General features: G+C 70.9%; 37 protein-coding genes. 15 read left to right on the top strand and 22 right to left on the bottom strand.

Annotated features, from left to right (window positions below; all coding sequences use genetic code 11):
* The first annotated feature begins 51 nt into the window (after positions 1-51).
* The 5 genes from AC1D12_RS00185 (at position 52) to AC1D12_RS00165 (ending at position 9176) form a co-directional block, all read left to right on the top strand.
* Positions 52-1251: a hypothetical protein gene (locus tag AC1D12_RS00185; RefSeq protein WP_477824825.1), complete on the top strand. Its 1200-nt coding sequence runs from the start codon at positions 52-54 to the stop codon at positions 1249-1251.
* Entirely contained in the window at positions 1248-4340 is a 3093-nt protein-coding gene (locus tag AC1D12_RS00180) for a TonB-dependent receptor domain-containing protein (protein WP_477838317.1), read from the top strand. Before AC1D12_RS00185 ends, AC1D12_RS00180 begins: the two co-directional genes overlap by 4 nt.
* 87 nt (positions 4341-4427) lie before the next feature.
* Positions 4428-5219, top strand: a complete 792-nt coding sequence (locus tag AC1D12_RS00175; protein WP_477838315.1) for a transporter — start codon at positions 4428-4430, stop codon at positions 5217-5219.
* A 220-nt stretch (positions 5220-5439) separates the two neighbouring features.
* Positions 5440-6633: a hypothetical protein gene (locus AC1D12_RS00170; RefSeq protein WP_477838313.1), complete on the top strand. Its 1194-nt coding sequence runs from the start codon at positions 5440-5442 to the stop codon at positions 6631-6633.
* Positions 6634-6728: 95 nt separating this feature from the next.
* Entirely contained in the window at positions 6729-9176 is a 2448-nt protein-coding gene (locus tag AC1D12_RS00165; protein ID WP_477838311.1) for a DUF3772 domain-containing protein, read from the top strand.
* 12 nt (positions 9177-9188) lie between these two features.
* Here the strand turns inward: AC1D12_RS00165 and AC1D12_RS00160 are convergent, their stop codons facing one another.
* The 4 genes from AC1D12_RS00160 to mdeB all read right to left on the bottom strand — a co-directional run bounded on the left by AC1D12_RS00160 (position 9189) and on the right by mdeB (position 14156).
* Complete coding sequence (locus AC1D12_RS00160; RefSeq protein WP_477824830.1) at positions 9189-10076, bottom strand: LysR family transcriptional regulator; 888 nt, start codon at positions 10074-10076, stop codon at positions 9189-9191.
* Positions 10077-10106: 30 nt separating this feature from the next.
* Positions 10107-10793: an SDR family oxidoreductase gene (locus AC1D12_RS00155; protein ID WP_477838309.1), complete on the bottom strand. Its 687-nt coding sequence runs from the start codon at positions 10791-10793 to the stop codon at positions 10107-10109.
* A gap of 16 nt (positions 10794-10809) precedes the next feature.
* On the bottom strand, positions 10810-11319 hold the full coding sequence (locus tag AC1D12_RS00150) for an ester cyclase (protein ID WP_477838307.1): 510 nt from the start codon (positions 11317-11319) through the stop codon (positions 10810-10812).
* A 131-nt stretch (positions 11320-11450) separates the two neighbouring features.
* Complete coding sequence (gene mdeB / locus AC1D12_RS00145; RefSeq protein ID WP_477838305.1) at positions 11451-14156, bottom strand: alpha-ketoglutarate dehydrogenase; 2706 nt, start codon at positions 14154-14156, stop codon at positions 11451-11453.
* A 134-nt stretch (positions 14157-14290) separates the two neighbouring features.
* Here mdeB and AC1D12_RS00140 point away from each other — a divergent pair, with 134 nt between their 5' ends.
* The 4 genes from AC1D12_RS00140 to AC1D12_RS00125 all read left to right on the top strand — a co-directional run bounded on the left by AC1D12_RS00140 (position 14291) and on the right by AC1D12_RS00125 (position 19497).
* Positions 14291-16729, top strand: coding sequence for a penicillin-binding protein 1A (locus AC1D12_RS00140; RefSeq protein WP_477838303.1), 2439 nt, complete (start codon positions 14291-14293; stop codon positions 16727-16729).
* A gap of 34 nt (positions 16730-16763) precedes the next feature.
* Positions 16764-18605, top strand: coding sequence for a DUF885 domain-containing protein (locus tag AC1D12_RS00135; RefSeq protein WP_477838301.1), 1842 nt, complete (start codon positions 16764-16766; stop codon positions 18603-18605).
* Between the two features lie 21 nt (positions 18606-18626).
* Positions 18627-19217 (top strand): hypothetical protein, encoded by a 591-nt coding sequence (locus AC1D12_RS00130; protein WP_477838299.1) that lies wholly within the window; start codon positions 18627-18629, stop codon positions 19215-19217.
* A gap of 94 nt (positions 19218-19311) precedes the next feature.
* A complete protein-coding gene (locus AC1D12_RS00125) occupies positions 19312-19497 on the top strand; it encodes a hypothetical protein (RefSeq protein ID WP_047501669.1) in 186 nt (61 codons plus the stop codon).
* 25 nt (positions 19498-19522) lie between these two features.
* Here AC1D12_RS00125 and infA read toward each other — a convergent pair whose 3' ends face one another.
* The 14 genes from infA to AC1D12_RS00055 form a co-directional block, all read right to left on the bottom strand.
* On the bottom strand, positions 19523-19765 hold the full coding sequence (infA, locus tag AC1D12_RS00120) for a translation initiation factor IF-1 (RefSeq protein ID WP_047501667.1): 243 nt from the start codon (positions 19763-19765) through the stop codon (positions 19523-19525).
* 11 nt (positions 19766-19776) lie between these two features.
* The gene (locus AC1D12_RS00115) at positions 19777-20142 is read right to left on the bottom strand and encodes a hypothetical protein (protein ID WP_465111493.1); all 366 of its coding nucleotides are present in this window, start codon (positions 20140-20142) and stop codon (positions 19777-19779) included.
* Between the two features lie 71 nt (positions 20143-20213).
* A complete protein-coding gene (locus AC1D12_RS00110) occupies positions 20214-22253 on the bottom strand; it encodes a YehQ C-terminal OB-fold domain-containing protein (RefSeq protein ID WP_477838297.1) in 2040 nt (679 codons plus the stop codon).
* Entirely contained in the window at positions 22250-23377 is a 1128-nt protein-coding gene (locus tag AC1D12_RS00105) for a VWA domain-containing protein (RefSeq protein WP_477824795.1), read from the bottom strand. The genes AC1D12_RS00110 and AC1D12_RS00105 overlap by 4 nt, the downstream gene beginning before the upstream one ends.
* Positions 23374-25821, bottom strand: a complete 2448-nt coding sequence (locus tag AC1D12_RS00100) for a DUF5682 family protein (RefSeq protein ID WP_477838295.1) — start codon at positions 25819-25821, stop codon at positions 23374-23376. The genes AC1D12_RS00105 and AC1D12_RS00100 overlap by 4 nt, the downstream gene beginning before the upstream one ends.
* A gap of 6 nt (positions 25822-25827) precedes the next feature.
* Positions 25828-26916 (bottom strand): ATP-binding protein, encoded by a 1089-nt coding sequence (locus tag AC1D12_RS00095; protein ID WP_477838293.1) that lies wholly within the window; start codon positions 26914-26916, stop codon positions 25828-25830.
* A gap of 4 nt (positions 26917-26920) precedes the next feature.
* Positions 26921-29500, bottom strand: coding sequence for a DUF4132 domain-containing protein (locus AC1D12_RS00090; RefSeq protein WP_477838291.1), 2580 nt, complete (start codon positions 29498-29500; stop codon positions 26921-26923).
* Positions 29501-29690: 190 nt separating this feature from the next.
* The gene (locus tag AC1D12_RS00085; RefSeq protein WP_477824791.1) at positions 29691-30686 is read right to left on the bottom strand and encodes a LacI family DNA-binding transcriptional regulator; all 996 of its coding nucleotides are present in this window, start codon (positions 30684-30686) and stop codon (positions 29691-29693) included.
* 120 nt (positions 30687-30806) lie between these two features.
* Positions 30807-32039: an alginate lyase family protein gene (locus AC1D12_RS00080; RefSeq protein ID WP_477838289.1), complete on the bottom strand. Its 1233-nt coding sequence runs from the start codon at positions 32037-32039 to the stop codon at positions 30807-30809.
* Positions 32040-32053: 14 nt separating this feature from the next.
* Positions 32054-33946 (bottom strand): chitosanase, encoded by a 1893-nt coding sequence (locus AC1D12_RS00075; protein WP_477838287.1) that lies wholly within the window; start codon positions 33944-33946, stop codon positions 32054-32056.
* 156 nt (positions 33947-34102) lie between these two features.
* Complete coding sequence (locus tag AC1D12_RS00070) at positions 34103-37075, bottom strand: RICIN domain-containing protein (RefSeq protein ID WP_477838285.1); 2973 nt, start codon at positions 37073-37075, stop codon at positions 34103-34105.
* Positions 37076-37435: 360 nt separating this feature from the next.
* On the bottom strand, positions 37436-38656 hold the full coding sequence (locus AC1D12_RS00065; protein ID WP_477825193.1) for a URC4/urg3 family protein: 1221 nt from the start codon (positions 38654-38656) through the stop codon (positions 37436-37438).
* Positions 38649-39950, bottom strand: a complete 1302-nt coding sequence (locus AC1D12_RS00060) for a GTP cyclohydrolase II (protein ID WP_477838283.1) — start codon at positions 39948-39950, stop codon at positions 38649-38651. Before AC1D12_RS00060 ends, AC1D12_RS00065 begins: the two co-directional genes overlap by 8 nt.
* A gap of 66 nt (positions 39951-40016) precedes the next feature.
* Positions 40017-42701 carry a polysaccharide deacetylase family protein gene (locus tag AC1D12_RS00055; protein WP_477825195.1) on the bottom strand — a complete coding sequence of 895 codons (2685 nt, stop codon included), beginning with the start codon at positions 42699-42701 and terminating at the stop codon, positions 40017-40019.
* A 231-nt stretch (positions 42702-42932) separates the two neighbouring features.
* Here AC1D12_RS00055 and purB point away from each other — a divergent pair, with 231 nt between their 5' ends.
* The 3 genes from purB to pyrF all read left to right on the top strand — a co-directional run bounded on the left by purB (position 42933) and on the right by pyrF (position 46740).
* On the top strand, positions 42933-44315 hold the full coding sequence (gene purB, locus AC1D12_RS00050) for an adenylosuccinate lyase (RefSeq protein ID WP_477838281.1): 1383 nt from the start codon (positions 42933-42935) through the stop codon (positions 44313-44315).
* An 81-nt stretch (positions 44316-44396) separates the two neighbouring features.
* Positions 44397-45890, top strand: a complete 1494-nt coding sequence (locus AC1D12_RS00045; protein ID WP_477838279.1) for a leucine-rich repeat domain-containing protein — start codon at positions 44397-44399, stop codon at positions 45888-45890.
* Between the two features lie 10 nt (positions 45891-45900).
* On the top strand, positions 45901-46740 hold the full coding sequence (pyrF, locus tag AC1D12_RS00040; RefSeq protein WP_477838277.1) for an orotidine-5'-phosphate decarboxylase: 840 nt from the start codon (positions 45901-45903) through the stop codon (positions 46738-46740).
* 19 nt (positions 46741-46759) lie between these two features.
* On the opposite strand, the gene AC1D12_RS00035 is transcribed toward pyrF, so the two are convergent.
* Entirely contained in the window at positions 46760-47374 is a 615-nt protein-coding gene (locus AC1D12_RS00035) for a glutathione binding-like protein (protein WP_477825198.1), read from the bottom strand.
* 78 nt (positions 47375-47452) lie between these two features.
* Between AC1D12_RS00035 and AC1D12_RS00030 the strand changes: the two genes are divergently transcribed.
* Both AC1D12_RS00030 and AC1D12_RS00025 read left to right on the top strand, forming a co-directional pair.
* Positions 47453-48373: a LysR family transcriptional regulator gene (locus AC1D12_RS00030; RefSeq protein WP_477824630.1), complete on the top strand. Its 921-nt coding sequence runs from the start codon at positions 47453-47455 to the stop codon at positions 48371-48373.
* 145 nt (positions 48374-48518) lie between these two features.
* Positions 48519-51758 (top strand): PAS domain S-box protein, encoded by a 3240-nt coding sequence (locus AC1D12_RS00025; protein WP_477838275.1) that lies wholly within the window; start codon positions 48519-48521, stop codon positions 51756-51758.
* 2 nt (positions 51759-51760) lie between these two features.
* Here AC1D12_RS00025 and AC1D12_RS00020 read toward each other — a convergent pair whose 3' ends face one another.
* Both AC1D12_RS00020 and AC1D12_RS00015 read right to left on the bottom strand, forming a co-directional pair.
* Entirely contained in the window at positions 51761-54040 is a 2280-nt protein-coding gene (locus tag AC1D12_RS00020) for a xanthine dehydrogenase family protein molybdopterin-binding subunit (RefSeq protein WP_477838273.1), read from the bottom strand.
* Positions 54037-54540, bottom strand: coding sequence for a (2Fe-2S)-binding protein (locus AC1D12_RS00015; RefSeq protein ID WP_477824633.1), 504 nt, complete (start codon positions 54538-54540; stop codon positions 54037-54039). Before AC1D12_RS00015 ends, AC1D12_RS00020 begins: the two co-directional genes overlap by 4 nt.
* Positions 54541-54699: 159 nt before the next feature.
* Here AC1D12_RS00015 and AC1D12_RS00010 point away from each other — a divergent pair, with 159 nt between their 5' ends.
* The gene (locus AC1D12_RS00010) at positions 54700-55740 is read left to right on the top strand and encodes a porin (RefSeq protein WP_477824634.1); all 1041 of its coding nucleotides are present in this window, start codon (positions 54700-54702) and stop codon (positions 55738-55740) included.
* Here AC1D12_RS00010 and AC1D12_RS00005 read toward each other — a convergent pair.
* The coding region (locus AC1D12_RS00005; RefSeq protein WP_477838271.1) for a hybrid sensor histidine kinase/response regulator at positions 55737-57671 on the bottom strand (1935 nt) is incomplete at its 5' end. The genes AC1D12_RS00010 and AC1D12_RS00005 overlap by 4 nt on opposite strands.

The raw sequence follows: 57671 nt of genomic DNA, 5'->3' as shown, positions 1-57671 counted from the left end.
GTCGTCCGGATGCCGATCCGGGCGACGGACCCTTTTCCAGCCGAGGTGATGATGATTCGCTCGATCTTCCGGTGGTGGCCGGTGGCGCTGCTGCATGCCGCGCTGTGCCACGCCGCCCCCTTCGTTCCAGCCGGCGACGACACCATCGTCGAGCGCCTGCCGGCCCGCATCGGCAGCAGCGCCGAGCGCCAGCAGCAACGCGCGCTGCGCGAGCAACTGCGCCAGCACCCGGCCGAACTGCAGCTCGCGACGCGGCTGGCACACGACGCCATCGAACGCGCGCGCCGCGACGGCGACCCACGCGAACTCGGCCAGGCCCAGGCCGCCCTGGCGCCGTGGTGGACCCAGCCCCATCCCCCGGCGCCGGTGCGCCTGCTGCGCGCGATCGTGCGGCAGAGCCAGCACGATTTCGGGCCGGCCCTGCAGGATCTCGATGCGCTGTTGCAGCCCGGCCCGCAACCGGTACCGCTGGCCATCCAGGCCCAGGCCGAGCTGACGCGTGCCTCGGTGCTGCAGGTGCAAGGCCGCTGGCGCGAGGCCGATGCCGGCTGCGAACGCCTGCTGGGAGCGCACTACGCGGCCCTCGGCAGCGCGGTGCAATTGCCGGCGCAGGTCTGCCGTGCCGAATTGATGAGCCTGCAAGGCCGGGCCGAACCCGCCGCGGCGGCGCTGGCCGCACTGGCCCGGCAGCCGGACGCCGACACCGGTTGGCTGGCGCTCGTGCAGGCCGAACTGGCCGAGCGCCGCGGCGATGCATCGGCCGATGCGCTGTACCGGCGCGCGATCGCAGCGTCATCGCCACCCGACGTCTACACGCTGGCCGCCTGCGCCGACTGGCTGCTGGCGCAACACCGCGAGCGCGATGCCGCAGCGCTGCTGGCCGGCCGCGAGGATGCGGACGCCTTGCTGCTGCGCCTGGCGATCGCCTGGAAGCGCAGCGCCGATCCCCGCGCGCCACAGGCCATCGCCACGCTGAGCGCTCGCTTCGACGCGGCCCGCCTGCGCGGCGACCGCAGCCACGCGCGCGAGCAAGCGCGCTACGAACTCGACCTGCTGGGCGACGCGCCCGCCGCGCTGTCGAGCGCGCAGGCGAACTGGGCCGTCCAGAAGGAACCGGCCGACGCGCTGCTGCTGGTACGCGCCGCGCTGGCGGCGAAGCAACCGCAGGCGGCACAGCCGGTGTGGCAACGGGTCCGCGACACCGGCTGGCAGGATGCGCGCCTGCAGGCGCTCGCCGGGAGCGGCTCATGAATGCGCGCCACTTGCTGATCGCCTGCCTCGGCCTGCTGCCGCTCCTCGCGCAGGCCCACAAGCCGAGTGACGCCTACGTCCACCTGAAGGTCGATGGCGCCATCGTGGAACAGCGCTTCGACATCGCGCTGCGCGACCTGGAACGCGAACTCGCACTCGATGCCGACGACGACGGGCAGCTCGCCTGGGGCGAGGTGCGCACGCGCTGGGCCGACATCGACCGGCTGTCTCTGCAAGGCCTGTCGGTGCAGGCCGACGGCGCGCCGTGCGCGCCCGGCGCCAGCGGCGCGCAGCAGCTCGACGAGCACAGCGACGGCCACTATGCGGTGTTGACGCGACGCTGGACCTGCCCCGCACCGGTCCAGTCGTTGACGCCCGTCTACCAGCTGTTCGCGCAAAGCGACCCGACGCACCGCGGCATCGTCCGCGTGCAACAGCAGGGCCGCGATGAGACCGCCGTGCTGGTGCCCGGCGATGCGCCGCGCAGCTTCGGCACGGCTGCCGGGCCCGTCTTCGCCGGCTTCGTCGCCGAGGGCGTGCACCACATCCTGATCGGCAGCGACCACATCCTGTTCCTGCTCGCGCTGCTGCTGCCGGCCGTGCTGGCATCGCCGCGCCTGCGGCCGGTGCTGGCCGAGGTGCTGCGCGTCGTCACCGCCTTCACCGTGGCGCACTCGATCACGCTGGCGCTGGCCGCCTTCGATCTCGTGAACCCGCCGTCGCGCTGGGTCGAATCGATCATCGCCGCCAGCGTCGTGTTCGCGGCGCTGAACAACCTGGTGCCGATGGTGCGCGAGGGCCGCTGGAAACTGACCTTCGCGTTCGGGCTGGTGCATGGCTTCGGGTTCGCCGGCGCGCTGAAGGACGCCGGGCTCGCGCAGGGCGCACTCGCGCTGCCGCTTCTCGGCTTCAACCTCGGTGTTGAACTGGGGCAGCTCGCGATCGTCGCCGCCTTCGTGGCGAGCGTCTGGGTGCTGCGAACGACACGCTTCTACCGGCATGTGCTGCTGCGCGGCGGCTCGGCGCTGATCGTGCTGGTCGCGGTGGTGTGGCTGACCGAACGCGCCTTCGACATCAGGCTCGGAACAGCGAGTGCCCAGGTGGCGAGCGAAGCGGCCCTGCCCCCCGTCGAGGTCATCGGCCACTACCTGAACGGCGTCGGCACGTCGAGCGCCGCCAGCGAAGGCAGCGTCACCGCCCGGCTGATCGCCAACCGCCCGGCACTGCGGCCGGCCGAGGTGCTGGAGTTCGTGCCCGGCCTGATCGTCACGCAGCACAGCGGCGACGGCAAGGCCAACCAGTACTTCCTGCGCGGCTTCAACCTCGACCACGGCACCGACTTCGCGAGCTTCGTCGACGGCATGCCGGTCAACATGGTGAGCCACGCACACGGCCAGGGCTACAGCGACCTGAACTTCCTGATCCCGGAGCTGGTGCAGCGCATCGACTACCACAAGGGACCGTACTTCGCGGCCGATGGCGACTTCGCATCGGCCGGCACGGCGCGCATCGCGCTGGTCGACGAGATGCCGCGCGGCACCGCCAAGCTGACGCTGGGCGAGCACGGCTACCGGCGTGCGCTGCTGGCCGACAGCACGGCCTTCGGCGAGGGCCACCTGCTGGGCGCGCTGGAACTGCACGGCAACGACGGCCCGTGGGAGCAGCCCGAGCGCCTGCGCAAGGTCAACGGCTGGCTGCGCTATGGCGAACGGAACGCGGCCGGCTCGCGCAGCCTGAGCTTCATGGCCTACGACTCGCGCTGGTCGGCGACCGACCAGATCCCGCAGCGCGCGGTGGACGACGGCACGGTGGGCCGCTTCGGCACGCTGGACCCGAGCGACGGCGGCAGCACGCAGCGCATCAGCCTGTCGGCGCAGCAGACGCGGCTGCTGGACGACGGCGACTGGCGCGTGAGCGCGTACGCGATCCGCTCGCGGCTGAACCTGTTCTCCGACTTCACCTACCTCATGGACGATCCGGTCAACGGCGACCAGTTCGAGCAGGCCGAGCGGCGCCAGGTGCTGGGCGGCGAGGCGAGCCGGCACTGGAACGTGAAGCTGGGCGGGCGCGAGCAGCAGTTCAGCCTCGGGCTGCAGTTGCGGCATGACCAGTTGAGCCCCGTCGGGCTGTATGCGGCGGCGCACGGGCAGCGGTTGGCGGTGAAACAGGAGAGCCAGGTGCGGCAGGCATCGGCCGGCGTCTACGGCGAATGGGCGACGAACTGGACGCCGTGGCTGAGGAGCGTGGCCGGGCTGCGCGCCGATCGGGCGCACTTCTCCGTCGACAGCTCGGTGGCCGGCAACAGCGGCCGCGTGGGCGACGGCATCGCGTCGCCGAAGCTGTCGCTGATCTTCGGGCCATGGGCGCAGACCGAGTTCTTCGCCAACTACGGCAGCGGCTTCCACAGCAACGACGCGCGTGGCACGACGGCGGCCGCCGATCCGGTGCCCGGGCTGGTGCGCAGCCGCGGCGGCGAACTGGGGCTGCGCAGCGAAATCGTGCCGGGCCTGCAGAGCTCGCTTGCGCTGTGGCGGCTGGACCTGGATTCGGAGCTGGTCTTCGTCGGCGATGCAGGCACCACCGAGCCGAACCGCGCGAGCCGGCGCAGCGGCGTCGAGTGGAACAACCACTGGCAGCTGGAGGCGCTGGGGGGGCGGGCGTGGAAGGGCTGGTTGCTGGACGTGGACTTGGCGGCCTCTCGCGCGCGCTTCACCGACAGCGCGCCGGAGGGCGATCACGTACCCGGGGCGGTCAACCGCGTGCTGTCGGCCGGCCTCACCTGGGCCGATGCGGCGTCGCCCTGGTTCGGGCAGTTCCAGCTGCGGCACTTCGGGCCGCGCGACCTGATCGAGGACGGCTCGCAGCGGTCGAGCGCGACGACGCTGGCCTACCTGCGCGGCGGCTGGCGTGCAACGCGCAGCCTGACGTTCAACGTCGACGTGTTCAACCTGTTCAACCGCGCGGCGAGCGACATCGACTACTGGTACGAGTCGCAGCGGGCGGGCGAGACGGCGCCGGTGGCGGACCAGCATGTCCATCCGGTCGAGCCGCGCAGCGTGCGGGTGACGATGGCGTGGCAGTTCCGCTGAGCGGAGTTGCCTGAAAGCCAGCTTCAGTTCGGTGCCGGCACCGCCGATAGCATGGGGGGTGCGGGACCCTCTCGCCGGGGAGACGAGATGAAGACAGCCCTCCTTTCGCCAACGCGGGCGGCGACCATCGCCACCGCCGTGCTGGTCGGTGCCCTGGCCGCACACCATGCGCGCGCCGCCGACAGCATCACCACCGACCGCCCCGACTTCGTCGAATCCAGCGAGGTCGTCGGCCGCGGCCGTGTGCAGATCGAGACCGGCCTCGGCTTCGAGCGCAACGAGGCCGACGGCCTGAAGACCCGCACGCGCAGCACGCCGACGCTGCTGCGGCTGGGCTTTCGCGACGACATGGAGTTCCGCGTCGAGACCGACGGCTTCCTGCGCACGGACACCGAGCGCGGCATGGCCGACACCTCGATCGGCATCAAGTGGCGCATGCAGGAGGGCGACGAGGCCCGCGGCACGCCCGGCATGGCCTGGCTGGCGAACGTCGACCTCGACACCGGCTCCACCGCGTTCCGCGGCCAGGGCCTGCGCCTGTCGCTGCGCTTCGTCGCCGAATGGGACCTGCCGGATGACATGTCGATCGGCGTGATGCCCGGCCTCGTCGCCGACAAGACCGAAGACGGCTCGCGCTTCACCGCCGGCATCCTCGCGGTGACGCTCAGCAAGGGCTGGTCGCCGGCCTGGCACACCTTCGTCGAGATCGCCGGCCAGCAACTGGCAAGCCGGGCGCATGGCGGCAACGTCGTCAGCTTCGACCTCGGGGCCAGCTGGCTGGTGAACGATTCGCTGCAGCTCGACATCGCCGCGTCGCGCGGGCTGACCCGCGACACGCCCGACCTGCAGTGGGGCGTCGGCGTCTCGTTCCGTTTCTGAGAAGCACGCCATCAATCAATGCGGTGCCGGGAACGAATGCCCGAAACCGGCCACTCAGGGCGGAAGCACCACTCTCGCCTTCAGCATGAACAGTGCGGCCCTGAACCGGCAAGGTCCTCTGCCCGTCATCCCATCCGGTTCCACCGCCTCGGAACCGAGGCCTCCCGGGATTCTTCGAACCAGGAACGCAGCTGGACGGACGGTCGACGCGCGACTCCTGATGCCGACGCTGAAGGCTCTCCAGGCCGGGTTCYCGCGCGCGGTCGAGGCCTGTCCACCCGGGCTCCGGTCGGATCTCCGTGCGTTGTGGCGCGCGACCCTTCCCCAGCTGCAGTCGGCACAGCAGCACGAGTTCGGTGAGCTGTTGCTGAACCTGGCCACCGACACGCGCGCACTGCTGCAAGACGCGCCGTGCGTGGACGGTGTTCTTGCGCTGTGGCTCGGCGAGCCACCACACCACGGAACCGTCGAGCCGATCGATACAGTGGCCGCGAAGCTGAAGAAGGACCAGATCGATGCATCTCTGAAGAAGGCTCGGGTCGATCTGGACATCGCGCTGAATGAGACAGTGACGATGCTCTTCGCCGACTACCGCCATCGCAGCAGATCGCTGCCCGCGGCATTCGATGCCCTCTGCGATGACGCCGATCCCCACGTCACGCGTTGCGTGCTGGAGCATTTCAGCGCAGAACTCCGGTCCGACCTCGAAGAGGCCACCTCACGGAACGACCTCGGAAGCTTCGAAGCCGCGCTGATGTTCGCGTCACTCCAGTTGAAGGCGCAGGCATGGGAAAGCCAATCCGGTCCGCTCCAGGCCTTGTCATGCCTTGTGACTGAGTCGATCCTGGCGCTGAACACGAGCGTGGCGAACACGATGACCGCGCACCTGGAAAAGCTCCGCAGCCACCTGGCGACCTTGCGGGAAGGTGTCCCGGCATCCACCAGCGTCTCGACCGGCCTGTCGGGTCGGGCGGCGTCAACGTGCCTGGCCGCACTGCAGCGTGCCATCGACGAGCACGACATCGACGCGTATCGGTCCGCTCTGAAGAAGCTGCGCCGCCATCCGCGCCGGGTCGTGGCGTTTTCCCGCGATGTCCGCTTCAGGGTGGTGGAGAAATACCTGAAGCCACGTCTGCGCCCGCAGGCATTGCGTGACGCAATGGCGCTCGCGGATCGCGCCAGCACCTGTGACCGTGCCGACGTCGCCAGGGTGTTGCGGCAGTCCTTGGACAAGACCTGCGCCGGCGTGCAGAGCGTTCGCGATCAAGAGGACACAGCGCAACGCCATGCGCTGCGGTCGCTGTGGAGCGAGATCTGGCCCGAGTTGCTCGACACGGTCCATCGCGAGGACGCGCGCGGCTACGCCCGCCTGCTCGACCGCTTGATCACCGGCATGGCTGCCACGATGCGGTGATGTCCGCAGGCCCCCTTGGCACCTCGTTTGCCAAGCCCTGCACCACGGTGGCAGGATGCGCGATTCCCGCTGCCCTCTCGAATGGAGCCGATCGCATGCCAGGCCGACCACAGGCTGTTTCCTTTCTGACACGGATCACGCGCTCGTTGCTGCTCACGCTGCTGTTCGCGTTGGGCGCCCTCACCGCCACCGTCACCGCGAGCGCCCAGCCCGCCGACGACCCCGACGCCACCCTCGAAGCGGCCCGCCTGCGCGTCGACTCGATCGAGAAGCGCCTGCAGGCCGACAGCCCCGATGCCGAGCTGGTCGCGATGCGCGACGCGCTGCTCGAGATCCAGCACAACGCCGAGCAGATCGCGCAAGCCCAGGCCCCCGAACTCGCGCGCGCCCAGGCGCGGCTGACCGAACTCGGCGCCGCCCCCGACGGCACCCGCGAAGACAGCGATGTCGCCACCCAGCGTGGCAGCCTGCAGAAGACCACCGAGGCCCTGACCGCGCGCATCAAGCTCGCGCGGCTGCTGTCGGTCGAGAGCCTGCAGCTCGCCGACCAGGCCGCGCGGCAGCGCCGCTCGCGCTTCCAGGCGCACCTGTTCGAGCGTACCGATGCGCTGCTCAGCACCTCGTTCTGGCACGACCTGCGCGACCTGCTCTCGCCCGGCGAAGCGACGCCTTCGCCGTGGCAGGACCAGCTCGCCGCGGCCTTCGCCCGCATGTCGGCCGCGGCGTGGCTGGCCTGGCTCGGCGTCGCGCTGATCGGCATCGCGTTGCGCATCGCGCTCGGCCGCGTCGTCGCGCGGCTGGTCGCCACCCACTCGCCGGCCGCGCGAGTGCGCCGCACGCTGTACGCCCTCGCGCAGACGCTGCTGTGGATGCTCGCCCCCGGGGCCGTCGCGTGGGGCCTGGTGCTCGGCCTGAACTGGCAGCGCCCGGTGCCCGAGCCGCTGCACGGCATGCTCGCGAGCTTCCTCGGCGCGGTGCTGTTCTCGGCCTACCTCGCCGGCCTCGGGCGCGCGCTGCTGTCGGCCGACCGGCCGGCGTGGCGGCTGCTGCCGATGCCCGATGCGCTGGCGACGGCCCTGCGCCGGCAGCCGGTGGTGATCGGCGCCGTCACGCTGGCCGGCTGGCTGATGCAGCGGCTTGCGGTGCTGGCGCAGGCCGATCTCGCGGCCGAGGTCGCGATCAACTGCGTTTATGCGCTGGTGCTGGCGCTGGTCGTCGGCCGCAGCCTGCGCACGGGCGAGCGGCTGCGGCGCGCAGCACTCGCCGCTGCGGCCATCGAGCCCCCGCCGGAACCCACATCGCCGCTCGACACCCTGCCCCGCCCGCTGTGGGTCTCGCTGATGCTGGGCGGCGTGTGGCTCGCGCTGGTGGCGAGCGTCGTCTGCATCGTGGTCGGCTACGTGGCGCTCGGCGGCTTCGTCGCGCGCCAGGTGGTCTGGGTGTTCGCGGTCTCGCTGACCGCCTACCTGCTGAACCTGCTGGTCGGCGATGTCTTCGACACCTGGGTGCGCTCGCCGCCGCTCACCGATCCGGACGCGGAGGAGCCCGATGGCGCGATCGAGGCGCACTCGGATGCCGCGGTATCACCCTCGCACCTGCGCAACCAGGTGGCCGTCATCGGCGCGGGCAGCCTGCAGCTCGCGGTGCTGCTGGTGGCGCTGGTGCTGATCCTTGCGCCGTTCGGCGAGGGGCCGGGCGACCTGTGGCAGCGCCTCGGCCAGCTCGACGTCGGCGTGGCCGTCGGCGAGCTGCAGGTGCGGCCGGTGGCGGTGCTGCGCGCGCTGCTGGTGTTCGGCCTCAGCCTGCTGGCGGTGCGCGCGCTCAAGCGCTGGCTGACACGCAGCTTCCTGCCGACCACGCGGCTCGACGCCGGCATGCGCAGCTCGACCACCACGCTGTTCGGCTTCGTCGGCACGGTGCTCGCGATCGCGTTCGGGCTGTCGGCCGTCGGGCTGGCGCTCGACAAGATCGCGTGGATCGCGAGCGCGCTGTCGGTGGGCATCGGCTTCGGCTTGCAGGCGGTGGTGTCGAACTTCGTCTCGGGGCTGATCCTGCTGGCCGAGCGGCCGGTGAAGGTGGGCGACTGGGTGACGCTCGGCGGCATCGAGGGCGACATCCGCCGCATCAACGTGCGCGCCACCGAGATCCAGATGGGCGACCGCTCGACGGTGATCGTGCCGAACTCGGAGTTCATCACGAAGACGGTGCGCAACGTCACGCTCGCGAGCCCGCTGGGGCTGGTGCAGATCAAGCTGCCGATGCCGCTGGACACCGACACCGAACGCGTGCGCGACCTGCTGCTGCAGGCTTTCGAGCAACACGACGACGTGCTGGAGACACCGGTGCCGAAGGTCTACCTCGACGGTTTCGACAACGGCAACCTGGTGTTCAACGCGACCGGCTACGTGGTGTCGCCGCGGCAGTCGTATGCGGTGAAGAGCGCGCTGCTGTTCACGGTGCTGGGCGGGCTGCGCGAGGCGGGGCTGCCGATGTCGAAACCGGCGGCGATGGTGCTGCGGGAGGCGCCGCAGGACCCGACCTGACGACGATGCGGGTCAGCCGGCGAAGGCCTGCTGCAGGTGCGCCAGCAGCGCCTTCAAGCGCGGCGGCTGGAAACCGTGCGGGTGGTACAGCGCGTTCAGCGGTGCCGGCTCGCTGAACTGCGCATCGAGCACGGTCAGCAGGCGCCCGGCCTGCAGGTCGGCCGCCACGTCCAGCAGCGACTTGTACGCGAAGCCCCGCCCCTGGATCGCCCAGCGGCGGATCACATCGCCGTCGTTGCTCTCGTGCGTGCGGGCCACGCGCACCGTGCGCGCGGCATCGCCCTGCCGCCAGCGCCAGTCCTGCATCGGCCCGGCATCGGTCACGAGCACCAGCGTCGGCAACGCGGCCAGTGCCTCCGGTGACGCCGGCAGGCCCACGCGCGCGACCAGCGCCGGCGCCGCGCACACCACGCGCCGGCTCGGTGCCAGCAGGCGCGCCACCATGCGGCTGTCACGCGGCTGGCCGTAGCGGATCGCGAGGTCGATGTCGTCGGCCAGCAGGTCGGCTGGCGTGTCGCCGAGGTTCAGCACCAGCTTCACCTGCGGGTGCTGCTGCTGGAACGTGTCGAGGTGCGCGAGCAGCGCATTGCGGCCGAGGTCCGACGGCGCCGACAGGCGCAGCGTGCCGCGCACCTCGCGGTGGCCGGCCTGCAGCACCTGCGCGGCCTCGGCCAGCGCGTCGAGCGCCTGCTGCCCGTAGTGGCGGTAGGCCTCGCCCTCTTCCGTCAGCCGCAGCCGGCGCGTCGTGCGCTCGAACAGCTTGACGCCGAGCGCGGCCTCGATGCGCTGGATGGTCGCGCTCGACGCTGCCGCCGACAGGCCGTGCTTGCGCCCGGCGGCAGAGAAGCTGCCGAGCGCAGCGGCATCGACGAACAGTCGCAGGTCGTTCAGGCGGTCCATGCCCGCCAGTGTCTCAGCGTCGACACGACGTCACAGCAGGCCGCCGCCATCGACGTCGATCACCGAGCCGGTCATGAAGCCGGTCGCCATCGCGAGCAGGTAGGCCTGCGCCAGTTCATCGGGCCGGCCGACGCGGCCGACCGGCAGCGTGCCGCCGACGCGTGYGAGCGTGGCCGCACGGGCCGCATCGCCGTCGGCGCCCCACAGCGGCGTGTCGATCGCGCCGGGGCTGACGACGTTGACGCGCCGCGGCGCCAGTTCCTTCGCGAGCTGCCTGCCGGCGGCGTCGACCGCGGCATTCAGGCTGCCCTTCAGCAGCCCGCCGGGGCTCGGCTTGCGCGCCAGCTGGCCCGAGGTCAGCGTGATCGAGGCCGTCGGCGCGAGCACCGGCAGCGCCGCCCGGATGGCACGCAGGCTGCCGAACAGCTTGACCTGGTAGGCGGTCAGCAGCTCGGCGTCGGTGAGCTRCTCGAGCCGCGGCGAGCCGACGCGTGCGCCGGGCGTCAACACCAGGTGGTCGATCGCGCCGGTGCGCTGGAAGGCCTGCACGACGCTCGCGTCGTCGGTGAGGTCGCAGGCGATCGGCGTGTGGCGGCCGAGCGCGGTGACGCGGGCGCCGGCCGCCTCGGCCGCCACGGCGACCGCCCGGCCGATGCCGGAGCTGCCGCCGACCACGACGACGTGCTGGCCGTCGAAGCGAAGGGAAGTGATGTTCATCGGGCGTCCTGCGGGTTCAGTTGGCGATCACGCCGAGCTGCTGCATCAGCGTCAGGTTGTCTTCGAGATGCCAGTTCTCGGCAATCCGGCCCGCCTCGACGCGGTAGAGATCGAAGGCCTGGAAATCGACCACCTGGCCGCTGCCCGGCCGGCCGGCGAAGCTGCCGGTGAAATGGCCGCGGAAGTGCAGGTGCACGCCGACGCGGTCGCCGCTGGCCACCAGGTCGTCGATCTCGGCGCGCAGGTCGGGCACGGCTGCGCGGAAGGCCTTCGATGCAGCCAGCGGGCCGTCCGGGCCCTGCGGGCGGCCGGCGGGCAAGGTGCGATCGATGAAGCCCGGCGACAGCGCGGCCTGTGCATGGAGGGCCTCTCCGGTGTCCCAGAAGGCGGCATAGCGGCGTGCGGCCAGCACGGCGTCTGCACTGCCGGGCGCGGCAGCGAGGTGGTGGGGTCGAGGCAGGTCGTCAGCGGCAGTCGCGACGCCGCACAGGGCGGTCAGTGCGGCGGCAGCGGCAAGGGTTTTCATGGTGGTTCGTCTGGAAGGCACACGCGATTCGTGCATGGAGCGCATTCTTCTGCCGGTGCACCGGCACCGGAAGTGGCCTCGCGGCAGAAGCACCTTCTTGCGGCGTTTGCAAATCCCCACCTGCAGCAACATCAGGCCTGCCAGGGCGCCTGCGCTTCGCCATCCACCCCATACCGCGTCGCCGCCTGCGCGAGCACCCCGCGCTCCAGCGCGCCCTCGCGCACCAGCGCCTGCAGCGCCGCCAGCACCACCTGGTGCCGGTCGACCTCGAAGAAGCGGCGCAGCTGCTGGCGCGTGTCGCTGCGGYCGAAGCCGTCGGTGCCGAGCGTCGCGTAGCGTGCCGGCACGTACTCGGCGATCAGCTGCGGCCAGGCCCGCACGTAGTCGGTCGCGGCGATCACCGGATCGTTGCCGGCCAGCAGCGCCGCCACGTGCGACACCGCCGGCATGCCACCGAGCCGCTCCCGCCGATCGGCCTCGCGCGCATCGCGAGCAAGTTCGCTGAAGCTCGTCACGCTGAACACCTCGCTCGCCACCTGCCAGTCGGCGGCCAGCAGCTCGGCCGCGGCCATCACCTCGCGCAGGATCGCGCCGCTGCCCAGCAGCCGCACACGGCTCGCCTTCTGTCCCTTCTTCTTTCCGACCGGGTGCTCCGCCAGCCGGTACATGCCGCGCAGCAGGTCGGCATGCGCCGCGTCGGGCAGCGACGGCTGCGCGTAGTTCTCGTTCATCAGCGTGAGGTAGTGGAACTCGTCGCGCTGTTCCTCCAGCATGCGGCGCGCCGCATGGTCCATGATCACCGCGACCTCGCCCGCGAAGGCAGGATCCCACGCACGGCAGTTCGGCACCGTCGAGGCCATCACCAGGCTGCTGCCGTCCTGGTGCTGCAGGCCCTCGCCGCCGAGCGTCGTGCGCCCCGCCGTCGCGCCGAACAGGAAACCGCGCACGCGCTGGTCGGCCGCGGCCCAGATCAGGTCGCCCACGCGCTGGAAGCCGAACATCGAGTAGTAGATGTACATCGGCAGCATCGGCAGCCCGTGCACGCTGTACGAGGTGCCGGCCGCGATCCATGACGCGAGCGCGCCGGCCTCGGTGATGCCTTCCTCCAGCAGCTGCCCGTCCTTCGCTTCGCGGTATGACAGCATCGAGCCCGCATCCTCCGGTTCGTACAGCTGCCCGTGCGGCGAATAGATGCCGATCTGCCGGAACAGGCTCGCCATGCCGAAGGTGCGCGCCTCATCGGCGACGATCGGCACGATGCGCGGCCCGAGCGCCTCGTCCTTCAGCAGCCCGGCGAACATGCGCACGGCAGCCATCGTCGTCGACATCTCCTTGCCGTCGGCCTGCAGCGCGAAACCGCCCCAGCCGGCCAGCGGCGGCACCGGCAGCACCGGCGCCTGCGGCTTGCGCGCCGGCAGCGCGCCGCCGAGCGCGCGGCGGCGCTCGTGCAGGTAGGCCATCTCGGGGCTGTCGTCGGCCGGCTTGTRGAAGCGCAGCGCGGCCACGTCGTCGTCGGACAAGGGCAGCGCGAAGCGGTCGCGGAAGGCCTTCAGCGCGCTCACGTCGAGCTTCTTCGCCTGGTGCGAGGTCATGCGCGATTCGCCGACGCCGCCCATGCCGAAGCCCTTCTTGGTCTTCGCGAGGATCACCGTCGGCCGGCCCTTGTGCGCCCGCGCCGCCGCGAAGGCCGCATGCAGCTTGCGGAAGTCGTGCCCGCCGCGCTTCAGCGCATCGATCTCGTCGACGCCCATGTGCGCCACCAGCGCCTGCACCTGCGGATCCTGGCGGAAGAAGTGCTCGACGTTGTAGGCGCCGTCGTTCGCGCCCAGCGTCTGGTACTGGCCGTCGACGGTGGCGGCCAGGCGCTGCAGCAGCACGTGCTGGGTGTCGCGCGCGAAGAGGGCATCCCAGTCGGAACCCCACAGCACCTTGATGACGTTCCAGCCGGCACCGGTGAACAGCGACTCGAGCTCCTGGATGATCTGGCCGTTGCCGCGCACCGGGCCGTCCAGCCGCTGCAGGTTGCAGTTGACGATGAAGGTCAGGTTGTCGAGCTGCTCGCGCGCGGCGAGCGTGAGCCCGGCGATCGATTCCGGCTCGTCCATCTCGCCGTCGCCGAACACGCCCCACACATGGCGCTGCGCGGTGTCGGCCAGGCCGCGGTGCGCCAGGTAGCGCATGAAGCGCGCCTGGTACACCGCGCTCAGCGGGCCCAGCCCCATCGAGCCGGTCGGGAACTGCCAGAACTCCGGCATCAGCCACGGGTGCGGGTACGAGCACAGGCCGTGGCCGCCGACCTCCTGGCGGTAGTTCGCGAGCTGCTCCTCGCTGAGCCGGCCCTCGAGGAAGGCACGCGAATACACGCCCGGCGCCGAATGCGGCTGGAAGTACACCAGGTCGGCGTCGCGGCCGCCCGGCGTGCGGCTGTCGTCGCCGCGGAAGAAGTGGTTGAAGCCCACTTCGAACAGCTCGGCCGCCGAGGCATAGCTCGCGATGTGGCCGCCCAGCTCGCCATAGGCCTGGTTCGCGCGCACCACCATCGCGAGCGCGTTCCAGCGTGTGATCGTGGTGAGCCGCTCCTCGATCGCGAGGTCGCCGGGATAGTGACCCTGCCGCTCGAGCGGGATGGTGTTGCGGTAGGCCGAATACGGCTGCACGTGCGGCACGATGCCCAGCTGCTGCGCCTGCTCCTCCAGCTGCTCCAGCAGGTACAGGCCGCGCTCGCTGCCGCCCTCGGCGACGGCGGCGCGCAGCGCGTCGAGCCACTCCTTCGTCTCCAGCGGATCGGTGTCGCTCGCGGCCTGGGCGAGCAGGTGGCGGGGGGTCTGGCCGTTCATGGGGGCATCCTGCAGCGGGGGAGCCGAGACTATAGAAGCAACACCCCGAAACCGTCTCCCGCGGGACATTGCATAGACTCGCCCACCCGGCCCGCCGTTTGCCCGTGGTGGAGTTGCCGTATGGAAGGACCTTGATGTTGCGTTTCCGCCCCGACCCGATGCCCACCGTGCCCGGCTTCGAGCCGGCGCCCGCGTGGCGCCAGCGCCTGAAGCGTCTTGCTTTGAGGTATGCGCTGTGGTCGGCGCTCGCGGCCGCCGTGGCGGCCGTCGCGCTCGGCATCTACGTCGCGGTGCTGCTGCGCATCACGCCCAGCGTCGACGACCTCAAGCTGATGCAGGCGCAGCAGCCGAGCGTGCTGCTGTCGGCCGACGGCCAGCAGATCGCCAGCTTCCGGCGCGCCCAGCAGGAGCGGCTGACGCTCGACAAGGTCTCACCCTTCGTCGTGAAGGCGCTGGTCGCCACCGAGGACAAGCGCTTCTACGATCACCACGGCATCGACTTCATCCGCTCGTTCGGCGCGGTGCTGCACAGCGCCACCGGCGACATGCAGGGCGGCTCCACCATCACGCAGCAGCTGGCGCGCAACCTGTTTCCCGACGAGGTCGGGCGCGCCCGCAACCTGCACCGCAAGGCCAAGGAGTGGGTCACGGCGATGCGCATCGAGCGCGTCTACGACAAGAAGCAGATCCTCGAGGCCTACCTGAACACCGCGCCGTTCCTGTACAACGCGGTCGGCATCGAGATGGCGGCGCGCACCTACTTCGACACCTCGGCGGCCGAGCTCGACGCGCTGCAGAGCGCGACGCTGGTCGGCATGCTGAAGGGCACGTACTACTACAACCCGGTGCAGCACCCCGAGCGCTCGCTCGCACGGCGCAACGTCGTGCTGTCGCAGATGGCGAAGGCGCAGGCGATCACCGACGAGCAGCTGCGCACGCTGAGCGCGCAGCCGCTGCAGCTGCACTGGAGCCGGCAGCCCGATTTCCCGGCCACCGCGCCGCACTTCGCGGCCTATGCGCGCAAGTGGCTGCTCGACTGGGCCGATGAGCACGACCACGACCTCTACGCCGACGGCCTGGCGATCGAGACCACGCTCGACAGCCGGCTGCAGGACGAGGCGGTGCGCGCGGTGCAGGCGCAAGCCGATGCGCTGCAGCAGGTGGCCAATGTCGAATGGAGCCGCCCGGCGCTGCCGGCGGTGTCGACCGCGCCCGAGGCTTATGCGAAGCTGCTCGGCAAGGCCGAGCCGTTCGGCTGGCTGTGGACCGGGCGGCGCGACCTCGTCACCGCGTTCCTGCGCGAGTCGCCGGAGTTCAGGCAGGCGGTCGACGCCGGTGCGGGCCCGGGCGAAGCGCTGGAGAAGCTGCGGGCCGACGCGCCGTTCATGGCGCGGCTGAAGGCGCAGAAGACGCGGCTGGAAGCCGGCTTCGTCGCGATGGACCCGCGCAACGGCGAGGTCCGCGCCTGGGTCGGCAGCCGCGATTTCGCGCTGGAGCAGTACGACCACGTCGCGCAGGCCGAGCGCCAGCCCGGCTCGACCTTCAAGCCCTTCGTCTACGGCGCGGCACTCGAGGCGGGGCTGACGCCCGACCGCACCTTCGTCGACGGGCCGGTCGAGGTGACGATGGGCGGCACCGTCTGGCGGCCGACCGACATGTCGGGCGCGACCGGCCAGCCGATGACGATCCGCGACGGTCTGGCGCTGTCGAAGAACACCATCACCGCGCAGGTCATGCAGGAAGTGGGCATCCCGCGCGTGGTGGCGCTCGCGAAATCGCTGGGCGTCGACCAGAGCCCGCTGGAGGCCGTGCCGTCGCTCGCGCTCGGCACCAGCCCGGTCACGCTGCTGGAGATGGTGAACGCCTATGCGTCGATCGCGCAGGTGGGCAGCGTGCACAAGCCGGTGTTCGTCAAGCGCATCAAGGACCGCACGGGGCGGGTGATCGCCGAGTTCGGCGAGGCCCCGCGCCGCGGCATGTCGCCCGAGGCCGCGACCGACCTGATCGACATGATGCGCGGCGTGATCGCGCGCGGCACCGGCACGCAGGTCCGCACCCGCTTCGGCGTGACCGGCGACCTGGCCGGCAAGACCGGCACCACGCAGAAGAACACCGACGGCTGGTTCATCCTGATGCACCCGGAACTGGTCGCGGGGGCGTGGGTCGGCTTCAACGATGCGCGCGTCACGCTGCGCAGCAGCTGGTGGGGCCAGGGCGGGCACAACGCGGTGCGGCTGGTCGGCGATTTCTTCCGCGATGCGCAGAAGAAGGGGCTGGTCGACCCGAAGGCGAGCTTCCCGCCGCCGCGCGTGCCGGTGCCGGCGTTCGACCCGGCGGCGTCGGCGCCCGAGGGCACGAACGAGGGCCCCGGCGAGGGCGGCAGCCTCGACCCGGCCCATTCCGCCGACCAGCCACCGAAGACCGCCGAGGAACTCGGGCAGGCGCTCAGCAACATGGGCCTGGACCCGAAGACCGGCGTGCCGCGCGCGCCCGGCGACCGGCCGCCGCGACCGCAGAATGAAGAGCCGATGCCGCCACCCGCGGCGCCGGCGGCTTCCGACAGCAGCCCATGAGGCTATCCATCACCTGACCAGGGAGAACCACTCGATGACGATTCCGATGACCTGGCTGCGCGGCGCGCAGCCTGTCCTGCTGGCCGTGCTGATCGCCGCGGCAGGAACGCTCCACGCGCAGACGGCGGCCGTACCCGAGCGGGCGGCCTCCGCCGTGCCGTCGACGCCGGCCGCGGCCTTGCGCAGCCTGCTCGATGCCGACCTGGCCGAGAACTTCCGCCGCGAGCCGATGTGGGCCAGCGTGCTGGGCGTCCCCGGCTACAACGCATTGCTGCCCGACCTGTCCGACGCCGAGCGGCAGCGCGAGCACGACTACGAGCGCGCGACGCTCGCGCGCGTGCAGGCGATCGACGCGGYGGGCCTGCACGGCCAGGACCGGGTGTCGCACCAGTTGCTGCTGGACAAGATGCGCATCGCCGTCGAGGCGCAGCAGTTCGGGCATGCGGACGAGCTGGCGCTGACCACGCTGTGGGGCATCCAGTCGATGATGCCGCTGGCCGCGCAGATGACGCCGATGCGCAGCGCGAACGACTACCGCGATTACACGTCGCGCGTGAAGGCGGTGCCGCGCTACGCCGAGCAGATTCAGCAGCGCCTCGTGCAGGGCCTGCAATCGGGCTGGGTGCAGCCGCAGGGCGTGGTCGATCGCACGATCGCCGGCATCGACGCGCACCTGGTGGYCGATGCCAACGACAGCGTGCTGCTGAAGCCGTTCGCCGCCTTCGTGCCGGCCGTGCCCGAGGACCAGCGCGACGCGTTGCTGCAGGCCGCGCGCGCCGCGGTGCGCGACGACTACCAGCCGGCGATGCGGCGGCTGCGCGAGTTCCTCGCGACGACCTACCGTCCGAAGGCGCCGGTCGACGTGGGCCTGTCGGCGTTGCCGGGCGGCGCCGCGTACTACGACTTCCTGATCCGCACCGGCATCGTGCAGGGGCTGGATGCCGGCAAGATCCACGCGCTCGGCCTGCGCGAGGTCGCTCGGCTGCGGCGCGAGATCGCCCAGGTGGCGCGGCAGACCGGCTTCAAGGGCAGCACGCAGGCCTTCATGCACTACGTGAGCCATGACAAGCGCTTCTTCTTCAAGTCGCAGGAGGAGTTGCTGGCGAGCTACCGCGCGATGTCGGCGCGCATCGATCCGCAGCTGCCGGCGCTGTTCCACACGGTGCCGCGCATGCCGTACCAGGTGCGCGGCATGTCGGCCTCGGAGGCGGTGAGCAGCACGGCGGCGAACTACACGCTGGGCTCGCTGGAGCTCGGCACGCCCGGCTACTTCACGGTGAATGCGCCCGGCTACGCCGGCGAACCGACCTGGGAGGTGGAGACGCTGTTCATGCACGAGGCGGTGCCGGGCCACCACCTGCAGGGCGCCCGGGCGGCCGAGGTCGAGGGCCTGCACGACTGGCGCCGCTATGCCGGCTGGAACGTGGCCTATGGCGAGGGCTGGGCGCTGTACGCCGAATCGCTGGGCTTCCAGCTCGGCATGTACCGCGATCCGTACCAGCACTACGGCCACCTGCAGGGGCAGCTGTTCCGTGCGGCGCGGCTGGTGGTCGACACCGGCATCCATGCCTACCGCTGGCCGCGCGCAAAGGCGGTCGACTACATGATCCGGCAGGCCGGGCTCGAACCGAAGAATGCCGCCAGCGAGGTCGACCGCTACTTCTCGAACCCGAGCCAGGCGCTGGGCTACCTGCTGGGCAAGCGCAAGCTGCTGGAGCTGCGCGATCGGTCGCAGCAGGCGCTGGGCGCGCGCTTCGACCTGCGCGACTTCCATGCGGTGGTCGTCGACAGCGGGACGATGCCGCTGGCAGTGCTGGAGCAGCGGATCGACGCATGGATCGCGCGTGGCGGCGGGCGGCCGGATGGCGATGGCTGAGCAAGCTGGGAGAATGCGCGGATGACGACTTCCCAGGACGCCCTGATCCAGATCGCCCGCCGCTACTCGCAGCTCGGCATGCAGGTGGCGAAGGCCTACCACCAGCGGCAGACCGAGCTGGAGCTCGACAAGGTGCTGATGCCCGATCGCCTGTCGACGCCGGCCGGCACCGCGGCGTCGATCGCGACGCTCGAGGAATTGCGCGAGCTGACCGCGACGCACCGGCAGGCGTACCAGAAGCTGATGGTGGCGTTCGCCGGCGAGATGGCGAAGGCGCTGGAGGACTTGCCCGAGGCCGTGCGCGATACCGAGCGCGACCGCATCGTCCCGATGCTGGAATGGCAGTTCAACGCGCAGCGCGAGTTCTACGAGAACCGCGAGCGCTGGATCGCCGCGGCGCAGCAGGTGTGCGAGCTGATCGACGAGCGTCGGGCCAAGCTCACCTTCACCGACGACGGCGTGCTGTTCGAGGCCGACGACGACCTCGACCGATTCCAGGCCCTGATGACCTCGCTCGACGAGATGCAGCAGCGCGAGGGCGAGCAGCTGGCGCAGCGCGTCGAGCGGATGAAGCGCTCGGCCGCTGCGCTCGGGATGAGCATCAGCGAGTAGAGGGTTGGCGAGCAGGTTGTGCGCGAATTGCAAGGCCTTTGCGTTGCGGCAGCGGCAGGAGGACTACGATGGGCCTCAACTTGTCGAGACCCTCATGAACCAATTCCTGCTTCAACCCGCTGCCACGATCACGGCCGCGCTGATCACCAACCCGGCGCCCGGCGTGTCGCGCACCCGCATCGAGGACATGGGCGCGCTGTTCACCGCGGTCTACAACGAACTGGCCAAGGCGGCCGCCGACGAAGCCGCACGGACCAAGGCCGTGCCGGCGGCGGCCTGAGGCCGAGGCCCGTTTCAGCGGGCTGTCAGCGGTTCTGCTGCGGCGGCCGGCCGAGGTGGCGGAACGTGATCCGCCCCTTGCTCAGGTCGTACGGCGACATCTCCAGCGACACGTTGTCGCCGGCCAGGATGCGGATGTGATGCTTGCGCATGCGTCCCGACGTGTAGGCCACCAGCTTGTGGCCGTTCTCCAGCGTCACGCGAAAACGCGAGTCCGGCAGGATTTCGTTGACGACGCCGCTCATTTCGATCAGTTCTTCCTTGGCCATGAGGACACTCCTTAGGGGTTGGATGGTGAAGGCACGGCCACGCTGCGGCCGGCGACCCAGGCGAGGCCCTGGTCGGTGGCATAGCGCAGTGCGGCGCGGGCGGTGTTGAAGAGCGGCGAGAAGCGCATGACCCGGTCATGGGTGGCGCTGCCTTGGCCGCTGCGGATGGAGACGGCGGCCTGATGGCGGCCGTCGCTGCGGGAATGGCTGAGTGGCGAGACGAGGTATCTGCCGATTTCGATCGAGGTCTTGATGCAGTTCTTTCTAGGGCGCGACCGGCCTGCAGGTGCTCCCGTGGAGGGCTGCTGCAGCGTCGATCGGTGATGGGGCGTCGATGTCGTCAGATGATGCAGCCCGCGGGACAGGCCGCCCGACACGCGCCAGGAGGAAGCACGGAGTCTACCACTCGGGCTCTTTCGACGCTGGCCGGGTTATCCGACCCGGCGGGTCAGTCGTCCGACTCCGCAGGGGCGAGCAGCGCTTCGCACTGGCGGCACAGCCAGTGGGCTCGCAGCAGCACCGCACCCGGCCGCGCATCGTCGTGCCGCAACCGCTGGAACACGGTGAAGCCGGCTGCCGCCGCGCGCCCGCACGCCGCCATCCATTGCTGCTGCCAGGCCGCGACGCGCTCGGCCACGATGCCTCGTTCGGCCTGCGCATGCAGCGTGCGGCGCACCTCGCGCAATGCGCCGGGCAGCTCGATCGCCGCGACCGAGGCGGGGTCCGGCCCCGGCGCGCCGTGCGCGGCGGCGAGCGGTGCGCCGTCGGGCGCCGCGTCGAAGTGCAGCACGTCGAGTCGCGCCGGTTCGACCAGGCTCAGCGGTTGAGCGACCAGGCCGCGCTCGCCGGCCACGACCTGCGCGACCAGCAGCGTGCCCGCGGCCGGCGCGGCCAGTGCCTCGATGCGCCCGATCGCATGCGCGTTCAGTGCGCTGTACGCCAGCTCGGCATCGAGTCGCCGACCCGCCGCATCGAACAGCGGCCACACGAGCGCCTGGCGCGCCGCATCGAACCGTGCGCTGCCGAAGCGCGCCGGCCGCAGCACCGCCCAGTCGCGCAAGGGATCGGGCTCGGCCAGCAGGCTGCGTCGTGCGGCACTGCGTTCGCCGGCCAGCGCAGCCCAGTCGTCGCACACCGGCAACCGGTCCTGCAAGGGCACCGGACCGGCACTGGCGGTGGCCTGGCAGCCATCGGCCGTCGAGATGCGGCCGGTCGGGCCGATCTGCGCGCCGATCAGCGTGAGGCTGCGCCCGCTCAGTTGCGCAGGCGACGCGACACCGGCCCACGGTCCGGCCGCTCGGTAGCTGGTGCGCGGGTCGAAGCCGTGCTGCGCCTGCGGCCGGGCCAGCGAGCACGACAGGAAGGCCTGGTCCGCCGGCGACCAGAACAGCATCGTCAGCCCGTGGTAGCCGGAGCCGGTGCGCCAGGCATGGGCGCCCAGCCCCAGCAGCTCCAGCCTGCCCGACGCGGCATAGCGGCCGCGCGCCCGCCCGACCAGCGCGACCGGCGCGGCGCCACGCGCCGCCGCGGCGTCCAGCGCCGAGACCAGCGCGAAGCCGAGTGCCAGTTCGTCGAGCAGCCGCTGCTCATCGGCACCGGCCGCGCGCTCGAGCAGCRGCTCGATGTGGTCGGCCACGCGGCGCAGCAGCAGCGCGAGCCGCGGGTAGTCGGCCCCCTGTGCCCACACAGCCAGCGTCGCGAAGCGCTCGTGCAGGCCCTGCGAGCCGTGCGACAGCCCGAGCTCGACRCTGTCGGCGAACAGCTGCAGCGCGCTGGCACGCAGCCGCTCGCGCGAGCGTTCCTGCGATTCGACGGCGCCGGGCACCGGCGCATGGCCGCGGCCGAGGTCGAGCGCGGCGGTGCGCGGCGACACCTCCGGCGGCTGCAGCTCGACGCCGCGCGCGCGCTGGAAGGCCAGCACTGCGGCGACCTGGTACTTCTCGATCTGCGCCAGCGCGGCATCGGCGACCAGCGCCTCGACGCCGCCGCCCATGAAGCGAAAACGCATGCGCGGCTGCRTGAACTCGATCAGCACATGGCGCTCGCCGTGCAGGCGCAGCGTCTGCGGATCCATGTCCTGCACGAACTGCCAGGCCCAGCGATGGCCGGCGCGGCCGGCGTGCGCGACCAGCTGCTGCGGCGTGAAGGCGAGCAGCGCCGCCTCGATCGCCGCCAGTTCGTCCGCGGGCGTCGGCGACGGCGCGGTGCCGCCCATGCGCTGCAGTCCGATCGCCGCGGCCAGGATGTGCTGGCAGACGCCGCTGGCCTGGCAGCTGCAACGTGCATGCGCCGGCCCGCGTGCATCGAAGCGGATGCGCAGTTCGCCGAGGCCGAGCGTCAGGGCGTCGGCAGCGTCGTCGTGCACGGTGACGGCCTGCGTCTCCAGGTCCTTGCGGGCGCGCCGCAACAGCCCGCGGTTCGCGAGCGCGATGTAGGCGTCGTCGTCGAAACGCGCCAGCTGCTGCTGCAGGTCGGCCCGCAAGCTCATGAGATCAGCTTCACCAGCCATTGCGCCAGGTGCTGCGGCGTCAGCGCGGCGATCTCCATGCCGCAGGGCGCCAGCTGCTGCGCCATCGCCTCGTCGTACACCGGGTGCGCCTGGCCGTCCAGCGCGGCCAGCCCGAGCAGCTTCACGCGCGCCTCGGCCAGCTTCTTCACCGCGCCGAGCAACTCGCCGGGCGGTGCGCCTTCGCAAAAATCGCTGACCAGCACCAGCACCGTGCGCTGCGGCGTCTCGACCAGCTGACCGCAGTAGCGCAGCGCGCGCGCGATGTGGGTGCCGCCGCCCAGCTGCACCCGCATCAGCGCCTCGACCGGGTCGTCGACATGGTCCGACAGGTCGACCACGTTGGTATCGAACACCACCAGCTTGACGCGGAAGGCCGGCAACGCCGCCAGGATGCCGGCCATCACCGCGCTGTGGATCACCGAGTCGACCATGCTGCCGCTCTGGTCGACGCACAGGATGACGTCCCACGGCAGGCGCCGCGTGTTGCGCTCGAAGAAGCGCAGCTGCTCGATCACCAGCTGGCCGCGTTCGCGGTCGAAGTGCTTCAGGTTGCGGCGCAGCGTGTCGAGCGCGTCGAAGTTGCGCGCCACCGCCATCGGCGAGTGGCGCTGCCGGTTCAGCCGGCCCGACAGCGTCTGCCGCACCTTCGGTTCGAGCTGGCGGCGGATCTCGTCGACCACCTGGCGCACGATGCGCCGCGCGATGTGCAGCACCTCGCCCTTCAGGTGGTGGCGCAGCGTCAACAGCGTGCGCAACAGCTGCTGGTTCGGCTCCAGCCGCTCCAGCGTCTGCGGGTCGGTGACCAGCTCGGTCAGGCCGTAGCGGTCGAGCGCATGCTTCTCGATCACCTGCACCGTGTCGTTCGGGAACAGCTCGCGCACCTCGCCGAGCCAGGTCACCAGCGTCAGTTGTGACGCATCCAGCGAGCCCGGCTGCGCCGGCTCGCGCACCCCGCGGCCGCGGTACTCGCGGCCGTACAGGAACTCGAGCGCCTGGTCGAGCCGGGCCGGCGTGCCGCCGAGGCGGCTGCCCTGCGCGCCGCCGTGCAGCCCGTTCTGCGCAAACTTGCCGAGCACGAGCCGCCAGCGGTCCAGCGTCGTCATGACAGCCACGCTGCGAGGCCGTCGCCGGCCAGCACCTCGGCCAGCGTCTGCGACAGCGCGAGGTTCGCCTGCAGCTGGTTCGCCGACAGGTCGTGGCGCACCAGCGGGCCGAGGCCCTCGCGGCCATGCCTCTGTGCAACGGCGTGTGCGATGCGGTCGGTCTCGCGCGGCGTCATGCCGGCGAACGCGAGCCGCAGCTCCGGCAGGCTCGCGATGAAGTCAGGCTCAGGCCATTGCGCGAGCAACTCGTCGACCACCACCAGCAGCGCCGGTTCCTGCCACGCCAGTTCGCGCGCGGTGTCGAGCAGGCCGCGCAGGAACGCGACCGCCTGCTGCACCGCGAGCAGGCCCCCCAGGTGGCCTTGCAGCGCGGCGCGCAGCTGCGCCGAGTCCAGCCGCCCGGCGGCATGCGCCAGGCCGGTCGCGGCACCGCGGATCAGCGCGCTGTCGTGGCTGCCGCGCAGCGTGTCGATCAGCGCGTCGTACAGGCTGCCGTCCAGGTGCCGCCCGGCCTCGCTGGCGAGCAGCTCGCGCAGCCGCGCCAGCGCACCGACCACCGCGTCGCGCTCCGGGCCGTCGCCGCGCAGCCCGCGCCCGAGGTAGATCGCCCGCTCATAGGCGGCTTGCAGCAGCGGCGGCAGCTCCGGCAGATCGCGCGCCTCCAGCGGTTCGCGCGATTCCCACAGCAGGCCCAGGCTGCCGGCCGCTGCGGTGACCGATGCGAAGTTCGCGTCCTCGCCGAGCGCCCGGTGCAGCACCGCCGCGACACCCGGCACCTGCTCGTGCAGCCCGAGCACGCAGGCCTGCGCCAGCCGGCCGGCGGCGCTGCGCGCATCGCGCGGCTGCACGCCCGATTCGAGGCGCGCCAGTTCCTGGCCGAAACGCTGAGCCACCGCGAGCGGCAGCGTCACGCCGTGCACCGAGGCCTCGACCAGCGCCGCCTCGGTGGCGGCGCTCCATTCCGTCTCCCAGTGCTCCTGCAGCCGGTCCAGCCCGGTGCCACGCACGAAATCCGGCCCCGCGCGGCGCGATCCGAACGGCACCTCCAGCAGCGCCAGGCCGTGCAACAGCCGGCTCGTCACGCGGTGCTCGGGCCGGCGATACAGCTCCAGCACCAGGCGCTGCGGCGTGCCGGTGTCGATCTTCAGGCGCTGCCGGCGCAGCCGCGCTTCGCAGTCGCGCACCAGCGGCGGCGTGCTGGCGCCGGGCGGCACGCGCCCGATCGCATCGCCGCTGAAATGCCGGCGCGCGACCGAGCGCACGAGCGCACCGTCTGCATCGGCATCGCCCTGGATGAAACAGCTGGTGACCGCATCCAGGACGTCGTCGCGCTGCGGGGCCGCGCGGCCCCGCAGTGCCGCGAGCCGCAGCGCCTGTTCGTGCGCGGCGGCCAGCGTCGGCAGCGGCAGCGGCAGGCCGTGGCGTTCGCGCAGCTCGGCGGCGATGTCCGACAGCAGCGTGAGCGTCACGTCGCGGCGCACCTGCGCATCGTCGACGCGGCCGATCCTCGCGCGCCGCTCCAGCGCGGTCCACAGCGCCTGGTGCCAGGCCGGCGCCGTCATGCCGGACGCGTAGCCGTTCAGGCGGTCCAGCCGATCGAAGCTGTAGCGGATCAGCGCCGAGGCCTGGTCGCGCACCGCGCGGCCGGCCCTGCGCGGTCGCGGCGGCGGTGCGTCGAGCAGGCCTGGCATCGCGACCGCATGGAAGCCGCCCAGCACCGCCAGCACCGGGCCGTCGCCGGGCGCGCGCCGGCTCAGCGCCTCGCGCAGGTGCCAGGCCATCTCGGCCTCGCGCTGCAGCGTGCCGTCGGCCTCCAGCTCGGCCAGGGGATGGTCATCGCGCGCCAGCTGGCAGTAGGCGGTCATCTCGTCGAGGTACTGCGCGAGCGGGCGCGTCGCGGCGTCGCGCTCGAACAGGTGCTCCCACAGCGCCTCGTGGTCGCGGCAGCCGAGTTGCCGCGCGAGCGCCTGCAGCCGGCGGCTGCGCTCGAAATGCCGCTCGGACAGCAGCGATTCGCCGGCTGGCGACTGCGCCTCGGCCTGGCCCGGTTGGAACTGGCTCTGCTCGGCGAAATCGAGGTCGATGAACTGCGCCGGGATGCCGGCCGCCTGCGCGAGCCGCAGCGCGACCAGCTCGGGCGAGTGGTCGCAGAACGGGTAGTAGGCGGCATGGCGCGTCGGCTCGCGGCCCTCGGCCTCCAGCACCGCGTAGGTGTAGACGGCCAGCGGCATGCGCGCGTCCGCATGCGTCAGCAGCGGCACCAGCGGCGTGAAGCTGCGCGGGCCTTCGACCAGCACCGCGCTCGGCGGCGCCTGCGCGAACAGCCGCTGCAGCTGCAGCGACGCGGCCGGGCTGTGGTGGCGCACCGGCAGCACGACCAGCGCCGGGCCGGCCAGGCGCGCGGCGAGCGCGCGCAGGCTGTTGGTGCTCGCCGAGGTGACCACGCCGCGTCAGCGTTCGAGTTCGCGGCGCGCGTCGAACACGCCCTGCCACTGCGGATCGCGCTGCGCACGCGCCTTGACGACCACGTCGAAGTAGTGGCGCAGCTTCTTGCCGTCGTCCGGGTTGTCCTTCAGCACGGTGCCGATCAGCTGGCGCGCGACATGCTCGCCGCCGACGCTGCCGTTGCCGAACCAGTGCGCATCGAGGCAGGCCGCATAGCCGACCGACACCGCCTCGGCCGACGACATCACCGCGGTCGGCCGCTCCAGCACCGTGCCTTCGGCGGTCAGCCCGTGGCGCAGGTCATGGAACGCGGTGACCAGCAACTCGACGACATCGGGCCGCAGCTCGACGTCGACCTGCGCCTGGCGCAGCAGCGCCTCGGTCTGCTCGCGCACCAGCCGCAGTTCGAGCTGGCGGTCGGAGATCGGGCGCACCGTCTCGAAGTTGAAGCGGCGCTTCAGCGCGCTCGACATCTCGTGCACACCGCGGTCGCGGATGTTCGCGGTGGCCACCAGGTTGAAGCCGCGCGCCGCGAACACCGTGGCCTCGGCGCCGGCGAGCTCGGGAATGTGCAGCATCTTCTCGGACAGCAGGCTGATCAGGCAGTCCTGGATCTCCGGCTGCACCCGCGTCAGCTCCTCGAAGCGGCACAGCAGCCCATCGCGCATCGCTTCGTGCACCGGGCCGCCGACCAGCGCGCGCGGTGTCGGCCCCTCGGCCAGCAGCAGCGCGTAGTTCCAACCGTACTTGATCTGGTCCTCGGTGGTGCCGGCGGTGCCCTGCACGGTACAGGTGGAGCGGCCGCTGATCGCGGCGGCCAGCAGCTCGGACAGCATCGACTTCGCAGTGCCCGGCTCACCGACCAGCATCAGGCCGCGGTCGCTCATCAGCGTGACGACGCAGCGATCGATCAGCGCATCGTCGCCGTAGAACTTGCGCTTCACGCCGAGCTTGTCGTCGCCGACGATGAAGCTGCGCACCGCGCGCGGCGTGAGCTGCCAGCCGGGCGGGCGCGCACCGCCGTCGGCAGYGGCCAGGCGCGCCAGTTCGTCGGCGTGGGCGAGTTCGGCGGGAGCCCGCAGCACGGTGCCCATCGCGTCAGCCCTGCCCGCTGACCTGGGCCGACCAGTCGGCCGCGAAGCCGCTGCCCTCGGCCGCGATCAGGCGAATGTCCTCGCGGCACTCGGCCAGCAGGATGGCCGGCACCTCCGACAATGGCAGTCCGGTCGCAACGACGCCGGGCTGGGTGTCGGTACCAGTGAACAGCAGCGAATCCAGCGCGACCTTGCGGTTGTCCTCCGGCAGCGAGTTGCCGCTGAAGCGGATCATCGCCTGCAGGCCGAGCGTCGGAAAGCGCTTGTCGTAGCTGTAGAACCAGCCGCCGTCCTCGGAGGCGCCGCGCGCATAGCCGAGCTTCTGCGCGCGGTTGCGCAGCGCGAAGGCCTGCAGCAGGTGGCCCTCGAAATCCTTCAGCTCGCGCGCCGCGGCCTGGGCCGTCGGCAGCTGCCAGCGGCCCTTGCCGAACTGCTGGAACAGCGGCGCGATCTCGTAGTCGACCAGGTGGGTGCGCCAGCCCGCGACGTCGTCGTCGGACAGCAGCGTGTCGTGCGCGAGGCGGATGCGGGCAGTGTCCGGCAGCGTGACGGCGGCGTCGTGCCGGTCGGTCAGCGTGCCGTCGTCGAGCGGGCGGAACACCTGCAGCGCGTGCCCGCCGTCGACCTGCAGCCACACCAGCCGCTGCACCAGGTGGCGCATCACCGGGTGCTGCTGCAGGTAGTCGCGCCAGTCGGCGAAGCTCCATTCGCGCTCGGTGCACATCGCCTCGTAGAGCCGGTCGGCCTGCAGCGCCGCGATGCCCTTCAGCTCCTTCTTCGTGGTCGCGAGCGCCTTCTTGGCCGCGGCGGCCAACTCGGCGTCGTCGTCCTGGCGCGGATCGGGCAGCGCCGCGATGGCCTTGCCTTCCGGGTTCAGCAGGTCGACCTTCAGGTCGGGCCGCAGCTTCGCGGTGAACGCGCGCGGGCCGAAGTCCAGTTCCAGCGTGCCGGTCTCGTCGAAGCCGCAGGAGGGCACGGTGCGGTCCGACAGGTCGGCCAGCGTCCAGCCCTTGCGATCGGCCAGCGCCTGGGCCTGCTTGGTGGCTTCGTCCTGGATGCCCTTGGTGCGGAAGCGGCTGCCGATCGCCAGCATCAGCTGGGTCGCGCTCGGGTGCTCGATCCACGCCAGCATCGCGACCAGCGACTTGCACTGCGACGGCCGCAGGCCGTACCAGGTCTTCAGGAAGCGCTGGGCCGCCGGGGCCGCGCCGCTGCCGGCGCAGGCGGCGGCCACCGCGAGCAGGCCCTTGCAGACGATGGCCGAGCCGCCCGCCTGGGCGCCGGTGCGCTCGTCTTCCGCCAGCCAGTTGTCGAGCACGAACTGGCCGAAGGTCTCGCGGTCGGCCGCGTTGAACAGGCTGCAGGTCTTGAGCAGCATCGCGGTCGGCTCCGGCGATTTCAGCTTGACCGCCTGCGCGAGCAGCCAGCGCAGGATGTCGACCGGGACCGGCTGCCCGTCGTCGGCCCAGCGCACTGCCGGCAGGCGTGCCCACGGGAACCAGTCGAGGTCGGTCGTCAGCCCCTTGGCGAGCAGTTTGGCGGCGTCGGCGGCCATCACGTCGCGGTTCAGGTAGGCCTCGACCGGCTGGCCGAACGCGATCAGCGCGTCGAGCAGCGCGCCCTTCGCGACGTCCTGCTTTTCCTTGCGCACTGCGGCCTCGAGCGCCGGCAGCGCGGCGGCATGGCGCAGCCGCGCCAGCCACAGCGCGGCCTGCGCGCGCACCTCGCTCTTGCCGTCGGCCAGTGCCTCGACGATGCGCGCCTCGCGGCCCGGCCACGCGGCCAGCGTCTTCTGCGCCAGCGCGCGATCGCCCTTTGCGCTGCCGACCGCGAGCGCGAACAGCGCGTCCCACAGCAGCGCCGGCGGCTGCGGGATCGAGCCGATCGAGCTGAACAGCCGGYCGCGGTTGAACCAGTAGCTGTCGGTCGACATCTGCAGGACTTTCAGCACGTAGTCCGCCTGGTGGACGAAGTAGGGCCAGACGGACGCGGCGTCGCCGTTGAACACCAGGCCGCTGCCGCAGTGCGCGTACACCAGCATGTGGCCGCGCAGGTGCTCGTTCTCGTTGCAATCGTCGAGCATGCGCGACAGCTCCAGCATCGTCGGCCGGCCGGTGCGCTGGTGCAGAACGCCGATCAGGTCGACGCCATGGAAGTGCAGGCCGCGCCGCCGCTGGTCGCTCGCGATGTCGAAGAACTGCAGCATCTTCCACAGCGTGACTGGCGTCACCTCGTGCTGCAGCAGCAGTTCGCGCAACGCAGGCAGGACCGGGTACCAGTCCCGCCCCGGTGCCGTCGGATGCTCGCGCGGCGGCGGGTGGCGTGCGTCGCTGTCGAGGTAGGTGCGCAGCGCGGCCTTCTCGGCGTCGGAGAACAGCGCCAGCTGGAACAGCTTCGCGTCGGGCCAGCGCTGCACCGCCACCTCATGGCGGCGGCGCGAGTCCTCGTTGTCCTGCGCGAGCTTCTCGTCAACGCGTTGCCAGAAGACATCGAGCGCGGCCTGCGGCAGCGGGTTGGCGGCGGCGCTCCAGTCGATGACCGGCAGCGTGATCGCGGACGCCTCGGCGGCGTTCGTCTCGGACATGGGTCTCCTCCGCGAAGTGGGCGGCTCCTCTCGCGCCGACTATAGCGGTGGCTTGCGGCGGCTCGACGGGACGCGGCCGGTGACAAACGGTGCCACAGCGGTGAAACATCACGCCGGAACACGGCGCGGTCACCTGCTGGAGCCGTGGCCCGGGCTGTGGGCTTCAGGCTGCACGCCTCGGCCCTCTGAGTCAGCCCTTCTTCGGCCCTGCCAGCGAATCCCGCATGATCAGCTCCGGCCCGAACTCGCGCGACACCGGCAGCGCGGTGCCGAAGCACAGGTTCGACAGCAGCCGGCAGGCGTTCAGCCCCATGTCGCCGACGACGATGCGGATCGTCGTCAGGCGCGGCGACAGCCACGCCGCGATGTCGGTGTCGTCGTAGCCCATCACCGACACATCGCCCGGCACCGTCAGGCCGTCGGCCTGCAGGCGCGACATCGCCCCCATCGCCATCTGGTCGTTGCAGCAGAACATCGCGGTGAATTTCGCGCCCTCCGCGAGCAGCTGGCCGGTGCCGGCCCAGCCGCTCTCGGCGGCGAAGTCGCCGGTCACCATCGACACCGATTCGCGCGCGATGCCGGCCGCGGCCAGCGTGTCGAAGAAGCCCTGCAGCCGCAGCCGGTTGTCGGGTGCCGCCGCCGGCCCGGCGATCACCGCGATGCGGCGGTGCCCGTGCTCCAGCAGCGTGCGCGCCGCCAGCACGCCGCCGGCCTTGTGATCGACCGTGAAGCACTGGCTGCGCATGCCCTTCACGTCGCGGTTGACCACCGCCAGGTTCGGGAAACGCCGCTTCAGCGCCAGGATGTCGGCATCGCGCAGCGCATAGGTCGTCAGCAGCATGCCCTCGCACTGCCGGTCCATCAGGAACTCGATGCCGTTCAGCGCCTGCTCGCGCACGTCCTCGCCGCCGTGGCCGTTGGCGATCACCATGTGGCGGTCCTGGGCCCGCAGCTCCATGTCGATCGCGTGCAGCATCGGACCGTAGAACGGGCCCTTGAAATCGGGCACGTAGACGCCGATCGCGTTCGTGCTCTTCATCGACAGCGCACGCGCAATGCGCGACGGCCGGAAATCCAGCTGCTCGATCGCCGCCTGCACGCGCGAAGCCGAGTCGGCCGAGAACGGCCCCTTGCCCGAAATCACGCGTGATGCCGTGGCGACGCCGACACCTGCCAGTCGTGCCACATCCTTGATCGTGCCCACTGCTTGCACCTGCTCCAGACTACCGAATTGAGTCGGATCATAGTCTGGAGCTTGTGCGCGGGCTGTTTCCGCTTCGTAATTGACGATGGCGTCGATCGCGAATCAGTAGTCGTCGCGGCCGTGGGTGGCGGTCGTGAAGCCGAGGAACTGCATCGAACTGCCGTCCGGGCGGCGCGCCTTCGCGAGCGCCTGGAAGCTGGGAATCGCGACGCCGCGGTTCATGTAGCCGTTGACCGCGATGTCCATGTAGCCGGCCTCCAGGTGCTGGCCCTTGCAGTTGCGCACGCCGCTGCCGCTCTGCAGCGACTTCGCCATGTACTCCAGCCCCTTGGCCAGGCGCGGCGTGGTCTCGCCCGAGGCCTTCCACAGCCACACCGAGGTGTCGCCGGCCTGGATCACCGCGATCTCGGCGGCCTGCGCGAGGCCTTCGAGGTTGTACTGCGGGTGAGTGCAGTCGCGGGCCTTCAGTTCGTTGACCTCGCCGTTCGAGAAGACCGACAGCGGGATCATCTCGGTGATGCGCTGCAGGCCCGCCGCATAGCGCGTCGGGTTGTCCTGGTAGGCGCCGGCAGCCATCATCGCGAGGCCTGCCGACACCGCCCAGTTGTTGACCCGGGTGCGCGCCTTCGCGGCCTCTGTGTACTGGCGGTCGATGAAGCCGTTGAAGGTCGTGATGTCGGCCTGCGCCCAGCCGGCTTCGCCGTTGTTGTAGTGGCGGATGATCTCGGCCGCGCTGACCCACACCGGCAGCATCCACGCCGCCTCCAGCTGCACCTGGGCCGCGTTCGTGCCCGAGGCCACCGAGAAGGTGCGGAAGGTCCTGCCCCAGTCGTTCAGGATCGCCACCGCCTTGTCGCGGTGCCGCGCGTCACCGGTCTTCACCCAGCGCAGCGCGTTCAGGTAGGCCGCCTGCGCGTCGTTCTTGAAGCGCGCTTCCTGGTCGCCGATCGCGCTGCCCMCCACCTGCACGTTGGACAAGGCCTTGTGCGAGTAGGTGTAGGCGCTGCGCGAGTCGTTCATCACCGACTGGTAGCCGGTCTTCAGCACGCTCGGGTTGGCCGAGTTCTGCGCGGCCTTGAAGCTGTCGAGGCGCGCCTGCGTCAGGAAGATGCCGGGGTGGCGGAACGTGGTCGGCGTGATGGCCTGCGCGCCTTCGCGCGCCACCGACGCGTCATCGGTCGGCGCGTCGGCGACCTGGGCGTTGTCGTCGACGGCCGCGGCCTGCGCGCCGTCGTCTTCGCCGGTGTTGCCACCGCCGCACGCGGCCAGCAGGGCGAGTGCGATCGGGGCCAGGGCCCAGCGCAGGCGCCGGGTCGTTGCTTGGATGTTCGTCATGGTGTTGTCCTCGCTCACTTGATGCTGAAGGGGTCGCCGTAGACCTTCCAGTTCAGCGGCGTGTTCAGGTCGAAATTGCCGGCCTTGAGCCAGACGCGCTGCGCGGTGTCGACGCGCGTCGTGTCGCTGTGGGCCTCTTCCTTGTTCATCTCGACCACGCGGGCATCCATGAAGGCGTTCAGGTAGGCCGCCTCGTCGCCGCCCTGGGCGGGGGTCCTGGCCTTGGCCATCGCCGCCTTGCGGACGCTCATCGCGCCTTCATAGCCGTGCATCACGGCCGCGTCGTAGTAGGCGAACTGGCCGAGTGCGCGCAGGCCGTCAGCCTTGGCCCGGTTGACCGAGGGGTTGAAGTAGACGTTGTCGCGCTCGTAGTCCTGCGACTGCTGGAAGATCACGTCGGCGGCGGCGGTCTTCCAGTCGCCGGTGAAGGTCGGGTCGAGCCCGGCGTGCGACTCGGTGTTGTTCACCTTCTTCAGCGCCGGCAGGTACTTGGACAGCACGTTGCCCGGCTTGCGGTTGGTGTACTCCTGCACCACCTCCAGCATGTCGCCGGTGCCCGAGCAGAAGCCGATGATGCCGGCGGTGTAGCCGCGGCCGTCATGGATGTCCTGGATGTAGGCGTACTGCGCCTTCCAGTTCAGCGACGAGTTCTCGGCGCTGGAGACGATCTGCATCGCGATGTCCTTCTTGCGGGCATCGAACAGGTCGGTCGACGACGGGGCCGGTGCGGGTGCCGGAGCGGGGGCAGGTGCCGGTGCAGGCGCGGGCGCGGGGGCCGGTGCAGGCGCGGGAGCCGGTGCCGGGGAAGGTGCCGGCGCGGGTGCGGGGGCAGGCGCCGGAGCGGGGGCAGGTGCTGGTGCGCCGACCGCAGTCAGCTTCCATTGCTGGTTCGCGCCGGTGCCGCAGTCCCATTGCTGGATGGCACCGCCGGCGGACAGGCTGTGGTCCTTCACGTCGACGCACTTGCCGCTGTTGCGGGCCTTGATCGAGAAGCCCGCGCCCGAGACGGCGATCGCGAAGCGTTGGTTGTCGCTGGCAGCGGTGGTCCATTGCTGGATCAGCGCGCCGTTGGCGGTCGACACGTCGGTCACGTCGAGCGACTTGCCGCTGCCGCTGTCGACCAGGCGGAAGGTGCCGCCGGTCTCGGCGCGCAGCTCGAAGCGTTGCGAGCTGACGTCGGCACACGCGCTCTGCTGGGCCTTGGCGCCGTTGGCGGTGCTGGCGCCGGCGATGTCCAGGCACAGGCCCGACTCGACCGACTTGACTTCGTAGATGCCGACCGCGACCGCCGCGGTGACGTTGCCGCTGCGCGGCAGGAAGCGGAACGCCTGGCCGCCGCTCGTGCTGCACGACAGCTGCTGCAGCACCGCGCCATCGGCCGTCGAGGCGCCGGTCACGTCGACGCACTTGCCGCTGCCGGCATTCACCAGCCGGAAGCGATCACCGCCCAGGTGTTCGATGCGGAAGCGCTGCGCGTTGGTGCCGTTGTCGACCCACTGCTGCAGCGCCGCGCCGTCGGAGGTCGAGGCCGAAGCCACGTCCATCGCCTTGCCGCTGCCGCCGTTGATCAGCTTGTAGACGCCGCCGCCGGCGTCGCTGAGCTCGAACGACTGGGCGGCGTTCTTGTTGCAGCCGGCCTGCTGCAGCCGGCCGCCGTCGGCCGTGCTCGCACCGGCCACGTCGACGCACTTGCCGCTCTGGGCATTGACGATCGTGTAGATGCCGCTGGCCAGCGTGATGGTGCCGGCCGTGCTGGCCCGGGCGGCCTGCGCGGATTCGTGGCCTTCAGCAGCGGCGTCGGGTGCACCGTTGCTGCTGCCGTCGCTGCCGCCGCAGGCGGCGAGGAAGGCGCTGCTCATCGCGACGGCGAGCGGCAGGCGGGCGAACTGGTAACGCTTGGAACGCATGGAACACTCCCTGAGATCTGGTGGTGGGACCCGGGTTGGCACCCGGGCTGCGCAAAGTGAGTCGTTTCGATCCAGCAACGCCCCGGGATCCGGCTTTGCCGGGCCCAGGGGTGGCGCCCCTCGGGGGCAGGAGCGCCAGCGACTGGGGGCTGTCGTCTATTTCCAGTCGGAGGTCTGCAGGAGCGGATCGATCGTCAGCCCGAAGGTGTTGCCCACCTTCTGCCCGACCGTCCCCGGCGTGGCCAGCTGTGCGCCGCCGCACGCGCCGCCACCCGTCTTGATGATGGCCCACAGCATCGCGCCGTCACGTGCATTGCGGTTGGCCGCCGTGCCGTTCGCCACCGCATTCGTGTAGCGCTGCACCGAGTACGGCAGGTTCAGGTTCACGCCGTACTGGTCCTGCAGGTTGCGCGAGCCGGTGCACTGGGCGTCGGCATCGTTGACCACCAGCATGCCGCCGGCCCAGCCCTCGGGCGACGGTTCCAGCCCGATCGAGACGATGGTCTTCGACGGGAACAGCGCGCGGTACTGGTTGTACGCGACGATGCCGTCGAAGTGCTCGTAGCGGGCGTCGTAGCTCATCACGTTGACCAGGTCGAGCATGTTCGCGACCGCCGGGTACTTCAGCACCACGCCGCGCTCGCGCCCGGCATTGCCGCCCCAGTACGACATCTTGCCGGCGCAGGCCGGGTCGGCCGTCGTGCCCGATGTGCAGTCCGCACCGCTCGACCAGCCGGCCAGCGTCAGCACGCGTCCGCCGCCCGCCAGGTCGACTGCCTTGCGCAGCGCCTTGATCGAGTTGGCATAGCGGTCCACGTCGCCGTCGGCTTCGTAGTCGACGTCGAGGCCGTCGAAGCCCATCTCGGTCTGGATCTTCGCAAGGGCGTTGATGATCGAGCCGCTGCCGGCCGCGCCCTGGGCCGCGAGCGGGCCCCAGTTGTTGTAGGTGGCACCGCCGACGGCGAGGATCACCTTCTGGTTGCGCTGGTGCAGCACGTCGATCGCGGCCTTGATGTCCTTCGGCGACGCGCTGAAGGTGATGCCGGTGCCGGAGAAGCTGTTGGTGTTGATGCCGGCCCACGAGAAGTTGGGGTCGGCGAACGACACCATCACGTGCGTGTAGGTGGCGGGCACCTTCGCGAACTTGCTGGCCTTGTAGACGTCGTTGGCGGTCTTGCCGGTGGCGTCGAACCAGTTGTCGCTCCAGGTCGGGTAGTAGCCGACGTAGACGCGCTTGGTCTGCAYGGCCTTCAGCGCTTCAGGCAGCGTGAGCGTGCCGTTCGGTGCGGGGGCCGGGGCCGGCGCGGGTGCCGGGGCAGGCGACGGCGCGGGAGCCGGGGCGGGAGAAGGCGCCGGTGCCGGCGACGGGCCGCACGAGGCGCTGGTCGGCGTCCACAGCGTCGGCGTGGCGGCCGGGTTCCAGTTCGCTCCGGCGAACGCGGTGTGCGTCACCAGGGCCTTGTACTGCTTGCCTTGGTAGCTGACGACCTGGCCGGCGTTGTAGGTGATGCCTTCGGTCCAGGCCACGCAGCTCGACGGAGCCGGTGCGGGAGCAGGTGCCGGGGCAGGCGTCGGGGCCGGGGCCGGGGCGGGCGTGGGAGCCGGTGCCGGAGCGGGCGTCGGGGCCGGCGCAGGAGCGGGGGCCGGAGCCGGCGCGCTCGTCACCGGGATCAGCGCCCACTTCTGGTTCGCGTTGACGCTGCAATCCCATTGCTGGATCGATGCGCCGGGTGCGCTGTTCCAGTCCTTCACGTCGATGCACTTGCCGCTGTTCACGGCCTGCAGGCGCACCGTGCCGGTGGCGGCATCGGTGAGCTGGGCGAAGCGCTGGTTCGCGCCGCTGGTGTTGGCCCATTGCTGGATCAGCGCGCCGTTGGCGGTCGACACGTCGGTCACGTCGAGCGAGCGGCCGCTGTTGATGTTGACGATGCGGTAGGTGCCGCTGGTGTCGGGCACGAACGAGAACACCTGCGAAGAGGCGCCGCTGCAATTCTGCTGCACGAGCTTGGCGCCGTCGGCGGTGCTGGCACCGGCGATGTCCAGGCACAGGTTCGAGAACGACGACTTCACGGTGTACTGCTTGGCGATCGGTGCCGGGGCGGGCGCGGGGGCCGGTGCGGGCGCCGGAGCCGGCGGGTTCGAGCCCTTGGCCGCCGCGAAGGCCTGCCAGTACTCGTAGTCGCGCGTGTTGGCGCGGCTGAAGTCGTCCAGGCTGCCCGAGCCCACGCGGTCGCGCTGCGCGGCCCAGTAGGCCAGCAGGCCGATGCCCTTCTGCTTCGCGAAGTTGGCGACGGTGACCGCATCGGCCGGCGTGAAGATCTCTTCCGCGACGTCGTTCTGGCCGATCATCGGCGTGATGCCGATCATGGCCCACAGCTGCGCATCGGTCTTCGACGGGTACACCCCCTTCAGCTGGTTGAAGGTCGACTGCGCGGCCGAGACGGCCAGGTCGCCCATCTTCTTGCCGCCGCTGTAGTAGGTGCCGTAGTCCATCGCCATGATGTTGACCATCGACACCGTGACGCCGGCGCTCGCCGCGCCCTTGATCAGCTCCAGCGCCTTGGGCGGCAGGCCGCCCGGCTCGGAGTTGGTGCGGAACGGATCCACCGGCAGCGTGAACGAGGTGTACAGGTCCGGGTAGATCGCCTGCAGCTGCTTGATCGCCGCGTTGCGCACGCCGTTCAGGCGCGTGTCGCCGAGCTGGCCGCCTTCGATGTCGAAGTCGATCATGCGGGTGCCGTGCGTGTCCATCAGCTTGCGGATCAGCGCGACCAGGTCGTTGGTCGAGCAGACCGATTCGAGGTAGGTGCCGCTTGCGCCGCCGAAGGACAGGATCACCTTGTTGCCGCTGTCGATGTACGACTTGACGTCGGCCTTGATCGACGCGTTGTTCAGCGTGTTCTCCATGCCGCCGCTGAGCGTGCAGCCGCCGCCGGAGATGCCGAACGCGATCGTCATGCCGTCCATGCCGGCGCGCGATTTCGCCTCCGTCAGGTTCTTGAACTTGTAGGCGGTGCTGCCGAAGCCCCAGCCGAAGAAGTACGGCGCGACGATCGTGCCCGCGTGGGCCGCCGACGTTGCGGCCACACCGGCGGCGAGCGCGAGCGCGCTCAGCTTGAATCTGTTCATGGTTCCCAACCCTCTCGCGGCCTGGGCGCGTTGCTGCGCACGGCCCTGCCTGTTGATTCGATCTCGCGTCGACGTACTGCGCGGGCCGCCGCGAGGGCCTTGCTGTGTTCGCGTTTCGTCAATGTGGAAACGCTTCCACAAGACCAATTGAATCACCCCCAGTCATCAGACAAACGCGGGTAAACCCTTAGGCAATGCCACGTCAAGGTGTCGAGTTGTGTGCAAAGTTGCAGGCTTTCCCGCACTCATCGGATGCGCCCGAAGGCATCCATTCGCCATCGCGATGGAAATCAGGAACATCTGGTATTAATTTGGTCTCGTGACGAAACCGGCAGCTGCCCGCCGCAAAACCCGATGGCTTCAGAACACCGTGCCGTCGCTCTCGATCACGAGCGGCGGGCCGCCGTCGCGCAACTCGCGAGCGATGGCGCGGCCTGCAGCCCAGGTGCCGCCTTCGAGGACGCAGGCGAGCGGCATCGCGGTGACGGTCTGGCCGAGGCGGTGGCGCACCAGCGGCGCCAGCTCGTCGATCAGTGCGACGGTGAGCGCGCGCCATTCGACGATCGCCTCGTCACCCGTTGTATGACGACGCTGCGAGAAGCCGGCATCGCGCGGCACGATGACGCCGCTGTCCAGCAGCAGCCCGCCGTTGCGGTATTCGGGCAGGCCGGTGAGGCCGTCGAGCTGGGTGACCGGCACGCCGGCCCATTCGAAGGGTTCGAGCAGCGAGTAGCACAGCCACTGGCTGAGCTTGTGGAACGGCACCCAGCCGGCGCTCGCGCCCTGGCCGCCGGCGAGCGGGTGGCGCCAGCAGTCGCCAAGCGGCACGCCGTCGAGCTCGTTGCCGGCCAGCCAGATGCCGCTCAGTGTGTCGAGCAGGGCCTGCAGCAGCTGCGGGGCCGTCAGCGGCGCCTGGTGCGCCTTCAGCGCGAGCCGGTCGAACAGCGCGCCGGGCCGGCCGTCGGCACCGAAGCTCGCATGCTGCACCTGCATCGCCTCGCCGAGCCGGCGCAGCAGCAGCGTGCGGCCGTCGAGGCCGACCAGCGGGTTGTCGTCGCGCACCTGGAACATCGCGGCGAGCGTGTCGGCATCGAGCCGCGCCAACCCCGCCGCATCCACGCGCAGCGGCTGCGCGGGATCGCTCGAGAACAACCCTTGCATGAAGCCGCGGAAGCTGGCCACGCCCAGGCCTTCGGAGCGGCTGAAGGTCTGCCCGCTCTCGGCTTCGGCATAGCGCCAGCCGGCACCGGCGCCGGCATCGAGCAGCACGCTGACCACCGTGAGGTCGATGCGCGCACGCGCCTGCGCGGCGGCGTCGAGCCCGGCGAGCCGCGCGTCGAGTTCGCCCTTGCGATCGACGCCGCCGGCCTCGAAGTGGCGCCAGCGGCTGTGGTACGGGATGCGCAGCGTCGGGTACTGGTGCCGCGTGACCTGCTCGACGCGCTGCGCGGCCTCGGCCAGCTTCGTGTGATCGAGCGTGAAGTGGTCGGAGCGGCCCTCGCCGACCGCACGCGTGATGTTGGCGCAGCGCTCGCGGATCGTCGCGGCCTGCCGCAGCTCGTGGACAGCCGGGCTAGACAAGGCCGCGCCCCTTGGTGGCCGCGAGCTTGACGTCGTCGGGCACGCTGCCGTCGGTGAAGTAGCCGGCGGCGATCTTGGCCTCGATCTCGACGCGCGCATCGGCCGGCACCAGCTCGTCGGGGATCTTGACGCGTTCGCCGACGGCGATGCCGCTTTCGGTGATCGCGTCGTACTTGTCGTTGCTCATGCTGACGAGGCGATGGATCTTCTGCACGCCGAGCCAGTGCAGCACGTCGGGCATCAGCTCCTGGAAGCGCATGTCCTGCACACCCGCGACGCATTCGGTGCGCAGGAAGTACTTGTCGGCGCTGTCGCCGCCGACCTGCCGCTTGCGCGCGTTGTAGACCAGGAACTTGGTGACTTCGCCGAGCGCGCGCCCCTCCTTGCGGCTGTAGGCGATCAGGCCGACGCCGCCGTGCTGCGCGCCGCGGATGCATTCCTCGATCGCATGCGTCAGGTAGGGCCGGCAGGTGCAGATGTCGGAGCCGAACACGTCGGAGCCGTTGCACTCGTCGTGCACGCGGGCGGTGAGCGTGACGGCCGGGTCGGCGAGGTGGCGCGGGTTGCCGAAGATGTAGAGCGTCTGCCCGCCGATCGGCGGCAGGAAGACCTCGATGTCGCTGCGCGTCACGAGCTCGGGGTACATGCCGCCGGTCTCCTCGAACAGGTGGCGGCGCAGGTCGCCCTCGCCGACGTTGAAGCGCTTCGCGACGCCCGGCAGCCACCACACCGGCTCGATCGCGACCTTGGTGACGACGGCCGAGCTGTCGGCGAGCAGCACGCGGCCGTCGACCTGCAGGCGCTGGAAGGCCAGCGCCTGCTTGACCTCGGGCAGGTGGATGTGGGCCTGGGTGACCGCGATGGTCGGGCGGATGTCGTAGCCCTGCGCGATGGGCTCGGCGAACACGTCGGCGACCGAAGCGCCCCAGGGGTCGATCGAGACCATCTTGGTCGCGTCGCACCATTGCGGGTACGGGCCGATCAGGTCGGTGGGCGCGGTGTTGGTGAGGTCGGCGCGGTGGCCCTTCTTCAGGTTGCCAGCCGCCAGGGCCAGCGCGCGGTACACGCCGTACGAGCCGCTGTGCGTGCCGATCACGTTGCGCTGGCTGCGGTTGGTGGTGGTGCCGACCACCGGGCCGCGCTCGGCCGCGGTGGCCGCGCCCCAGTGGATGGCCGGCGCGCCGGACGGGCCCTGCTGGCCGGGGTGGGAGGTCAGGCGGATGTGCTTGGAGGGGTTCGGCACGGGGCCGGGCTCGCTGGCCTGCTGGGGACTGGGCTTGGGCTCGGTGCTCATCGCGGTCGCTCCTGGTGGCGCAAGGCCGGGAAGGCCTTGCGCAGAGGATACGACGGCAGCCCCGGTTCAGGGCAACTTCGGCCGATGCGCCGCATCCGGCGCCGCGATCCACGCCTGCAGCTCCGCCACCCGCGCATGCTTCGGCGCCAGCCCGACGAAGGTCGTGTAGGCCTTCAGCGCCTTCGCATCGTCACCGGCCTGCAGCTGCGCATCGCCCAGGTTCAGGTAGGCCAGCGCGCGGCTGCCGTCCATCTCGATCGCGCGCTCGAACCAGCGCGCCGCCTCGGCCGGCTTGCCGCGCTTGAAGTAGACGAAGCCGAGGTTGTTGGCCGCCAGCGCGAACACCGGCTGCAGCTTCAGCGCCTCGGTGAAGGCGGCCTCGGCCTCGTCGTAGCGGCGCTCGCGGTACAGCGCGAGGCCACGGTCGTTGGCACGCTGCGCGGCGACGCGCGGCGCCACCGGCGCGGCGGCCGGCGTCGAGAGCTTCACGTCGCCGCCCTCCAGGTTCTTGACAACGACCTGCACGTCCTTCGCGGCGCCCTTGCCCGCGCCGGCCTGCAGTGCCGCCGTCTTCGCATCGTCGAGCCGCTTGTTCAACTGGCTCGCCTCGGCATCGAGCTGCGGTGAATCGCCGCTCAGGGCTTCGCGGTCGGCGGCCACTGTGAACACGAATTCACCGCCCTCCGAGCCCGGCAGGCTGCCGAAGGCGGGCGTCTGGCGCGCGATCGCCGACACCGCGGGCGCCACGTAGGCGGCCAGCTCGGTGGCGGTGATCACGCTGTCGTCGTTCAGGTCGGCCTTGCCGTTCAGCGCCTGCAGCAAGGTCCAGGTGAACACCGAGTGGCCGCCCGGTCCGTCGTCGGCGACCTGCTGGTCGACACCGCCGGCGGTCAGCATCTGCCGGCCCAGGCGGCGTGCGTTGTCCCTCAGGAAGCTGTCGGTCTTCGGCGCGCCACCACCGCGCGTCAACCCGAGGCCGGAGTAGCAGGCGTCGATCAGGAACAGCACGTGCTTCGCCGGGGTGGCTTCGGCCACCTCCTGCAACTGCGGCATCGAGATCGCATCGGAGGCGAAATCCACCTGCGCCGCGTCCACCGGAATCAGGTAGCCCACGTCGCGGCCGCTGGCCAGCTTGCGCGTGCCGCCGTGGCCGGCATAGAACACCAGTACCCGGTCGTCGCGCTTGAGCTTCTTCGGGTCCGCCAGCTTCTCGTTCAGCACGCGCAGGATGTTGGTGCGCGTCGCCTCGCCGTCGTACAGCGCGGTCACGTTCTCCGGCTTGAAGCCGAAGCGCGACACCAGCGTCTCCTGCACCGCGCGCGCATCGCGCACCGCATGGTGCAGCTGCGGCCACTTCGCGTACTGGTCGATGCCGATCACCAGCGCATGGCTGTCGCGGTACAGCGTGTCGGCATCCCCGGGCGGCGCCGCATCCGGCGCGGCCTTGCGCGGCGCGTTGACGACGAATTTGCCGTCGCGCCAGGTCGCGAAGCGGTAGCCGTCGGCCGACAGCTGGTCGAGCACCAGCGGCAACGCCTGCACGGTGCGGCCCTGGATGTCGTGGAACAGGATCACGCCGCGGCCGGCGCGCTCCACCTCGCTGAGCACGCGCTCGGCAATGCTCTTGGGCACCGGGTCGGCCCAGTCCATCGAGTCGACGTTCCACATCATCGAGCGCAGCTTCAGCGCCTCGACGGTGCTCAGCGCGCCCTCGTTGCGCGCGCCGTACGGGAAGCGGAACAGCGACGACGGCTGGCGCCCGGTCGCGTCGAGCAGCGCCTCGGTCTGGGTGGTCTCGGTGCGCACCGCGTCGTCGCTCAGCTTGGCCATCACGCTGTGCGTGAAGCTGTGGTCGGCGAGCTGGTGGCCGGCCTGCAGCACCCGCTTCGCGACCGCGCCGTTCGGGCCCAGCTTCGCGTGGCCCTGCGCGTCGACGGTGCCGAGGTTGCGGCCGAGGTTGAAGAAGATCGCCGGTGCGTCGTAGCGCTTCAGGATGTCGAGGATGTCGTCGGTGTACTTCGGGTGCGGACCGTCGTCGAAGGTCAGCACCACGGTCTTCGGCGGCAGCGAGCCGCCGAAGATCTCGCGCGAATCGGCCTCTTCGGCCACGCCGGATTTCGTCGATGCCGCGGTGTACGGCACGATGGTCGCGTAGTCCTTCAGGATCTGCTCGCGGTTGTAGAGCTTGGCCAGCTTCGCGACGTAGTCGGCCCACTTCTCGCGCTGCAGCTCGATGCCGCGCTTCGCGAAGCGGCCGAACACGTCCTTCAGCTCGCGGTCGTAGGCCTGCTCCACCTCGGCCAGCACCGCCAGGTCTTCATTGGCGCGGCGCGCGAGCTTCAGGCCGGCGATCGACTGCGACTGGGCGTACTGGGCCGCGAGGCGGGTCAGGAATTCCTTGAAGGCGAGGCGGTCGGCGTCGAACCAGCTCGGCTCGCTCTCGATGCGGTCGAGCAAGGCTTCGAGCGCCGGCAGCGTCGCGGGGTTGGCCGTATCGGCCGCGGCGGCGGCGAGCGCATCGACACGCTCCTGCAGGTCGTGGAACAGCAACTGGCCGACGGCCCCGACCGCGCGGCGCTCGGCCGGCTTCAGCGCGCGTTCGCCGGTCATCAGCACGATCATCTGGCGGTGCGCGGCGAGCACGCCGTCGGCGCGTTGCTGGAGCTGGGCGGCGAGGGTCGATGCGCTCGCCGGAGCGGACGCCGCCGCGCTGGCGGCCGCGACGGGCACGGACGCGGCGGAAGCCGGCACGCCCGCTGCAGGGGTCGTGCTGCCGCTCCGGTTGCAGCCCACTAGCGACGCGGTCAGGACACAGCACAGGAGCGGCCCGCAGGCGCGAAGAAGGGCGTTGGGCATCGACGGCGTCACAGGGGGTGGCGGGAGCATGTATTTCATCACCGAACCGGGGCGCCTAAAATCGCGGCCGTCTCCAGCCTCGCGCTTCCCCCGGTCCCCACTGCGGCCCGTCGCGCCGCCCCCGCCATGAACCTCTCTGCCCTCTCCGCCCTGTCCCCACTCGACGGCCGCTATGCCGCGAAGGTCGCCGCCTTGCGCCCGTTGCTCAGCGAGTACGGCCTGATGCACCGCCGCGTKCAGGTSGARGTGGMGTGGTTCATCGCGCTGTCCGATGCCRRCCTCGCCGAATTCAAGCCGCTCAGCGAGGCCGCGCGCGGCCTGCTGCGAGGGCTGGTGGCGCGCTTCAGCGAAGCCGATGCCCAGGCCATCAAGGACATCGAGCGCACCACCAACCACGACGTGAAGGCGGTCGAGTACTGGCTGAAGGGCCGCTTCGAATCGAATGCCGAGCTGAAGGGCGCCGGCGAGTTCGTGCACTTCGCCTGCACCAGCGAGGACATCAACAACACCAGCCACGGCCTGATGCTGAAGGCCGCGCGAACCGAGGTGCTGCTGCCGACGCTGGACCGCATCGTCGACAGCCTCACCGCGCTGTCGGTCGAGCTGGCCGAGGTGCCGATGCTCAGCCGCACGCACGGCCAGACGGCCAGCCCCACCACCGTCGGCAAGGAAGTGGCCAACGTCGTCGCGCGGCTGCGCACCTCGCGCGAGCGCATCGCCGGCGTGCAGCTGCTGGCCAAGATGAACGGCGCGGTCGGCAACTACAACGCCCACCTGGCCGCCTACCCCGAGGTCGACTGGGAGGCCTTCTCGAAGCGCGTGATCGAAGGCGCGCTCGGCCTGAGCTTCAACGCGTACACGATCCAGATCGAGCCGCACGACTACATGGCCGAGCTGTTCGATGCGGTCACGCGCACCAACACCATCCTGATCGACTGGTCGCGCGACGTCTGGGGCTACATCAGCCTCGGCTACTTCAAGCAGCGCACCAAGGAAGGCGAGATCGGCTCCAGCACGATGCCGCACAAGGTCAACCCGATCGACTTCGAGAACGCCGAAGGCAACTTCGGCCTCGCCAACGCGCTGCTGACCCACCTGAGCCAGAAGCTGCCGATCAGCCGCTGGCAGCGCGACCTGACCGACAGCACGGTGCTGCGCAACATGGGCGTGGCGCTCGGCTACGCGGTGCTGGGCTACGACAGCCTGCTGCGCGGGCTGGGCAAGCTGGAGGTGAACCGCGAGGCCCTCGCCRCCGACCTCGACAGCGCCTGGGAGGTGCTGGCCGAGCCGATCCAGACCGTGATGCGGCGCTACAAGCTCGCCAACCCGTACGAGCGCCTGAAGGAGCTGACGCGCGGCAAGACGATCACGCGCGAAGCGATCCAGCAGTTCATCGGCACGCTGGAGATCCCGCAGGCCGAACGCGAACGGCTGCTCGCGATGACGCCGGGCAGCTACACCGGGATCGGGGCCGAGCTGGCGAAGCGCATCGGCACGCCGCGGCGCTGAAGGCCGCGGGCGCCGGTCCGATCTGGAACATCCTGGTGGCGGATGCCACTCAGGAGAATCGCAGATCGACGGGGGTGGAGCGTGGACATCATCGGCAAGGCGCTGAAGCGCAGCAATACCTCCTCGAGAGAGCGCGGCGCCCTGCCCACGCTGCGGCCTGAACCGAACGACCGGTCATCACCGAATCTTCAGAATATCAAGCTGCACGACCTCGCTGTGACGGGGCCGGTGGCGGCGTTCTTTCGCCGGTGGGAACTGCCGTCATCCCGAGACGACGTGTCGCAGGTCATGCGCTTTTGCATTCGCCACAAGAAAGGCGATGGAGCCGCGGTGTTGGTCAAGGCGCTCTTCGAGCGAGATGGCGGCGGTGCCGTGACCTTGCACTTCGGATGCCCATTTCCAGTCGACGAGCAAGGCCCCCTGACGGACGATGATCTGAAGTTCCTGGTGCGCTGGATCAGGGAGCGGATGCCCGCGTTGCCGGAGGTGCCGGTCCAGCTCGATCTCAGCGGCAATCACCTCACCGCGGAGGGCCTGACGCAACTCACCACGGGCCTGCAAGACACCCCGCAGCTGCAGGCGCTCGATCTTTCTCGCAATCGCTTCCTGACGCAACCCTTGACACGCCAGGACACGACAAGAAGAACCATCTGCAGGAAGCTCACCYCCCCGCGCCAGCCGAAAGAGCCGCTGCGGGCCGGCGACGCGATCGGCGAACTGCTGGCCTGCCTCCAACTCCGACGCTTGTGGCTGAGCGGCAACCCATTCGCGAGGGAAGATCGCGAGCGCATCCTCTGCGCGGTCGTCTTGGACAGCCCCGCGCTGTGCGCATTGGGCATGTCGGATTGCGCGCTCTCGGAAGCCGACATCAAGATTCTGGTCCAGCAGGATAGACGCAAGGGCTGGCGCCATTTGGCCCTGGGCACGAAGTTGACGGAAGGTGCGATGGAGTCCATCACTGCACTCCTGCGCACCAGCGAGACCCTCGAGACGCTGGATCTGGGAACAACCGAACCGTATTCGTTCCTCTCGGTCACCGAGCTGTTCCATGCGCTTGACGGCAATCACAGCCTGAAGCGCCTGTCCGTGGCCGGGCACAGCCTGAGAGGCAACGGGCCTGCCGTGACGCAGGCACTGCGGAGGAACACCTGCCTGCGCGCGCTGGACATGTCGGGCAGCGACATCTCGATGAAGCTTCTCGATGCGTTGGTACGAGCCCTGTCGCAGCAGGAAGGTTTCAGCCCCAACGAAACCCTGACGACACTGATCCTGCCGGAGTTCGGCTCCGGGACCGTTGATCACGACAAGAAAGAATTGAGCAAGGCAAAGCTCTCCTTTGCCATCAACCGCAATCGCGCCACGCAATTGCCGGCCGATACCTTGGGAGCCTTCCTGGCCTGTTGCGCACCCGCAGTCGCCGTGCCGCCGGAACTGCGCAGCACGATCGTTGACTACATTCGAGCCTCCGAGCGCGAAGCGATCACACCGGCCTGCGTGGTCCGCAAGCCAGATCCCACATCGGCAGGTCGTGCGGCGCCAAGGATCTGGCTGGAGGTCCGCAGCCCACGCACATAAAATCCCCACCATGAAATTCACCGACCAGCTGCGCCGCGCCGAACGCCGCAACGATTCCCTGCTCTGCGTGGGGCTCGATCCCGATCCGGCGAAGTTCCCCGGCACCTGGAAGGGCGATGCGTCCCGCATCTACGACTTCTGCGCCGCGATCGTCGATGCCACGAAAGACCTGGTGATCGCCTTCAAGCCGCAGATCGCCTACTTCGCCGGCCACCGCGCCGAAGACCAGCTGGAGCGCCTGATGGCCCACATCAAGCGCGTCGCACCCGAGGTGCCGGTGATCCTCGACGCGAAGCGCGGCGACATCGGCGCCACCGCCGAACAGTACGCTCGCGAGGCCTTCGAGCGCTACCAGGCCGACGCGGTCACGCTGTCGCCCTTCATGGGCTTCGATTCGATCGAGCCGTGGCTGCGCTACGGCGACAAGGGCCTGATCCTGCTGTGCCGCACCTCCAACCCCGGCGGCTCCGACCTGCAAGCGCAGCCGCTGGCGAATGGCCCAGGAGGCACAGCGGGCGAACTGCTCTACGAACGCGTCGCCCGCCTCGCGCAGGGCGACTGGAACCGCAGCGGCCAGCTCGGCCTGGTGGTCGGCGCCACCTTCCCCGGCGAGATCGCCCGCGTTCGCGAACTCGCGCCATCGCTGCCGCTGCTGATCCCCGGCGTCGGCGCGCAGGGCGGCGATGCCGCGGCCACGGTGCGCGCCGGCTGGCGTGCCGATGCGAGCATCGTCGTCAACTCGTCGCGCGCGGTGCTGTATGCCTCGAACGGCGACGATTTCGCGAGCGYCGCCCGCCGCGTCGCCCAGGCCACCCGCCTTGAGTTGAACGCGCACAAGCCCGCCGCCTGACGCGTCGGCTGGGGCCGCTTCAGTCCTTCAGCAGCCCCTCGGCGCGCAGCGCCTGCTGCACCGCCGGCCGGGCCGACACCCGGGCCATCCACGCGCGCAGCTGCGGAAAGTCCGACAGCGGGATGCCGAGGACGTTGCTCCAGCTCACGATCGTGAAGCCGTAGGCGTCGGCGACGCTGTAGTCGCCGGCCAGGAACTCGCGCGTCGCGAGGTGCTGCTCCATGTCGGCGAAACGCGCGGCGAGCTTCAGCTTCGCGTCGCGCTTCGTGCTGTCGGCCGTCTCCTTGTGCCACAGCCACGGGCTGAAGGTCTTGTGCAGCTCGGTGCTGGCGAAGGTCAGCCACTCGGTCACCTCGAGTCGGCGGCGGCTGCCCGGTGCACCGATCAGCGCGTGCGAGCCGTCGAGCCCCGCCACGTGCTGCAGCAGCGCGGCGCCTTCGGTGTGACGCGAGCCGTCGTCGAACTCCAGCAGCGGCACGTAGCCGCGCGGCGAGATCTCGAAGTAGTTGCCGCCGCCATCGGCCAGCGTGTGGGTCGCGAGGTCGACCTGGTGCGCCTCGAAGGCGACGCCGGCCTCGCGCAGCGCGATGTGGACGGCCAGCGAGCAGGCGCCGGGGGCGAAATAGAGCTTCATGGGAAAGTCCTGTTGAGGTGTCGAGGCGGTGAATCTAGGATTGCGCCGTTGCATTTGAAATAGGCAGGCAGGCAAGCGATGGATGCACAGACGCAATCAAACGGAAGCTCGCCGATCGGCGCCGGCGAGCTGGCCGTGCTGCTGGCGCTGGTGCGCGGCGGCACGCTGGCGGCGGCCGGCGCGCTGGCCGGCGTCGACGGTTCGACGGTGTTCCGCACCGTGCAGCGCTGCGAGAAGGCGCTCGGCCAGCGGCTCTTCGAGCGCTCGCGCAGCGGCTACCTCGCGACCGAGCTGGGGCTGCAGCTCGCGCAACATGCCGAGCGCATCGAGGCCGAGCTGGAGTCGGCGCGCAGCGCGGCGCGGCTCGATGCCGGCGCGGTCGGCGGCCTGGTGCGCATCAGCACCACCGACACGATCCTGAACGGCCTGCTGCTGCCGGCACTGGCCGGCCTGGCGGCGGCGCACCCGCTGCTGCGGCTGGAGATCACCGCGCGCAACGAGCTCGTGAACCTGTCGCAGCGCGAAGCCGACATCGCCTTGCGCGCGACGGTCAAGCCGCCGCCGCACGTCGTCGGCCGCGAGCTGGGGCCGATCCGCTCGGCGGTCTACGGGCTGAAGCCGGCGATGCGGCAGCGCAAGCCGATCGACCTGGCCGACCTGGCGACAGCGCGCTGGATCGCCGTCGACGATGCGCTGCCCGAACACCCCTCGGTGCGCTGGCGCAGGAAGCACCTGCCGAAGGTGGAGCCGGTGCTGCGCGTCAACAGCGTGCAGTCGGTGGTCGATGCGATCGCCGCCGGGCTGGGCGTCGGCATCGCGCCGGTGTTCCTCGCGTCGCAGCGGCGCGCGCTGCAGCCGCTCGGCGAACCGCTGGCCGAATGCGAGACGCAGCTGTGGCTGCTGACGCATCCGGAGTCGCGCCACCTGCGACGCATCGCGGTGGTGGCGGCGCACCTGGCATCGGCCCTGCGGATGGATGCGCACCCACCCGCCGCCTGACCCCTCGTGACCCCTTGCCGAAGGCAGCGCGCCGTGCAGTCCTGCACGGCACGCCGGCAAAACCGGGAAAACCACCCCGTCACGGCCGCGGCGCAGTGCCACACTCGGCGGCACCGCGCAGGTCGTCAACGCGCGGACCCTCGCCGTGCCGCTCTCCTCGCCTTTGCCCCTTCTGCCGCGCGAACCGCTGGACCGGCTGGTGGCCCGGTTGTTCTTCGGCGTCGGCGTCACGATCTCGCTGCTGGGCGCGCTGATCTACCTGTCGCCCGCCCTGCCCACCCGCCCCGGCATGCGGGCCCTGCTGGTCGGCGATTGCCTGGTGCTGGCAGCGTGCTTCGCGCTCGGCCTGTGGGGCCTGCGCCGCATGGCGCTGCCGAAACTGGTGCATGTGATGGGCTGGATCGCCGCCATCGCGGTGCTGATCACCGCGATCGGCCTCGGCCAGGGCGTGCATGCGCTGAACCTCGGCTACCTCGGGCTGCTGATCTGCGTCGTCACCGTGCTGTCGAGCCCGGCCGCGGGCATCGTGCTGACGCTTGCGATGGCTGCGGCGGTCGCGGGCCTGGCCCTGGCGAACAACAAGGGCTGGCTGCCCGGGCCGATCCCGTCGGATGCCATCCCGCTGCCGGTGCGCGTGCTGACGCACTGGCTGATCTTCGCGTCGGGCGCGACCTRCGGGATGCTGATCGCCGGCGTGGTGCGCCGCGCGCTCGGCGAGGCGCGCGACCGCGAGGAGCGCTTCCGCAGCCTGCTGCTGATGGCGGCCGACTGGTACTGGGAGCTCGATGCCGACCTGCGCTTCACGCACATCAGCGACAAGCTGAACCAGTACTCCGGCATCGACGCGGCGGAGCGCCTGGGCCGCCGCCCGTGGGAGATGCCGCAGATCGGGCTGGACGCCGACACGCTGGCCCGCCACCGCGCCGACCTCGAAGCCCACCTGCCGTTCAGCAACCTGATGGCCAGCCGCCCGGGCGAGCACGGCGAGCTGCGCCACAGCGTGGTCAGCGGCCGGCCGCGCTTCGATGCCGATGGCCGCTTCCTCGGCTACTGGGGGCTGGGCCGCGACATCACCGCCGAGGTCGAGGCACGCCGCGCCACCGCCGAGAGCGAGCGCCGCTACCGCGAGCTGTTCCAGCGCTCGCCGACCGCGCTGGTGCTGCACCGCCACGGCATTGCGGTCGACGCCAACGATGCGGCCGCGCGCATGTTCGGCTTCGCGTCGGCCGCCGCGATGAAGGGTTTCGACCTGACAAGCCTCTACCCCGACGACGAAGCGCGGGAACAGGTTCGCCGGCGCGTCGCGACGCTGGAGGCGCTGCCCGTCGGCGAGGGCCTGGGCGTCGCCGACTCCACCCTGGTCTCGCTGGACCATCGACCGCTGAGCGTGCAGGCCTCGGGCATGCGGGTCAGCGCACCCGACGGCCCGGCGACGCTGTCGATGTTCCACGACATCACCGCACGCGTGCAGGCCGAGACCGCACAGCGGCGCTCGCAGGCGCTGCTGTCGCACCTGGTGGCGACCAGCCCCGACTGCATCACGCTGACCGAGGTCGCGAGCGGCCGCTACGTGATGGTCAACGAGAGCTTCACGCGCATCACCGGCTGGCGCAGCGACGAGGTGGTCGGCCGCACCGCGCTCGAGATCGGCATCTGGCACCGGCAGGCGCACCGCGAGGCGCTGGTCGCGGGCCTGGCCCAGGGCGACCTGGTGACGGACCTGCCGGCCACCTTCGTGCGGCGCGACGGCAGCATCGTGTCGCTGCTGCTGTCGGCGGCGCGCTTCCGGATGGACGACCAGGACTACCTGGTGCTGAACGGCCGCGACGTGACCGAGACCGAACGGGTGCGCCTGGAGCACGAGGCGATCCTGCAGAACGCGTCGATCGGCATTGCGCTGACGCGCGACCGCCGCTTCATGCAGGCCAACCCCTGCTTCGAGGCGATGTTCCGCTGGCCGCCGGGTGCGCTGATCGGCCTGCCGGGGCAGGTGGTGTGGAGCGACGCGGCCGCCTATGCCGAGATGGGCGCGCTGGTCGGCCCGCGGCTGGCGCAGGGCGAGCCGGTGGAGGTCGAACGCATGATGCGGCGCGGCGACGGCAGCAGCTTCCTGTGCCGCCTGCTCGCGCAGGCGGTGGACCCGACGCACCCGAGCCAGGGCGGCACGATCTGGATCGCCGAGGACGTGACCGAACGGCGCGCCTTCGAGCAGGCGCTGGCCCATGCGCGCGACGTGGCCGAGGCCGCCAACCAGGCCAAGAGCGCGTTCCTCGCGAACACCAGCCACGAGATCCGCACGCCGCTGAACGGGCTGCTGGGCCTGGCGCGGCTCGCGATGCGCCCGGGGCTCGACGCGCTGCGCCGCGACCAGTACCTGGCGCAGATCCAGGACAGCGCGCAGAACCTCGCGAGCATCATCTCCGACATCCTCGACCTGTCGAAGATCGAGGCCGGCAAGCTCAGCGTCGAGGCGGTGGCCTTCGACCTGCGCGGGCTGCTGGTGGCGGTGCACCGCGCCTACCAGTCGCTCGCGCAGGCGCGCGGGCTGTCGCTGCGGCTCGCGATGACGCCCGAGGTGCCGGGCACGGTGCTCGGCGACCCGGTGCGGGTGCGGCAGATCCTCAGCAACTACCTGACCAACGGCATCAAGTTCACCGAGCGCGGCCACGTGACGCTGGACGCTTCGGTCGGCAGCGACGGCCTGGTGCAGCTCGCGGTGCTCGACACCGGCCCCGGCATCGACGAGGCGACCCAGCAGCGGCTCTTCCAGCCGTTCACGCAGGCCGATTCGTCGACGACGCGGCGCTTCGGCGGCACCGGCCTGGGGCTGTCGATCTGCAAGGAGCTGGCGACGCTGATGGGCGGGCGCGTCGGCGTCGAGAGCGCGCCGGGCCGCGGCAGCCGCTTCTGGGCCGCGCTGCCGCTGCCGGCCACGCCGGCGCGCGAGGTCGGCACCGATGCCGAATCGCTCGACACCGCATCGCTGGCCGGCGCGCACGTGCTGATGGTGGAGGACAACCCGGTCAACATGATGATCGGCGTCGCGATGCTGGAGCAGTGGGGCATCGACGTGGTGCAGGCCGTCGACGGGCTGGAGGCGCTGGCGGCGGTGCGGCGCTCGGTCGACGACGGCCGGCTGTTCGATGCGGTGCTGATGGACGTGCAGATGCCGCGGCTGAGCGGCCATGAGGCGGCACGGCAGCTGCGCGAGCGGCACCCGGCCGACGAGCTGCCGATCATCGCGCTGACGGCAGCCGCGCTGGTGTCCGAGCGCGACCAGGCGCTGGCCGCGGGGATGAACGAGTTCCTGACGAAGCCGATCGATGCGCACCGGCTGCGCCAGGCGCTGCTGCGCGCGGTGGCGCAGGCGGAGAAGCGCCCCTAGTGCTACAGGACCAGCGGCAGCGCACGCTGCCGCTTGCCCGTCAGCGCATACAGCGCATTCGCCAGCGCCGGTGCCGCCGGCGGCGTGCCGGGCTCGCCCATGCCGCCGGGCGCGCGGCTGCTCGGCACCAGGTGCGTCTCGATGCGCGGGCACTCGGCCAGCGTCAGCAGCTTGTAATCCGGGAAGTTGCGCTGCTTCACCGCGCCGCCCTCGATGTCGATGCGGCCGTACAGCGCCGCCGAGAGGCCGAAGATCACCCCGCTCTCCATCTGCTGCGCGACGATGCCGGGGTTCACCACCGTGCCGATGTCGGCCGCGCAGACCACGCGGTGGATGCGTGGCCGGCCGTCGGCCAGCGACACCTCCATCACCTGCGCGACGATGCTGCCGAAGCTCTCGTGCAGCGCCACGCCGCGCGCCTGGCCCACCGGCAGCGGCCGGCCCCAGCCCGACTTCGCGGCGGCGAGCTTCAGCACCGCGGCATGGCGCGGCATGTCGGCCAGCAGGCCGAGCCGGAACGCCACCGGGTCCTGGTGCGCCGCCTCGGCCAGTTCGTCGATGAAGCATTCGCTGAAGAACGCATGGTGCGAATGCCCGACCGAGCGCCAGTAGCCCACCGGCACGCCGCTGTGCGTGGCGACCTGCGCGATGCGCTGGTGCGAGATGCCGTACGGCAGGTCGTACAGGCCCTCGGCCGCGCTCTTGTCCGGCGTGTCGACCGGCCCGGCCAGCGCCGGCAGCACGCGCTCGATCCAGCGCGGCGTGATCGCGTCGCCGGCGGAGGTGATCGACAGGCCCGAGACCATGCCCTTGCCGTCCAGGCTCGCCTGCATCAGCGCGACGCCGGCCGGGCGGTAGAAATCATGCGCGATGTCTTCTTCGCGCGGCCACACCAGCTGCACCGGGTGCCCGCCGCATTCGATCGCGATGCGCACCGCCTGCGCGACGAAATCGACGTCGAGCCGCCGCCCGAAGCCGCCGCCCAGGTAGGTGACGTGCAGCGTGACGGCCTCGAGCGGCACGCCGGCCACGCGGGCCGCGATCTCGCGCGCCATGTCGGGCACCTGGGTCGGCGCCCACAGCTCGACGCCGCCGTCGTGCACGCGCGCGGTGCAGTTGATCGGCTCCATCGGCGCATGCGCGAGATAAGGGGCGCGGTACAGCGATTCGATCTGCCGCGCGGCACCGGCRCGCGCCTGCTGCACGTCGCCACGGGTGTGGAACGCGAAGCCGCCGCCGCTGTGCGCGGCCTCGCGCGCGGCCCGCTCGAGCGCCTCGTCGATGCGCTTCGTGTCGGCTCCGCCGGCCGGCGGCGGCGCCCAGTCGATCTCCAGCGCCTGCGCGCCGCGCCGCGCATGCCAGGTGCTGCGCCCGACGACCGCCACCGCCGCGGTCGAGCCGGCATACGGCCCGAGCCGCACCACGCGCTGCACGCCGGACAGCTGCATCGCCGCCTCGACCTTCACGCGCTGCGGGCTGCCGCCGAGCATCGGGCAGTGGCGCACCACCGCATAGAGCTGGCCGGGCTGGCGCACGTCGAGGCCGAAGCGCGCGCTGCCGTCCACCTTGGCGGCCAGGTCGGTGCGCGGCGCGGGCGTGCCGATCAGCGTCCAGTCCTTCGGATCCTTGGTGCGCACATCGCCGATCGGCGTCGCCGCGGCCAGCTTCGCGAGCTCGCCGAAATGCGCATGCGGGCCCGACACATGGCTGACGATGCCGCCATGCACCTGCAGCTCGGCACGCGGCAGCTTCCATTGCAGCGACGCCGCACCCAGCAGCTGCGCGCGTGCGGTGGCCGCGGCCAGGCGCAGCACGTCCCACGCGTCGGCGACGCTCGACGAGCCGCCGGTCACGCTGACCCCCAGCTCGCGCGCGAACTTGCTCACCATCCACTGGCCCGCCTTGACGGTCGCGGTCTCGCGGCCGGGCTCGGTGTCGTCGGGATGGAAGGGCAGCGCGCCGACGAACATCGCGACGTTGCCGTACAGCGACTGCGGCGCGGCCTGCACCAGCTTCACGCGCGACAGCGGGGTGTCGAGTTCGTCGGCCACCAGCATCGCGAGCGCGGTGTGCACGCCCTGGCCCATCTCGCTGCGCGCCATCGCGAGCTGCACCTGGCCGTCGGGCTCGATGCGGATCCAGCCGTTCAGCGTCACGCCGCCGTCGGCATCCGGCAGCAGGTGCGACGTGCCGATGCGGTTGCGCGGCGGCAGCGCGCTCCAGCCGACCAGCAGCGCGCCGCCGCCGGCCAGCGCGCTCAGCAACAGGCTGCGCCGCTTCATGCGCGCGCCTCGCTGCCCTTGTCCTGCCGCGGGGCGTCGCCACGCAGCGCGGCGGCCGCCCCCTTGATCGCGTCGCGGATGCGCGGGTAGGTGCCGCAACGGCACAGGTTGGTGATGGCCGCATCGATGTCGGCATCGCTGGGCGACGGGTTCTTCGCCAGCAGGTCGGCGGCCGCCATCAGCATGCCGCTCTGGCAGTAGCCGCATTGCGGCACCTGGTGGGCGATCCACGCCTGCTGCAGCGGGTGGGGCCGGCCGGGCGCGCCCAGCGCCTCGATGGTGCGCACCGGCTTGCCCTGCACGGCCGAGAGCGGCGTCACGCACGAGCGCACCGCCTGGCCATCCACGTGCACCGTGCAGGCACCACAGGCCGCGACGCCGCAGCCGAACTTGGTGCCGGTCAGCATCAGCACGTCGCGCAGCACCCACAGCAAGGGCATGTCGGGCGCCACGGCCTCGGGCGGCAGGGGCAGCGTCTGGCCGTTGACGTTCAAGTCCATGGATCGGGTGCTCCGGTGTCGGTCCCCATTCTGGGCCGGCCACGGGCGCGCCGATGTGGCGTCAACGAAACGGGGTGTGACCGGCCGCACACGCGTCCGGGTTTATCCTGACGGGCCTTTTTCCGAATCCATCCAACGTCCCTGCCGGAGTTCCGCTGCATGAACCGTCGTCTGTCCTGCCTGGCCGCTGCCGCGGTCGCCCTCACGCTGCCTGCAGCCGCTTCCGCGCAAACCGCTTCATCGCCAGCTTCGTCCGTCACGCTGTACGGGCTGCTCGACATGTCCGCCGGACGCTTCCAGGATGCCGGTGCGCAACGCACGCTGCGCGCCGAGAGCGGCAAGATGACGTCCAGCTTCCTGGGCTTCAAGGGCGCCGAGGACCTCGGCGGCACGCTGAAGGTGAAGTTCGCGCTCGAGCACTACCTGCGCGCCGACACCGGCGCGGCCGGCCGTGCCAACGGCGAGGCGTTCTGGGGGCGCAATGCCTATGTCGGCGTCCAGGGCGATTTCGGCACCAGCACGCTCGGGCGCAACACGACGCCGCTGTTCGTCTCGACGCTGTCGTTCAACGCGATCGGCGATTCGTTCGGCTCCTCGCCGAGCATCCGCCAGGTGTTCGCGCCGAGCACCGGCCTTGCTTTCCAGGGCGACACGGCCTGGAACAACTCGCTGCTCTACAACACCTCGAACACCGAAGGCTACAACGTCGGCCTGATCGCCAACCTGGGCGAAGGCGCGCCCGGCGCGACCGGCCGCAACATCGGCGGCAACTGGGTGCTGCTGACCGACACCTGGGGCGCGACGATCGCGTACCAGCAGGTGAAGAACGGCCTGGCCGCGGTGCCGGCCGGCTTCGAGCGCCAGGAGACGCTGCAGTTCGGCGGCTCGTACGACTTCAGCGTCGCGAAGCTGTATGCGCAGGCCACGCGCGTGAAGACGCGGGCGACGGTCGACACGAAGTCGACGATCTACGGTCTGGGGGTCGCGGTGCCGGTGGGCGCGCTCGGCAAGGTCGTGGCGCAGTACGGCCAGGCGAATGCCGATTTCAACCCGGGCGAGGTGAAGAACCGCACCGTCACGCTCGGCTACGACCATGCGCTGTCGAAGCTGACCGATGCGTATGCGGTGGTGATGAGCGACCGGCTGACGAACGCCGAGAACGGCACCAGCGTCGCGGCCGGGCTGCGCGTGCGGTTCTAGGGCCTGTCGGCAGGGCGGGAAGGCGCGGCCTCGAGCGAGCGCAGGCCGGCGAGCACCGGGTCGAGACGCTCGACCACCGCCGCGAGCAGCGCGTCGAGGTCCGCCGGGCCGGCTCCGTTCGAGCAGGCATGTTCCAGCGCCCCGGCGACCGCGCACACGGCCGTCGCCCCCAGCGTGCCGGACACGCTCTTCAGGTCGTGGGCCAGGCGCGTGGCCGTGGTCATGTCGTGCGCCGCACGGGCAGCGCCGAAACGCGCCGCAAAGCCGGCTTCCCGATCCCTGAACTTGCCCAGCAGGCGCCGATAGAGTCGCTCGTCGCCCATCAGCGCGGCCAGCGCAGCAGCGCTCTCGATGCCCGGGAAACCGTGGCCCGCCCCGGCAGCGCCTGGCCGGACCCAGCGCGCCAGCGTGGCGAACATGTCGACCACGTCGATCGGCTTGGCGATGTGGTCGTTCATCCCGGCCGCCAGCACCTTCTCGCGGTCGCCGACCATCGCGTTGGCCGTCATCGCGATGATCGGCAGGTCGCGCCACGCCGGGTCGCTGCGCAATTCGCGCGTGGCCGCATAACCATCCATCACCGGCATCTGGCAGTCCATCAGCACCGCGTCGAAGCGTTCGCGCGCCAGCATCCCGATGGCTTCGCGGCCGTTGTTCGCCACCTGGACCTCGATCCGCGCGCGGCCCAGCAGGTCACTCGCCAGCTCCTGGTTGAACGGGTTGTCCTCGACCAGCAGCACGCGCGTGCCGGCCAGGGCGGCGCAGTGGCCTTGCAGCGCTTCTTCGCGCAGTCCGCTTCGCAGGGCATGCGGCCGCGGCACGCCCCGCACCTGCAGGCAGGCGTCCAGCAACGTCGAAGGCGTGACCGGCTTGGTCAGCGTCGCCGCCACGCCGAGCCGCTCGGTCGCCAGCAGGCGCGCCACTTCATCGCGGGAAAAGGCGGTGACCATCAGCAGGGTGGGTGGCGGGTGCGCCAGCGGCATGCGCGCCAGCTGCCTGGCACAGTCGACGCCGTTCATGCCCGGCATTTTCCAGTCGAGCAGGAGCAGGTCGAAGGGCTCGCCGCGTGCATCCGCCGCCGCGACCGCGTCGATGGCCTCGTGGCCCCCGCGCGCGTCCGACGCGCGCAGCCCGAGCGCGCCGGCCATCTGCACCAGGATCTCGCGCGCGGCGCCGTTGTCGTCGACGACGAGCATCCGGGCACCCGGCAGGCCGCCGTCCTGCGCAGCCGCGTCGTGGGTGGCAGGTTCAGCCCCGAGGCCGAAGCGCGCACTGAAGTGGAACCGGCTGCCGCGCCCGGGCGTGCTGTCGACCCCGAGTTCTCCTTCCATCATGTGCACCAGGTGCTGACTGATCGCAAGGCCCAGCCCGGTGCCGCCGAAGCGGCGGCTCGTCGATGAGTCGGCCTGCGAGAACGGCTTGAACAGCCGCTGCTGATCCTCGGGCGTGATGCCGATGCCGGTGTCGCGCACCTCGAAGCGCAGGCGCACCGAGCTCGCATCGCGTTCGATCACCTCGACGGCCACGACGACCTCGCCCCGTTCGGTGAACTTGACCGCGTTGTTGCCCAGGTTGATCAGCACCTGCCCCAGCCGCCAGGGGTCTCCCACGAGCATGGCGGGCAGGTCCTGCGGCAACGCGAACACCAGCTCCAGGCCCTTCTCCTCGGCGTTCATGCCGACCAGGTTCGCGAGGTCGTCCATCACGTTGCCGAGGTCGAACGTCAGGACCTCCATGTCGAGCTTGCCGGCTTCGATCTTCGAGAAGTCGAGGATGTCGTTGATGATGCGCAGCAGCGATTCGGCGGATCGGTGCACCTTGCGCATGTAGTTGTGCTGCTGCGGATCGAGGTCGCCTTGCAGCGCCAGGCGCGACATGCCGAGGATCACGTTCATCGGCGTGCGGATCTCGTGGCTCATGTTGGCGAGGAA

It is taken from the genome of Rhizobacter sp. P1_G5 (assembly GCF_056405435.1).
The sequence above is the reverse complement of the archived record's forward strand: the minus strand, read 5'-3'. Positions and strand labels throughout refer to the sequence as shown.

Coding starts and splice junctions, on each gene's coding strand:
- AC1D12_RS00185 (WP_477824825.1), top strand. CDS start 52: ATGATTCGCTCGATCTTCCGGTGGTGGCCGGTGGCGCTGCTGCATGCC.
- AC1D12_RS00180 (WP_477838317.1), top strand. CDS start 1,248: ATGAATGCGCGCCACTTGCTGATCGCCTGCCTCGGCCTGCTGCCGCTC.
- AC1D12_RS00175 (WP_477838315.1), top strand. CDS start 4,428: ATGAAGACAGCCCTCCTTTCGCCAACGCGGGCGGCGACCATCGCCACC.
- AC1D12_RS00165 (WP_477838311.1), top strand. CDS start 6,729: ATGCCAGGCCGACCACAGGCTGTTTCCTTTCTGACACGGATCACGCGC.
- AC1D12_RS00160 (WP_477824830.1), bottom strand. CDS start 10,076: ATGGACCGCCTGAACGACCTGCGACTGTTCGTCGATGCCGCTGCGCTC.
- AC1D12_RS00150 (WP_477838307.1), bottom strand. CDS start 11,319: ATGAAAACCCTTGCCGCTGCCGCCGCACTGACCGCCCTGTGCGGCGTC.
- AC1D12_RS00140 (WP_477838303.1), top strand. CDS start 14,291: ATGTTGCGTTTCCGCCCCGACCCGATGCCCACCGTGCCCGGCTTCGAG.
- AC1D12_RS00130 (WP_477838299.1), top strand. CDS start 18,627: ATGACGACTTCCCAGGACGCCCTGATCCAGATCGCCCGCCGCTACTCG.
- AC1D12_RS00125 (WP_047501669.1), top strand. CDS start 19,312: ATGAACCAATTCCTGCTTCAACCCGCTGCCACGATCACGGCCGCGCTG.
- infA (WP_047501667.1), bottom strand. CDS start 19,765: ATGGCCAAGGAAGAACTGATCGAAATGAGCGGCGTCGTCAACGAAATC.
- AC1D12_RS00105 (WP_477824795.1), bottom strand. CDS start 23,377: ATGACGACGCTGGACCGCTGGCGGCTCGTGCTCGGCAAGTTTGCGCAG.
- AC1D12_RS00075 (WP_477838287.1), bottom strand. CDS start 33,946: ATGCGTTCCAAGCGTTACCAGTTCGCCCGCCTGCCGCTCGCCGTCGCG.
- AC1D12_RS00060 (WP_477838283.1), bottom strand. CDS start 39,950: ATGAGCACCGAGCCCAAGCCCAGTCCCCAGCAGGCCAGCGAGCCCGGC.
- AC1D12_RS00035 (WP_477825198.1), bottom strand. CDS start 47,374: ATGAAGCTCTATTTCGCCCCCGGCGCCTGCTCGCTGGCCGTCCACATC.
- AC1D12_RS00030 (WP_477824630.1), top strand. CDS start 47,453: ATGGATGCACAGACGCAATCAAACGGAAGCTCGCCGATCGGCGCCGGC.
- AC1D12_RS00015 (WP_477824633.1), bottom strand. CDS start 54,540: ATGGACTTGAACGTCAACGGCCAGACGCTGCCCCTGCCGCCCGAGGCC.
- AC1D12_RS00010 (WP_477824634.1), top strand. CDS start 54,700: ATGAACCGTCGTCTGTCCTGCCTGGCCGCTGCCGCGGTCGCCCTCACG.